The sequence below is a fragment of the Aerococcus sp. HMSC062A02 genome, from assembly GCF_001809535.1.
GTDB lineage: Bacteria > Bacillota > Bacilli > Lactobacillales > Aerococcaceae > Aerococcus.
This window is the reverse complement of sequence record NZ_KV797910.1, coordinates 335717-377632: the sequence shown is the minus strand read 5'-3', so window position 1 is coordinate 377632 and position 41916 is coordinate 335717. Positions and strand designations below refer to the sequence as shown.

The 41916-nt window shown below is 48.0% G+C and carries 37 protein-coding genes and 1 pseudogene; 13 read left to right on the top strand and 25 right to left on the bottom strand.

The annotated features are described in order from the left end of the window. Positions 1-125 precede the first annotated feature (125 nt). Complete coding sequence (plsY, locus tag HMPREF2626_RS02650; protein WP_070617106.1) at positions 126-731, bottom strand: glycerol-3-phosphate 1-O-acyltransferase PlsY; 606 nt, start codon at positions 729-731, stop codon at positions 126-128. Positions 732-934: 203 nt separating this feature from the next. On the opposite strand from plsY, the gene parE reads away from it, so the two are divergent. From parE to HMPREF2626_RS02620, 6 genes are all read left to right on the top strand, one after another. Next, on the top strand, positions 935-2989 hold the full coding sequence (gene parE / locus HMPREF2626_RS02645; RefSeq protein WP_070617141.1) for a DNA topoisomerase IV subunit B: 2055 nt from the start codon (positions 935-937) through the stop codon (positions 2987-2989). A gap of 3 nt (positions 2990-2992) precedes the next feature. Continuing rightward, positions 2993-5458 (top strand): DNA topoisomerase IV subunit A, encoded by a 2466-nt coding sequence (gene parC, locus HMPREF2626_RS02640; protein WP_070617104.1) that lies wholly within the window; start codon positions 2993-2995, stop codon positions 5456-5458. Positions 5459-5545: 87 nt separating this feature from the next. Next, positions 5546-6397: an aldo/keto reductase gene (locus tag HMPREF2626_RS02635; protein WP_070617102.1), complete on the top strand. Its 852-nt coding sequence runs from the start codon at positions 5546-5548 to the stop codon at positions 6395-6397. A 61-nt stretch (positions 6398-6458) separates the two neighbouring features. Next, positions 6459-7397, top strand: coding sequence for a manganese-dependent inorganic pyrophosphatase (locus HMPREF2626_RS02630; RefSeq protein WP_070617100.1), 939 nt, complete (start codon positions 6459-6461; stop codon positions 7395-7397). 72 nt (positions 7398-7469) lie between these two features. Beyond that, positions 7470-8852, top strand: coding sequence for a Trk system potassium transporter TrkA (gene trkA, locus HMPREF2626_RS02625; protein ID WP_083294303.1), 1383 nt, complete (start codon positions 7470-7472; stop codon positions 8850-8852). A 2-nt stretch (positions 8853-8854) separates the two neighbouring features. Next, on the top strand, positions 8855-10306 hold the full coding sequence (locus HMPREF2626_RS02620; RefSeq protein WP_070617098.1) for a TrkH family potassium uptake protein: 1452 nt from the start codon (positions 8855-8857) through the stop codon (positions 10304-10306). A 64-nt stretch (positions 10307-10370) separates the two neighbouring features. On the opposite strand, the gene HMPREF2626_RS02615 is transcribed toward HMPREF2626_RS02620, so the two are convergent. Further along, positions 10371-11264 carry a fructose bisphosphate aldolase gene (locus tag HMPREF2626_RS02615; RefSeq protein ID WP_070617096.1) on the bottom strand — a complete coding sequence of 298 codons (894 nt, stop codon included), beginning with the start codon at positions 11262-11264 and terminating at the stop codon, positions 10371-10373. Between the two features lie 638 nt (positions 11265-11902). Here HMPREF2626_RS02615 and HMPREF2626_RS02610 point away from each other — a divergent pair. Continuing rightward, the gene (locus HMPREF2626_RS02610; RefSeq protein WP_141744568.1) at positions 11903-12256 is read left to right on the top strand and encodes a HesB/YadR/YfhF family protein; all 354 of its coding nucleotides are present in this window, start codon (positions 11903-11905) and stop codon (positions 12254-12256) included. A 15-nt stretch (positions 12257-12271) separates the two neighbouring features. After that, on the top strand, positions 12272-12691 hold the full coding sequence (locus HMPREF2626_RS02605; protein WP_083294302.1) for an OsmC family protein: 420 nt from the start codon (positions 12272-12274) through the stop codon (positions 12689-12691). 76 nt (positions 12692-12767) lie between these two features. Here HMPREF2626_RS02605 and HMPREF2626_RS02600 read toward each other — a convergent pair whose 3' ends face one another. From HMPREF2626_RS02600 to aroF, 17 genes and pseudogenes are all read right to left on the bottom strand, one after another. Beyond that, the gene (locus HMPREF2626_RS02600; RefSeq protein WP_070617090.1) at positions 12768-13460 is read right to left on the bottom strand and encodes a VIT1/CCC1 transporter family protein; all 693 of its coding nucleotides are present in this window, start codon (positions 13458-13460) and stop codon (positions 12768-12770) included. 339 nt (positions 13461-13799) lie between these two features. Next, the gene (locus tag HMPREF2626_RS02595) at positions 13800-14729 is read right to left on the bottom strand and encodes a dihydroorotate dehydrogenase (RefSeq protein WP_070617088.1); all 930 of its coding nucleotides are present in this window, start codon (positions 14727-14729) and stop codon (positions 13800-13802) included. Next, positions 14729-15511, bottom strand: a complete 783-nt coding sequence (locus HMPREF2626_RS02590) for a dihydroorotate dehydrogenase electron transfer subunit (RefSeq protein ID WP_070617087.1) — start codon at positions 15509-15511, stop codon at positions 14729-14731. Before HMPREF2626_RS02590 ends, HMPREF2626_RS02595 begins: the two co-directional genes overlap by 1 nt. A 25-nt stretch (positions 15512-15536) precedes the next feature. After that, positions 15537-18725, bottom strand: a complete 3189-nt coding sequence (gene carB / locus HMPREF2626_RS02585) for a carbamoyl-phosphate synthase large subunit (RefSeq protein ID WP_070617085.1) — start codon at positions 18723-18725, stop codon at positions 15537-15539. Between the two features lies 1 nt (position 18726). Next, positions 18727-19803: a carbamoyl phosphate synthase small subunit gene (locus HMPREF2626_RS02580; RefSeq protein ID WP_070617083.1), complete on the bottom strand. Its 1077-nt coding sequence runs from the start codon at positions 19801-19803 to the stop codon at positions 18727-18729. A gap of 2 nt (positions 19804-19805) precedes the next feature. Beyond that, positions 19806-21086 carry a dihydroorotase gene (locus tag HMPREF2626_RS02575; RefSeq protein ID WP_070617081.1) on the bottom strand — a complete coding sequence of 427 codons (1281 nt, stop codon included), beginning with the start codon at positions 21084-21086 and terminating at the stop codon, positions 19806-19808. Positions 21087-21117: 31 nt separating this feature from the next. Further along, a pseudogene (locus tag HMPREF2626_RS02570) lies at positions 21118-22038 on the bottom strand (aspartate carbamoyltransferase catalytic subunit); the annotation flags it as partial. Between the two features lie 42 nt (positions 22039-22080). Beyond that, positions 22081-22617: a bifunctional pyr operon transcriptional regulator/uracil phosphoribosyltransferase PyrR gene (gene pyrR, locus HMPREF2626_RS02565; RefSeq protein WP_070617138.1), complete on the bottom strand. Its 537-nt coding sequence runs from the start codon at positions 22615-22617 to the stop codon at positions 22081-22083. Between the two features lie 274 nt (positions 22618-22891). Then, a complete protein-coding gene (locus HMPREF2626_RS02560; RefSeq protein ID WP_168162694.1) occupies positions 22892-23416 on the bottom strand; it encodes an HdeD family acid-resistance protein in 525 nt (174 codons plus the stop codon). 218 nt (positions 23417-23634) lie between these two features. Continuing rightward, positions 23635-24957, bottom strand: a complete 1323-nt coding sequence (locus HMPREF2626_RS02555) for a uracil-xanthine permease family protein (RefSeq protein ID WP_070617078.1) — start codon at positions 24955-24957, stop codon at positions 23635-23637. A 222-nt stretch (positions 24958-25179) separates the two neighbouring features. Then, the gene (locus HMPREF2626_RS10330; protein WP_168162693.1) at positions 25180-25461 is read right to left on the bottom strand and encodes a MetQ/NlpA family ABC transporter substrate-binding protein; all 282 of its coding nucleotides are present in this window, start codon (positions 25459-25461) and stop codon (positions 25180-25182) included. A 34-nt stretch (positions 25462-25495) separates the two neighbouring features. Beyond that, positions 25496-26005, bottom strand: coding sequence for a MetQ/NlpA family ABC transporter substrate-binding protein (locus HMPREF2626_RS10325; protein WP_141744566.1), 510 nt, complete (start codon positions 26003-26005; stop codon positions 25496-25498). Positions 26006-26073: 68 nt separating this feature from the next. Then, a complete protein-coding gene (locus tag HMPREF2626_RS02545; protein WP_070617076.1) occupies positions 26074-26976 on the bottom strand; it encodes a prephenate dehydratase in 903 nt (300 codons plus the stop codon). Between the two features lie 20 nt (positions 26977-26996). Then, entirely contained in the window at positions 26997-28085 is a 1089-nt protein-coding gene (aroC, locus tag HMPREF2626_RS02540) for a chorismate synthase (RefSeq protein ID WP_070617074.1), read from the bottom strand. Then, positions 28066-29370: a 3-phosphoshikimate 1-carboxyvinyltransferase gene (gene aroA / locus HMPREF2626_RS02535; RefSeq protein ID WP_070617072.1), complete on the bottom strand. Its 1305-nt coding sequence runs from the start codon at positions 29368-29370 to the stop codon at positions 28066-28068. Before aroA ends, aroC begins: the two co-directional genes overlap by 20 nt. Further along, positions 29370-30455 carry a 3-dehydroquinate synthase gene (aroB, locus tag HMPREF2626_RS02530; protein ID WP_070617070.1) on the bottom strand — a complete coding sequence of 362 codons (1086 nt, stop codon included), beginning with the start codon at positions 30453-30455 and terminating at the stop codon, positions 29370-29372. The genes aroA and aroB overlap by 1 nt, the downstream gene beginning before the upstream one ends. A 30-nt stretch (positions 30456-30485) precedes the next feature. Beyond that, positions 30486-31520 carry a 3-deoxy-7-phosphoheptulonate synthase gene (gene aroF / locus HMPREF2626_RS02525; protein WP_070617069.1) on the bottom strand — a complete coding sequence of 345 codons (1035 nt, stop codon included), beginning with the start codon at positions 31518-31520 and terminating at the stop codon, positions 30486-30488. A gap of 520 nt (positions 31521-32040) precedes the next feature. On the opposite strand from aroF, the gene aroE reads away from it, so the two are divergent. Genes aroE through HMPREF2626_RS02505 form a run of 4 tightly spaced genes read left to right on the top strand, consistent with a single transcriptional unit; the run spans position 32041 to position 34618 of the window. Beyond that, positions 32041-32853 (top strand): shikimate dehydrogenase, encoded by an 813-nt coding sequence (aroE, locus tag HMPREF2626_RS02520; protein WP_070617067.1) that lies wholly within the window; start codon positions 32041-32043, stop codon positions 32851-32853. After that, entirely contained in the window at positions 32840-33364 is a 525-nt protein-coding gene (locus HMPREF2626_RS02515) for a shikimate kinase (protein ID WP_070617065.1), read from the top strand. Before aroE ends, HMPREF2626_RS02515 begins: the two co-directional genes overlap by 14 nt. After that, on the top strand, positions 33345-33773 hold the full coding sequence (gene aroQ / locus HMPREF2626_RS02510; RefSeq protein WP_070617064.1) for a type II 3-dehydroquinate dehydratase: 429 nt from the start codon (positions 33345-33347) through the stop codon (positions 33771-33773). Before HMPREF2626_RS02515 ends, aroQ begins: the two co-directional genes overlap by 20 nt. Positions 33774-33775: 2 nt before the next feature. After that, a complete protein-coding gene (locus HMPREF2626_RS02505) occupies positions 33776-34618 on the top strand; it encodes a prephenate dehydrogenase (protein ID WP_070617063.1) in 843 nt (280 codons plus the stop codon). Positions 34619-34697: 79 nt separating this feature from the next. Here HMPREF2626_RS02505 and HMPREF2626_RS02500 read toward each other — a convergent pair whose 3' ends face one another. From HMPREF2626_RS02500 to HMPREF2626_RS02485, 4 genes are all read right to left on the bottom strand, one after another. Continuing rightward, the gene (locus HMPREF2626_RS02500; RefSeq protein WP_070617062.1) at positions 34698-35504 is read right to left on the bottom strand and encodes an ABC transporter ATP-binding protein; all 807 of its coding nucleotides are present in this window, start codon (positions 35502-35504) and stop codon (positions 34698-34700) included. A gap of 12 nt (positions 35505-35516) precedes the next feature. After that, on the bottom strand, positions 35517-36407 hold the full coding sequence (locus HMPREF2626_RS02495; protein WP_070617061.1) for an ABC transporter permease: 891 nt from the start codon (positions 36405-36407) through the stop codon (positions 35517-35519). 5 nt (positions 36408-36412) lie between these two features. Continuing rightward, positions 36413-37366, bottom strand: coding sequence for an ABC transporter substrate-binding protein (locus HMPREF2626_RS02490; protein ID WP_083294300.1), 954 nt, complete (start codon positions 37364-37366; stop codon positions 36413-36415). 724 nt (positions 37367-38090) lie between these two features. Further along, the gene (locus tag HMPREF2626_RS02485) at positions 38091-38996 is read right to left on the bottom strand and encodes a hypothetical protein (protein WP_070617059.1); all 906 of its coding nucleotides are present in this window, start codon (positions 38994-38996) and stop codon (positions 38091-38093) included. Between the two features lie 214 nt (positions 38997-39210). On the opposite strand from HMPREF2626_RS02485, the gene HMPREF2626_RS02480 reads away from it, so the two are divergent. After that, complete coding sequence (locus tag HMPREF2626_RS02480) at positions 39211-40608, top strand: L-cystine transporter (protein ID WP_070617058.1); 1398 nt, start codon at positions 39211-39213, stop codon at positions 40606-40608. Between the two features lie 55 nt (positions 40609-40663). Here HMPREF2626_RS02480 and HMPREF2626_RS02475 read toward each other — a convergent pair whose 3' ends face one another. Next, positions 40664-41221, bottom strand: coding sequence for a DUF2628 domain-containing protein (locus HMPREF2626_RS02475; protein ID WP_070617057.1), 558 nt, complete (start codon positions 41219-41221; stop codon positions 40664-40666). A gap of 152 nt (positions 41222-41373) precedes the next feature. Then, a partial coding sequence (locus HMPREF2626_RS10200; protein ID WP_210382780.1) for an LPXTG cell wall anchor domain-containing protein occupies positions 41374-41916 on the bottom strand: 543 nt, incomplete at its 5' end.

Below are 41916 nucleotides of genomic sequence, written 5' to 3'. Positions count from 1 at the left end.
AGGCTAGCGGGAGAAATAGACCTCTGGAGCAAAGGGACAGAGAAGACTGAAAGTCTTCGACGGCTCTTTAATGATCACTTTCAATGCGGAAGGAATGCTCATCTATACAATTTGGAAAAATATTCTTATTTTTTGGCTCGAAAACCAAAAGGAACTTTGGATTCGCTACCATTTAAGATGCGTTCAATATTGGTCCGGTGCCTGAGGATAACGATCAAGCATACAATGACTAAGATCAGTTGGAGGAAATGATCGCTAGTAAAGAGAAGCGACAAGACCAAAGCCGTCAACACACCACTGATTGAAGCTAAGCTCACCATGCGTGAGAAGTAGAGGACTAAGAAGAAGGCGCCAATTCCCAAAAGGGAAATCAGGGGCGCGTAGAAGAGTCCCATGCCGAAGCTAGAAGCCACGGCCTTACCTCCCTTGAACTTGAGAAAGATCGAGAAGCTATGGCCCAAAATAACCGCAATGCCATAAACCAGGGGATGCCAAGTAAAGGCAGTAAAGCTCTGGGAAATGAGGACAATGAGACCTGCTTTGAGCATATCGCAGACAAAAACGAATAAGCCACCAGTCCTACCCAGGGCGCGAAAGGCATTGGTGGTCCCGATATTGCCTGAGCCGTAGTCACGGAGATCAGTCTGATAGAAGACCCGACCGATCAGTAGGCCGAAAGGAACTGAGCCAAGAAGATAAGCAACAATTAGAAGTAATAAATTTAATAACATATATTCACCTGCTTTTTTGACATGTCTATATTATAGCATTATTCCGACCGCCCTTGATTAAAAAAATTCAAAAGAGGCCAAGGACTAGGCAAGTGAAACAAGCATTGTGAATTCAGCAAAAATCGAGTAAGATGGTAAAAGATGTCTTTTTGAGACGCGATGAAATGAATGATAATAATTGGATTAAAGGGGACATGCTTAAGATGACCAAAAAGCAAGCACAATATGATGAAAGTTCAATCCAAGTCCTAGAAGGCCTGGAAGCCGTCAGAAAACGGCCGGGGATGTATGTGGGATCAACAGATAGCCGGGGCCTCCACCACTTGGTCTATGAAATTGTAGATAATTCTGTCGATGAGGCCTTAGCTGGCTATTGCGATGAAATTGACGTCTGCATCCACCCAGACAATTCTGTAACTGTCCAAGATAATGGCCGAGGCATGCCCATCGGCCAACATGCGACAGGCCGGCCCACGGTAGAAGTTATTTTAACCGTCCTCCATGCCGGAGGGAAATTCGGAGGTGGCGGCTATTCGACTTCAGGTGGCTTGCATGGGGTTGGCTCTTCTGTCGTGAACGCACTTTCTTCATCACTAGAAGTTACCGTCCACCGTGACCAAAAAGAGTATAAGCAAGCTTTCAAGGACGGCGGTAAGCCAGGTAAGGCCCACTTGAAGTCCATTAAATTTAAGGCCACAGGAACCAAGATTCATTTCAAACCAGATGAAAAAATTTTTGGCCAGGCCCAATTCGACCGCAAGACCTTACAAGAACACTTGCGCGAATCAGCCTTCTTAATGAAGAACTTAAAAATTAATTTTAAAGATGAAAGAGAGGACTTCGAAGAAAGCTACCACTATGAAGAGGGGATTGTCGCCTTCGTCAAATATCTTAATGAAGACAAGGACGCCCTCCACCAAGCTGTTTATTTCGAAGACAAGGCAGCCGAGAGCGGAATCGAGATGGAACTCGCCTTCCAATACAACGATGGCTATTCCGAAACCATCCTATCCTTTGTCAACAATGTACGGACTTCGGACGGGGGGACCCATGTTTCAGGGCTCAAGACCGGACTTACCAAGGCCTTCAATGAATATGCGCGGAAAACCAACCTGCTCAAACCCAAGGAAAAGAACCTGGAAGGGACTGATGTGCGCGAAGGTTTCACGGCTGTCCTATCCATCCATGTGCCGGAAGAATACCTGCAATTTGAAGGGCAGACCAAGAGTAAGCTAGGAACACCCCAGGCCCGGTCAAGTGTGGAAGCGATGGTCAATGAGAAGTTGGGCATCTACCTTCTAGAGAACGGAGAATCGGCCCAGCACCTGGTCCGCAAGGCCTTGAAGGCTCGGGAGGCCCGGGATGCTGCTCGCAAGGCCCGGGAAGAGAGCCGCAAGGGCAAGAAGAGCCGCAAACGAGAAACCCTCCTATCCGGCAAGCTGACCCCTGCTCAAGGTAAAAATGCCAATCGTAATGAACTCTTCTTAGTCGAAGGGGATTCAGCGGGAGGTTCAGCCAAGCAGGGGCGGGACCGGAAATTCCAAGCCATCCTACCGCTCCGGGGCAAGGTCTTAAATACGGAAAAGGCCAGCATGCAGGATATCTTAAAGAATGAAGAATTGAATACTATTATCTATACCATTGGTGCCGGCGTGGGGGTAGAATTTGAACTTGCTGATGCTAACTATGATAAGGTCATCATCATGACAGATGCGGATACAGATGGGGCCCATATTCAAGTTCTCCTCTTGACCTTCTTCTACCGCTATATGCGGCCCTTAGTCGAAGCCGGCAAGGTTTATTTGGCTATGCCTCCTCTTTATAAAGTATCTAAAGGCAAGGGGAAAAAGGCAAAAATCCGCTATGCTTGGACCGATGAGGAGCTCGCCCAAGTGACTAAGGAAGTTGGTAAGGGCTATACCCTCCAACGCTACAAGGGGCTGGGGGAAATGAATGCTGACCAATTATGGGAAACGACGATGAACCCTGACTCCCGCACCTTAATCCGGGTGACTTTGGATGACCAATCGCTAGCTGAGAAGCGGGTTTCCGTCCTGATGGGGAACAAGGTAGCCCCTAGACGGGAATGGATTGAAGAAAATGTTGCCTTTACTATGGATGAAGAGGACAAGCTCTTAGAGGCCGCTAGCCAGGAGAGCGATCCAGAAATGGAAGAAGAATTGGCCAGTAAACTGGCTGACCAGTCTGCTGGTCTAGAAGCTGACCAAACGAGTCTATTTGATGATGAGGAGTTTTAGTGCATGACAGTTGATATTCAAGAATTATCTCTAGAAGATGTAATGGGGGACCGTTTTGGCCGCTATTCCAAGTACATTATCCAAGACCGGGCCTTACCGGATATTCGCGATGGGCTCAAGCCTGTCCAACGGCGGATTCTTTATGCCATGTTTGTGGATGGCAATACCTCCAGTCATAATTTCCGTAAGTCTGCTAAAACAGTCGGGAATGTGATCGGTAACTACCATCCCCACGGCGATACCTCGGTTTATGATGCCATGGTGCGGATGAGCCAAGACTGGAAGAACCGGGAAGTCTTAATCGAGATGCATGGTAATAACGGCTCGATGGACGGCGACCCAGCAGCTGCTATGCGTTACACCGAGGCCCGTTTATCTAAGATTGCCGATGAACTCTTGGCCGACTTGGACAAACAGACGGTTGAAACTATGCTCAACTTTGACGACACGGAAGAAGAGCCTACCGTATTACCTGCCGGCTTTCCTAATTTATTGGTCAATGGAGCAGCGGGAATTTCTGCTGGTTATGCGACGGAAATTCCCACCCACAATCTGGGAGAGGTCATTGACGCTACTAATTATTTTATCGACCATCCCAAGGCTAGCTTAGACAAGCTCATGGACTTTCTACCCGGTCCAGATTTTCCGACAGGTGGGATTATCCAAGGCAAGGATGAAATCCGCAAGGCCTATGAAACAGGTCGGGGCAAGGTAGTTGTCCGGTCTAAGCACCGCATGGAGACCCTGCGTTCGGGCCGCCAACAGATTGTCATCGATGAAATTCCCTTTGAAGTCAACAAATCGGACTTGGTCAAACGGATGGACGAACTCCGGCTCAATAAGAGCATTGAGGGCATTAGTGAGATCCGCGATGAAAGCGACCGCAACGGCCTAAGAATTGTTATCGAGTTGAAGAAGGATGCCAATGCCAATGCCATCCTCCAGTATTTCTATAAGAATACGAACTTGCAGATTAATTACAACTTCAATATGGTAGCCATTAACCAGCTCCGGCCCCAGCAAGTGGGCTTGAAGGATATCCTGTCAGCCTATGTCAGCCACCGTAAGGAAATAGTCACCCGGAGGACCCAATTTGATCTCGACAAGGCCTCCCAGCGCTTGCACATTGTCGATGGCTTAATCAAGGCCATCAGCATCCTCGATGAGCTGATCCAAACTATCCGGCAGAGTAAGGACAAGAAGGACGCCAAGCAAAATATTATGGAGCAGTTTGACTTTACTGACAAGCAAGCTGAAGCCATTGTCAACCTCCAACTTTACCGGCTAACCAATACCGATATCACTAGCCTCCAGGAAGAAAAACTCAGCTTAAATGAAGCCATTGCTTCTTACCAAACGATTTTGAGTCAGCCCAAGGTCTTACTCAAGGTCATCAAAAACGAGCTCAAGGCCATCAAAAAAGCCTATAGCAATCCCCGGCGTAGTGAGATCCAGGATGAGATCAGTGAAATTAAGATTAAAAAGGAACTCCTTATTCCTGAAGAGCAGGTCATGGTAGTCATCAGCAATTATGGTTATGTCAAGCAAACTAGTTTGCGTTCTTACCGGTCTTCTGAGCTAGAAGACCTGGGACTAAGAGAGGGCGACCATGTCCTGTACTTAGCTGAACATTCTACACTTGATCAATTGATCTTAATCACCAACAAAGGCAATTATATCTTCCAACCTGTCCATGAACTTCAAGAGCTCAAGTGGAAGGACCTAGGAGAGCACATATCGCAAAGGGTTAACTTTGCTAATGATGAAAAAATTATTAAAGTGCTCCCTTACGACAAAAATAGCAAAGATAATATCTTGCTTATTACCCAGGCAGGCATGGTTAAGCAAAGTCCATTAGCTGATTTTAAAGAATTTAGAGGTTATAAGAAGCGCTCAGCCGTCGCCATGACCCTCTCCGACGACATGGACCAAGTCGTCAATGTCTATCAAGTATCTGATGAGACAGACCAGAGCCAAGCCCAGATCATTATCTTTACTGAATTTGGCTTCAGTCTGCGCTATAGCATTGACGAAATCAACCAGGTTGGTCTCCGTGCCAAAGGGGTGAAGTCCATTAACCTCAAAGACAAAGACCAGGTTGTCAATGCTGTCTACCAGGACCAAGTGGACGACCAGGCGCAAATTATCTTATTCACCCAAAGAGGCCACGCCAAACGTTTGCGCTGGGAAGAGATTGCCAGTCTTGGCCGGGCCAAACGGGGACTCGTGGTCCTCAAGGAATTGAAGACCAAGCCTCACCGCTTGCTCGCTGCCTATCCGGTAGCGACCACCCAAGACCTCTTTGAACTATACTGCGCCAATGGTCAGCTCAAACAAATCCGAGCCGTTGACGCACCGATTGCGGACCGCTATTCCAATGGCAAAGCCCTGGTCGATGAAGATAAAGAAGGGGAGCTTATGCGCGTGACCCCCCTCATCGATTTGGACTTGCTAGCGGCAGAAGACTAGAGCTTTCACTTTTCAAATCTTAAACAGACCTGTTATACTGGGGCTAAAGATTGATACTGATGATTTCAAAGGAGGCATTGGATCCAAATGACTATTCCATACTATACTTTGCGTAACGGTGACCAAGTCCCCCAAGTCGGTTTAGGGACCTATAAGCTTAAAGGTCGGGCCGGTGTGGACAGCATCAAGGCTGCCTTAGACATTGGCTACCGCTACCTCGACACCGCTTATAATTATGAAAATGAGGGGACAGTTGGCCAGGCCATTCGCGAATCAGGCTTGGCTCGTGACCAGATCCAAGTCGCTAGCAAGTTACCAGGCCGCTACCACACTTATGATTTAGCCCTGACGGCCATTGAAGAATCCCTTTACCGGGCCCAGTTGGACTACTATGACTACTACTTAATCCATTGGCCTAATCCTAAGCAAGGCCACTATGTCGAAGCTTGGCAGGCCCTGATTGAAGCTAAAAATCGCGGCTATGTCAAAGCGATTGGAGTCAGCAATTTCTTACCTGAACACATCGATCGCTTAATTGAAGAGACCCAGGAAGTACCGGTTATGAACCAGGTAGAGACCCATCCTTATTTTCAACAAACTAAGCAGATTGCCTACGATAGAGGCCACGACATCCTGACCCAGGCTTGGAGCCCGCTCGGTCGGGGGAGCGAGAAAATGTCTGAATCTATCTTGGAACAAGATCCAATCAAAGAGATTGCTAAGAAGCGCGGCAAGACACCAGGTCAGGTTGTCCTCCGCTGGCATTTACAGATTGGCACCATGCCCATTCCTAAGTCGAGCCATGCTGACCGTCTAGAAGAGAACTTCAGCGTCTTTGACTTTGAACTTGACGATAACGACATGGCCCAGATTGCTCGCTTGGACCATCCCAATGGTCGAACCGGGGCACAAAATCCAGCAGTTTATGAAGAATTCTAAGCCTAAAGCCGGCTTTTATGATAAAATAGAGGCAGAAGTTTTTTAGAAAAGAGGAGATTTTGTGAGTAAAATTCTTGTTTTTGGACACCAAAATCCAGACACAGATGCCATTACATCTGCTATCACTTACAGTCATTTATTAAATCAATTGGGTGAAGAGGCTGAAGCCATCGCTCTTGGCGACTTAAACCCAGAAACCCAGTTCGCTTTAGAGCATTTCTCTGTCCAAGCCCCACGTGTGGTTAAGAAAGTAGCTGCAGAAACAGATCGCGTGGCCTTAGTGGACCACAACGAATTCCAACAATCTGCTGAAGATATCCGTGAGGTTGAAATCCATTCTGTAGTGGACCACCACCGGATTGCTAATTTCGAGACGGCTTCACCTTTGGCCTATACCGCTCGTCCCGTAGGCTGTACCCAGACGGTCATTTATGGCCTCTACCAAGTCCACGGCGTTGAAGTGACTAAGGAAATCGCAGGCTTGATGCTTTCTGGTCTGATTTCTGATACCTTGCTCTTGAAATCACCAACTTGTACTGAAGAAGACCGTAAATTAGCCAGCAAGCTTGCAGAAATTGCTGGAATCAACCTTGAAGATTATGGTCTCGACATGTTGCGGGCAGGGGCCGACGTTTCTGAAAAATCTGCCTTGGAAATCGCTGATGGCGACGCCAAGTCCTTCGAATTAAACGGTCACTCTGTCCGCATCGGCCAAGTCAACGTGGTGGATGTCAATGACGTCCTCAAGCGTAAAGACGACATGCTCCAAGTTATGCAAAAAGAAACCGCAGAAAAAGGCTATGACGCCTTCTTCCTCGTGGTTACTAATATCTTGACCAATGATTCAGAAGGCTTGTTAGTTTCTAATGTCGACCTTGTCGAACACTTTGAAAAAGCCTTTACTGGTAAAATTGTTGACTCTCAAATCGCCTTACCAGGCTTAGTATCTCGGAAAAAACAAATTGTACCTCCTTTAACTGAAGCTTTCGAAGAAGCTTAGAGGAGCGTTTGCATGAATTAAAACGAGGCTGGGACAAAAAGCTCCAGCCTCGTTTTAAATAGGGGTTGTGTAATGAAAAAAATGGAAATTGTGGTGGTTGGAGGAGGCGAACTCGGCCAAGAATTATGCTACCTTCTCAATAAGGAAGGGCACGAGATCACCTTAATCGACCAGTCCCAGCAAGTCATCGACAAGTTAATTGAAGTCCTAGATATACAAGGTATCTGCGGGACAGCAACCAACTTAGATACCTTGTTGGAAGCCAATGTGGACCGCTGTGACGTTTTTATCAGCGTCACAAACTTGGATGAAGTGAATATTATTTCAGCCATCTTAGCTGAAAAAATTGGCGCCCGCTACCGAATTGTCCGCTCGCGCTCGGGGGAATATACGGCCAATGAAGACTTCATCCGCGAGCATTTGGGGATTAACTATGTCATCAACCAGGACAAAGAAGCAGCTAAGGAAATTGTTACGGTCCTTGACTATCCAGCTGCTATTCACGTCGAAAAATTTTACCATGACCGGATCAAGCTCCTCCAGATTCGCCTGACTGCCTACAGTCCTATCCTCAACTGGAGTGTGGCCCAGGTCCGGCAAAAATTAAGTGATATTGTGATCTGTCTGGTCGAGAGAGGGGACCATGTCTTTATTCCGCACGGGGATGATTACCTGCGCCAGGATGACCAGATCCATATCATCGCAACCAATGAAGTTTTGAGCCAGTCTGCCTATATCGCAGGCCACAAGCAGCGGGCCAACTACCGGTCGGTAATGATTATAGGGGGAAGCCGGATCAACCGTTACCTAGTGCCCTTGCTGGACAAGCGCGGTATCCATGTCAAATTAATCGAAAAAGACCTCAAGCGAGCCGAACTCCTAGCGGATGAAATTGACCAGGCTGAGATTATTTTAGGCGACGGAACGGACCAGCGCTTCTTAAGGGAACACCGGATTGACCGCCATGATATTGTCATTTCCATGACCGATTCCGACGAAGAAAACTTAATGCTATCCCTTTTCGCCCATGAAGAAGGCGTTAAGAAAAACATTACCAAGGTTAACCGACCCAAGCTTGTCCGGCTGCTGAATGCAGAAAATCTGGATGTCATTGTCTCGCCCCGGATATCAGTCTCAGATGCCATTATCCGCCATGTACGGGCCATTCCAGAGAATAACAGTGCACTCTTAGGCTATGCCCGATTGGCAGTGGATAAGGAAATAGCGGAAGCTATGGAATTTCAAGTCAGCGCCCAGGACAGGGTGACCCAAGCGCCAATTAAAGACCTGGCCATCAAAAACCATGTGCTCTTAGGAATGATTGTGCGCCAGGACCGACTCCATATCCCATCCGGCGACGACCAGCTCCAAGCAGGGGATGATGTCTTAATCTTTACCTCCTGCCGGGATGTCTTTAGCCTGGATGATATCTTAGAGAGGGGTGAGCGAGCCTAGCCATGAATACGTCCTTTCTTCGTTTTATCATCGGTCGTTTGCTGATGATCCTAGGGCTCTTGATGATTCCATCCATCTTAGTAGGGCTCTATTACGGCAACCCTGCCCGGGTCATCTGGGCCTTTGTCATCACCATTGCTCTCTGTGAACTCCTTGGCTTGGCCTTGTCCTACCGCCAGCCCGATTCGGATATCTTCTACCAGCGCGAAGGCTTTGCACTGGTTAGTATTATCTGGTTGCTCTATTCTTTTTTTGGAGCCTTGCCCTTTTACTTGAGCCAGTCAGTGGGGGACTTTATCGACGCCTTCTTTGAATCGGTCAGTGGCTTCACCACGACGGGAGCCTCTGTTCTCAGCTCCAGCCTCCATATTTTGCCTGAAGCCCTCATGTTCTGGCGGAGCTTTACGCTCTTAATTGGTGGGATGGGGATGTTGGTTTTTATCCTATACATTCTACCGAATTTCGGGGCCAGGGGGGTCTATGTCATGCGGGCCGAACTGCCTGGCCCGGTCTTTGGTAAGGTTGAGTCCCGGGTCTCCAGCTCCATCAATATTCTCTACAGCATTTATTTGGTCATGACTCTAGTCGTTATGGTTCTCCTACGCTTGGGAAAGGTTCCCTGGTTTGAAGCGGCCCTCTTAGCCATGGGGGCCTCAGGGACAGGGGGCTTTAACATTTATAGCAATTCCATTGCCCACTACAATAGCGACTATGTGGACCTCGTTATGGCCATTGCCATGTTCATCTTCGGGATGAGCTTTAACTTCTTTTACTTGTTCTATATCGGCAAGTGGCGGCAGGTACTCCGCAGTGAAGAACTGCGCTGGTATGTGGCTATCATTGCCTTGGCCAGCTTGATTATCTTCCTCAATATTAACGGCCTCTACCAGAGTCCCTTCCAAGCCTTGAAAGATGCCTTCTTCAATGTGGTATCAGTTAACTCGACCACCGCCTACACCAATGTTTCCATCGCTAATTGGCCGGTGACGACGGATATTGTCCTGCTCTTCCTCATGTTTACAGGAGCCATGTCCGGGTCGACCACTTCAGGATTGAAAATCGTCCGGATTGCGATCTTCTTCAAGTCCATCCGCCAAGAAATCCGGCGTGTCCTAGCACCTAGCCGGGTCCACCCCATCAAATTTGACGGAAAAAGGGTGAGCCATGATATCCAGCGGTCGATTGCTTTTTATCTGATGACTTACCTGGCTGTTTTCTGCCTGGTGCTCTTTATCCTGAGCCACTACACCCAGAGTTTCAGCGGAGCCTTCAATGCGGTCATCGCTACGCTGAATAATATTGGCTATAGCCTGGACCTTCTGGGGCCTAGTGAAGACTATGCCGAATTAGCCCCTTTCGCCAAGTTCATTATGTGCCTAACCATGCTGATGGGGCGCTTGGAAATCTATCCGATCCTCCTAAGCTTGACACCTCGGGTATGGAAGAAATACTAATACTAGACCAAAAGACAGCTCAAGGATTTACCTTGAGCTGTCTTTTTATTTTAACTAAATTAAATTATACTTCTTTATTCACCGAAGCATCATAGATCGTATCGATAGCTGTCTTAAGCTCGTTGTGGAAGTCTTCATCAGATTGGCTGGCCCGTAAAGCATTGGTTAGGGCACGGGAGAAGCTAGCAATCACACCTTCATTGCGGCGTAGCTTGTCATTGGCTTCATCGATCGAGTAACCGCCGGATAGGGCAACCACGCTTAGGACTTGTGGATGGTCGACTAATTCTTTGTAAGCGTTATCGACGCTTGGTAGGGTTAATTTAAGCATTACCACTTGGTCGTCAGCTAATTGGTCAAGTTCCTTGAGAATTTCTTGTTTGAGGACTTCTTCAATCTCTGCCTTATCCTCAGCATGAATATTAACTTCCGGCTCAACAATAGGGACGAGGCCAGCAGCAATAACTTTTTTAGCCAAATCAAATTGTTGGCTGACTACTTTCTTAATTCCATCAGGGTTCAATTCTAAGATATTCGAACGTTCCTTGGTCCCAAAGATGCCACGTTCATTAGCACGGGTTAATAGGTCATCAAGATTTGGAATATCTTTCATGATTTGGACACCGTTTTCGATTTCTGCTAGTCCTTTGTCAATTTTTAGGAAGGGGACAATCCCTTTATCTGCCAGGTAAGTCGCGGTATATTTACCTTCAACTTGGCGATCCATAGTTTGCTCAAATAGGATAGCCCCGAGAATCTTGTCTGAATTAAAGGCGTCATCCGTCATAATCCGGGTCCGCATCTCATGGACGAGATCAAACATTTCTTCTTCGCTAGAGTATTGGTCCTCAGAAACACCATAAGCGGCTAAGGCCTTAGGAGTTGAACCACCGCTTTGGTCTAAAGCAGCGATAAAACCGTCTCCTGATTTTACACGGTCAAACTGTTCTTGGTTCATAATATTATAAGACTCCTTTACTTAAATTCTCTTTGAGACAAAAATTAAATCCCAATCGTCTCGCACTTATTATAACAAAAATGAACTTAGCTTCAAAGGGAAGGCCTATTATTAATTTACCTATTGCTTCTCATAATGTATATTATGTTAACTAGAATAGATAAAAAACTCACTGACAAGATCCAATGATTTCTTTGCTTATATATGAATATTTATTCATTATATGTAAGTTTACTCCCATCTGTCTCACAATCTCCTTGGTTAACTACAAACTGACCCGCCTTTAGCCTCTAGACTTCGTTTACTGCTCAAGTTAAGACACTAGCCAGGCACACTAAGTCCTAGTTGCTGACAATTTGATCAAAAAGCTCCAAAATGCATTTCACAAAGTCATTTCGAAATTAAATAAATATGCTTCAAATTTGAATTGTTTACTTCTTGTCACTGACTCTCCCTTAAATGTTAGGTCTTGCAAGCCCTTTCTAAAACATTTAGCCCATTTAGGCTAATAACATGCTCAGTCAAATTTTTTCATTGGCTGACTCCATTCACTAGAAGCTAACTTACTTGACCTCTTATAGGCCTTCTATGCTAAACTTAAGGCAATGAAATGAATAATAGATAGGAAGTGTTGGATAATGGATATTCAAGTGAGTGACGCAGCGGTAAAGTTCTTTAAAGATGAAGTGGCGCCAGGTCCCGGTCAAGGTATTCGCATTTATGGTAAAGTCTACGGCTCGACCAATGTGCACGATAATTATTCCGTGGGGATCTTAGTTGAAGCGCCTCAAAATGTCTTCGCCCAAGTAGAAAAAGACGGCTTGCTGATCTTTGCTGAGGACGAAGACCAGTGGTTCTTTGAAGATTATAATTTAGAAATTGATTACGATGCTGAAGAAGATGTGCCAACTTATTACTTTATCAGTTCTGATCCTGAAGAAGCTGCTAGACAGCGAGAAGTCGATGCCCAATCTGGTGCTTCCGCTCATTAAAGAAAGGTGTTAAGAATGACTAAAATGCATGTTCAAGCCCAGGTCTTTGAGAATTTACATTTAAAGCTGACAGTTGATGGCCACGACTATGAATTAGACCATGACCTGCCAGATTCATCCTACCAGCCCCAGGCTACAACGCCAGGCGGTGCCCTCTTGGTCGGCCTGGCTGGCTGTAAACTGATGGTGGCCCAGACTTACCTGCGCGGTCGAAAAATTGAAGGCGTTGATGTCTCCCTCGAACTTGAAGCTGATTTTGAGCGAGATGACCAAGGCCAGCGCAAACTCCAGGCAGATGTAAAACTGAACATTGAAGGTGACTTGACTGACAAGCAGCGAGAAAATCTCCAACGCTATGTTGAAAGCCAGTGTGCAGTGGAACAGATCCTCTTGAGCGACAGCAATCAAATTCAAACCCACTACAAGTTTAATTAGAATGATTATAATAGAAATAAGCCCAGAATCGTCTGAAAATGATTCTGGGCCTATTTTATAATTAGAAAAATTAAGTCTAAATATTAGCCAAGATACTTCCTATACCGTAAGCGGCTACTGCAGCCAAACCGCCAATGACCAACATCTCAAGCCCCGATTTGAAGCTATTTTCTTTGGTTACAGAGGCTTTGGCGACCCCTAAGATAAAAAGCATACTAAAGGTCATAAAGATTGAAAAAGGAAAAGTATAGGGTACGAGTTCCGGATTGAAATAAGCCAGAATAAAAATGATTAAGGGAAATAGCCCAAAGAAGGCAAAAGAGAAGAAAGTAATACAAGCATTGGTCAAAGGCTGAGAAGCCTCGTCTTCTCCGACAGAAAGAACTTTCATTTGGGTGTCGACATCGTGCTGGGATAGTTTTTCGGCAATAAATTGCGCTTGCTGACTGTCTAAGCCCTTACTTTCATAGGCTTCTTGGATGTGGTTTTGGTTAAATTGAGGGTTATCCTTGAGTGCTTTCGCCGTTTCAATACGTTCAAAATCATCATAGGCGCGCTCTGATTTACTGGACAGATAGTCACCAACAGCCATAGAAATACCATCGGCTAGGAGATTAGCGAAGCCTAAGATAATAATCACTTCCATCTTGAGCTCACCACCAATTGATCCAGCGACTACGGCAAAGGTCGTAATAATCCCATCCAAACCGCCATAAACCATGGACTTCAACCCCTCACCCCGGTTAAAGTTCTGTACTTCACTTGCCATATGAACCACTCCTTTTCTTATTTAATACATGCTTCCAAATCTATTAGAAAGTAGTCAATCGATGAAAAAAGGCACACCGAAAGACAGTTGATACTGCCTCACAGTGTGCCTCATTAAGCGCTCTGCTGTCGGAAGTCTCACCTCCCGACCGGGTTTTGGATCTAAAGATCCGCCACTTGCTCTAAACGATTATTTAACTTTCTGTATTCATTATAAACAACAACTTCCAATGTGTCAAGTCTAATTATAATAATTACAATGTAAATTTAAAGTAAAGAAAAGAAAAACCCCATAACGAGAATCGCTCACTTGGGGTCTTCCCTATTTAACTTTCTAAACTTAACCACGCAAGCGCTGACGGACATCTATAATTAAATCCTCTAAGCTTTCAATCCCTAGTTCGTCCATCCTTTGCGGTAAGGCTTGGATGAGTTTTGGGCAGATATAAGGATCGGTAAAATTGGCAGTCCCGACAGCGACAGCGGAAGCGCCCGCCATAAACATTTCGAGCACATCATCAACTGTGAAGACACCACCCATGCCAATAATCGGCAGGTCTGAGTGACTAGCTACCTGGTGGATCAAACGAATAGCAACCGGCTTAATGGCTGGGCCTGATAAGCCACCAGTTTGGTTAGCTAGGATCGGACGCCGGGTCTTCAGGTCAATCCGCATACCCAAGAGCGTATTGATCATAGTAAAACCATCCGCTCCTCCTGCCTCGATGGCCTCAGCAATTGGCAGGATATCTGTGACATTAGGCGATAATTTGGCATAGACAGGGACCTTAGCCACCTTCTTAACCGCCTGAATCAGGTCAAAGGCCACGTCAGGATCTGTCCCAAAAGTAATTCCGCCTTCTTTAACATTGGGGCAAGAAATATTTAATTCAATGGCTTTGACATTAGGGGCGTCACCGATGCGTTCACAAACGATCACATAGTCTTCCTGGGAAGAGCCGGCTACATTGGCGATAATGGGCAGGTCTTCATAGACTTCTAGGGCCGGCAAATAGTCCTTCATGACCACCTCTAGGCCTGGATTTTGTAAGCCAATGGCATTGAGCATGCCGGAGGGGGTTTCAGCCACCCGCGGCGTCGGATTGCCCAATTTTTCTAGAGGGCTAGTAGCTTTGACCATAATCGAGCCCAGTTGGGTGAGGTCATAGTACTTGGCGTATTCCTTTCCAAAACCAAAGCAACCTGAAGCAGGGATAATGGGGTTCTTTAAGTCGAGTCCTGGTAGCTTAACTGCTAAACGATTCGTCATTAGAGCACCACCTCCTTAGCTTGGAAGACAGGGCCATCTTCACAGACCTTCTTCGTCCGGATCTGACCTTGGGGGCCGTCCTCAGATGACCGGCAAACACAAGCTGCACAAGCGCCCATCCCACAGGCCATGCGTTCTTCTAGAGAAAGCTGGATATTGTCTGTCCCCTGACAGGTCTGGTAGACCGCCTTGAGCAGGCCATTAGGACCACAGGAAAAGACAGCGTCAGGCTCAATGCCTGCCTGGCGGACCATCTGGCAGACATTGCCATGGAAGCCATAGGATCCGTCATCCGTAGACACATGAGTGGGGCCTAATTGGCTAAAGGCCTCTTCATAGAAGACCGCGTCCTTAGTCGCATAGCCGAGGAAATGCTGGCAGTGGACCCCTTTTTGGCGGAGCTGGGCCGATAATTCATAGAGGGGAGGAATTCCTATTCCCCCACCAATAATGAAGGCCTGGTCGCCTGCTTGAAGCTGGGAGAGGTCAAAGCCCCTACCTAAAGGCCCCATGACATCGAGGACGTCGCCAGCTGTCATCTCAGAGAAGATCCGGGTCCCATCTCCTTCCACCCGGTAAATAATCCGGCAGGTCCCAAGCTCGCGGTGGATGCGGTTGAGACTGATGGGACGCCTGAGTAAGAGGTCCTGCCGGGGCACCCGGATATGGATAAACTGTCCGGATTCCCCCATTTCTTGGACAAGGTCCCCTTTCAAGGTCATTTCAAAGATTCTAGGTGCAATTTCTTCCTGCTTGATGATGGTCATCATCTCCTGGCGCATGTCGTCTCCCCTTTCTAGTATAAATTTAAATGGCTTGAATTGAGAATGCGCGTGCTTGCATGACACGAAGAATGGCGCGGGCTGTATCCAAGGAGGTGAAGAGTGGGACACCTTGTTCCACCGCTGCTTGGCGGATCGCAAAACTATAGTCCTGACTCTCATCTTCCTCTTGGGAGACCCGGTTAACGACCGCCTGGATAGAACCTGAATGGATAGCTTCTTGAACAGATGGGGCCTCTACATCTTCACTGTGGCCTTCAATGGTTTGAACCAAGAGCCCTTGTTCTTCAAAGTAAGCCGCTGTGTTCGTTGTGGCCACAATCCCATAACCCAGTTCCGCAAAAGCGTCGGCCAGGTCATAGGCTTCTTCCTTGTCTTCGTCAGCAATGGTAAAGAGAATATTGCCATGGTCTGGCATATGGAGCCCGGCTGCTTCGAAGGCCTTGTAGAGGGCCTTATTGCTATCGTGGTCACCACCCATGACTTCCCCTGTTGACTTCATTTCAGGACTCAGGTAGGAGTCGACTTGGTTCAATTTAGTGAAGGAGAAGACCGGAGCCTTGACATAGACTTGGTCTGTTTCAGCTGCTAGGCCAGTTGGATAGCCAAGATCTGTGATTTTCTGGCCAAGAATAGCCTTGGTTGCCAGTTGGGCCATTGGAATATCGGTGACCTTACTTAAGAAAGGTACGGTCCGGCTAGCTCGTGGATTCACTTCAATCACATAGACTTTATTTTCATAAATAACGAATTGGATATTCATCATGCCAATACAGTTTAAGCCCAGGGCTAATTTTTCCGTATAGTCCAAGATAGTGGCCTTGACCTCTTCAGAGAAAGACTGGGGTGGATAAATTCCCATGGAGTCGCCTGAGTGGACGCCGGCATGTTCGATATGTTCCAAGATACCTGGCACAAGGACATTCTCCCCGTCACAGATGGCATCGACTTCGCATTCATAGCCAGGGAGGTAACGATCGATCAGAACCGGATGTTCGGGCGAAGCCTTCACCGCATTGGCCATATAGTTTTCAAGGTCGGATTGCTGGTCTACAATCTGCATAGCCCGGCCGCCTAGAACATAGGATGGCCGTACTAGAACTGGGTAGCCAATCTTGTCCGCAATTCGTACCGCTTCTTCTGGACTTCTAGCCGTGTCCCCAATCGGTTGGGGAATGTTTATTTGGCTCAGGACCTGCTCGAATAAATCACGGTCTTCTGCCCGGTCCAAATCTTCCACTGTGGTTCCTAGGATCTTAACGCCAGCCTCGGCTAGTGGTGCAGCCAGGTTGATAGCGGTCTGACCTCCGAATTGGACGATAACGCCGAGGGGCTTTTCAACCGCAATGACTTCCATCACATCTTCAAAAGTTAAAGGCTCAAAGTAGAGCTTGTCAGAGATGGAGAAGTCTGTCGACACGGTTTCCGGGTTATTGTTCATAATAATGGCTTCATAGCCCGCATCTTGGATAGCCTTCACAGAATGGACAGTCGCATAGTCAAATTCGACCCCCTGGCCAATTCGGATAGGCCCTGAGCCTAGGACAAGGATAGAGCCTTTGTCCGTAGAAGGCTGGCTTTCACTGTAGCTTTCATAAGAGCTGTAGAAGTATGGAGTGGAAGCTTCGAATTCAGCGGCACAGGTATCTACCATCTTATAGACTGGATGGATGCCCGCTTCCAAGCGTTTCTCACGGAAGTCGGATTCGTCCATGTCCCATAACTGGGCCAGCTTATAGTCAGTAAAGCCATATGTTTTAGCCTGGCCAACCTTTTCCATGTTTCCTGGCTTTGCCTTGAGGTCGTCCTCAATTTCTACAATGTGTAAGAGTTTATCTAGGAAGAAGAGGTCGATCTTTGTCAACTGGGCAATATCTTCAATGCTGTAACCGCGGCGGATGGCTTCCATGATATAGAAGAGTCGGTCGTCTTGGGCTTTGATTAACTTTTCGCTGATGACATCGTCTGAGACATCTTCAAGTTCTTTCATTTCGGCGTGGTAGCAGCCGATCTCGAGTGAACGCACAGCTTTTAGAGTCGCTTCTTCGATGTTTCTTCCGATCGCCATGACTTCCCCAGTCGCCTTCATTTGTGTCCCTAAGCGGCGCTCCGCATCTTGGAACTTGTCAAAAGGCCAGCGCGGAATCTTGCAGACCACATAGTCTAAGGTGGGTTCGAATTCTGCATAGGTTGATTCCGTCACAGGGTTCATCATTTCATCCAGGGTCAGACCGAGGGCAATCTTGGCTGCTAGCTTAGCGATCGGATAACCCGTCGCCTTGGAAGCTAAAGCGGAAGACCGAGACACCCGAGGGTTCACTTCAATCACATAATACTTGAAACTCTTAGGGTCTAGGGCTAACTGCACATTACAGCCCCCTTCAATTTCAAGGGCACGGATAATAGATAAGGAAGCATCACGAAGCATCTGGTGTTCATCATCGGACAGGGTCTGGGTGGGTGCGTAGACAATGGAGTCGCCCGTGTGGATACCGACAGGGTCAAAGTTCTCCATATTACATACCACAATGGCATTATCAGCAGAGTCCCGCATCACTTCATATTCAATTTCCTTGTAACCCGCAATACTCTGCTCGATCAGGCACTGGGTCACGGGAGATAAGGACAGCCCATTTTCGGTGATTTCTCTAAGCTCCTCTTCGTTCTCGCACAGACCCCCACCCGTTCCGCCTAAGGTATAGGCTGGACGTACGATCAAGGGATAGCCGATCTTCGCTCCAAAAGCGACCGCTTCATCTACCGTGTGGACAATGGTTGATTCAGGGATAGGTTGCTGTAATTCTTCCATTAATCGCTTGAACTGGTCCCGGTCCTCGGCCTGTTCAATGGCTGAGAGCTTGGTGCCCAATAGTTCAATCCCCAATTCGTCTAAGATGCCGGCTTTAGATAATTCTAAGGCCATATTAAGGCCGGTTTGCCCGCCTAGGGTTGGGAGAATCGCATCGGGACGTTCTTTTCTCAGGATGCGGGAGACAAATTCATAGGTAATGGGTTCAATATAAACCTCATCCGCGATCTCCTTGTCGGTCATGATGGTCGCTGGATTGGAATTCACAAGGACGACTTCATAGCCTTCTTCTTTAAGAGCTAGGCAAGCCTGGGTCCCGGCATAGTCAAACTCAGCTGCTTGACCGATCACGATCGGACCTGAGCCAATGACCATAATTTTTTGGATATCTGTACGTTTAGGCATCTTAGTGCTCCTTTCTTGCATCAATCATTGCCATGAAGTCATCGAAGAGATGGAGGGCGTCGTGTGGCCCTGGGGCAGCGTCCGGATGGTATTGGACGGTGAAGGCTGGATAGTGGCGGTGCTTGAGACCTTCCACTGTCCCATCATTGATTTCTACATGGGTAATGATTAATTTTTCTGGATCGATAGAGTCTTTGGCTACCGCATAGCCATGGTTCTGGGAAGTGAAGTCAATCCGACCGGTCGCAATCTCGCGGACGGGATGGTTGACTCCGCGGTGGCCGAATTTCATCTTGTAAGTATCAGCTCCATTGGCGAGGGCAAATAATTGGTGGCCGAGGCAGATCCCGAAGATTGGGACCTGTTCTTGAATTTCACGGATCATGTCGAGGACAGTAGACAGGTCTTTTGGATCTCCTGGTCCGTTTGAGAGCATGACGCCATCGGGTTTGAGGGCTAGGATCGTTTGAGCATCGGTATCGTAAGGGACAACGGTCACCGAACAATGGCGTTCAGAGAGCGCCCGCAGGATCGAATGTTTGAGCCCAAAGTCTACGACAACCACCCGGCGTCCGCTATTGGGATTCGGATAAGGCGTCTTAGTTGAGACACTCGCAACATGGTCCTTAACAGCTGGTTCGGCTTTGAGCTCAGCCAGGGCTTGGTCCCGGTCGGCATCAACCGCGATAATAGCTGCTTTCATGGCCCCCTGTTCACGAATTTTATGGGTCAGGGCCCGGGTATCAATCCCTGCTAAACCTGGAATCTCATATTGTTTCAAAAACTCATCCAAGTTCATCTGGCTCCGCCAATTGGAGGGACGGCGGGCCCATTCCTTAACAATGACCGCCTTACAAGAAGGAGCAACGGATTCATTATTATCTGCCGTGATCCCGTAATTGCCGATCATCGGATAAGTAAAAGTAATCAACTGGCCAAAATAAGACGGATCCGTGATGGTCTCTTGGTAGCCGGTCATGCCAGTGGTAAAGATAAGCTCACCGCTGACTTCTTTTAAGGCACCAAAAGCTTGCCCGCTAAAATAAGTGCCATCTTCAAGTAATAAAATTCTTTCCATCTTTAAGCCTCCTTTTGCCATACCAATTGCCCATCCACGAAAGTTGCTAGGGTCTCTCCCTTGATCTTCCAGCCTGCAAAAGGCGTATTCTTCCCTTTGGAGAGGAAGTCATCGGGATTAATCTCACTTTCCTGGTCGAGGGCAAAGATAGCCAGGTCAGCTGGGCTGCCAACTTTTAGCTGGCCTGCCTCTAAGTTAAAGATTTCTGCTGGTTTGCGGGCCATCCAATTGACCACCTGTTCGAGGGTAAAAATACTGCTTTCAACAAAATAGCTGTAGATCAATTGGAAGGCCGTCTCAATGCCGACAATTCCAAAGGCTGACTTAAGGAAGCCTTGATTCTTCTCTTCAAGAGCATGTGGAGCATGGTCAGTTGCAATACAGTCAATGGTGCCGTCCAAGAGCCCATCAATTAGGGCTTGACGATCAGCAGCTGAACGTAGCGGCGGATTCATCTTATACATAGCGTTATCGGACGGAATATCTTCATCCGCTAACAGCAAGTGGTGGGGAGAGACTTCACAGGTCACATGGATCCCCGCTGCCTTCGCCTGGCGTACGGCCCGCACACTCTCCTTGGTTGAGACATGGCAGATATGGTAGTGGACGCCGGTCGCTTCCGCCAGGAGAAGGTCCCGGGCGATTTGTGAAGATTCTGAAATCGGTAGAATTCCTGGCAAACCCAATTCTTTGGCCCGTTCGCCTGCATTCATCACACCCCCAAATAAGAGGGAATCATCTTCTACATGAGCCACCAAGGCTTTATCAACTTTGGCAGCCGCCTGCATGGCCTGATACATAGTGCCTGCAGTCTGGACCCCTACCCCATCATTACTGAAGGCAAAGGCGCCCGCTTGGCTTAAAGCCTCATAATCCACCAATTCATCCGACCGGAGGCCCTTGGTAATCGTGGCGTATTGGTGGACCTTGATTTTGGCCTCTTTTTTGATCAGGTCATACATATGGTCCAAGCGTTCCTTAGAAGAAGGCACAGGGTCTACATTAGGCATGGCGCAGACTGTGGTAAAGCCACCCCGGGCAGCGGCTAAGCTTCCGGAAGCAATGGTTTCCTTATGTTCTTGGCCAGGCTCCCGGAAGTGGACGTGAACATCCACTAGGCCGGGACTGATTAAGCCCCCTTGAGCGTCAAAAACTTGGTCAAAAGCTTCTTCCGCGAAGCCCTGGCCTAAAGCTTGGATGCGTCCATCCTCTATAACAAGTTCAACCGGATCAAGCGCATTAGCCTGCCCATTCATTAAGCCATTCTTGATTAGTGTTTTCATGCTTAGCCTCCCTATTCTCTTTTTCTGCTTCTTTACCATTGATGACAGCTTCTAAGATAGCCATCCGCATAAAGACCCCGTTGGACATCTGTTGGACGATGCGGGATTGGTCACATTCCACCAGACTGTCGGCAATCTCCACATCCCGGTTAACCGGAGCTGGATGCATAATAATGGCATGATCTTGCAGTCTTTCAGCTCGTTTTAAAGTCAGACCGTAAGCTTGATGGTAGTCTTCCTTGCTGTAGGATTTCTCTCCGTGATGGCGTTCGTTTTGGACCCGGAGCATCATCATAACGTCCACCTTCTCAACAATCTGGTCGAGATCTTCATAGTGGCCATACTGGTCAAAACTTGTGTCATACCACTCAGGAGCTCCAGCAAAGTAGAGCTCCGCGCCTAGGCGGTGGAGCATTTGCATGTTGGACTTAGCCACCCGGGAATGAACCAGGTCCCCGACAATGGCTACCTTCAAACCTTGGAAACGACCGAATTCTTCATAGATAGTCATGAGGTCGAGTAAACACTGGCTAGGGTGCTGGCCGCTACCGTCCCCACCATTGATAAGGGCACAATGGATATGAGGGCTCTTAACCAAGTCATCATAGTAGTGGTCTTGCCCGTGCCGGATTACCGCAATATCTACTCCCAAGGCCGACATAGTCAAGACTGTGTCGTAGAGGGTCTCCCCTTTCTGTACGGAAGAAGTTGATGCTTCAAAGTCTAAACATTCCAAGCCCAGCTTGCGTTCAGCAATCTCAAAGCTGCGGTGGGTCCGCGTTGAGTTCTCAAAGAAGAGATTGCTAACGAAGTATTGCTTTTGAATCGGCCGGTGTCCGGGATGGTATTTGTAGACTTGAGCCATCTTAATAAGCCCGAGCACTTCTTCATCGCTTAAACTTTCCACACTCAGTAGGTTTTGGAGGCAGATCTTTTGCGTATTTAAAATCATAACAATCCTTTCTAGCTCTTCCTGGAGCCTTCGATCAATGCTTTAATGACTTTGTTCGATATAGATACCGTCTTCCCCATCGACTTCTTCCATCTTCACAAGGACGCGCTCTTTGCGGGATGAAGGGAGGTTCTTGCCGACATAATCAGCATGGATAGGAAGCTCTCGGTGGCCCCGGTCAACCAGGACTGCTAAAGCAATCAATTCTGGACGTCCGAAGTCCATTACGGCATCTAAAGCTGCGCGGATGGTTCGTCCGGTATAGAGAACATCGTCTACAATGATGACCTCCTTGCCTTCTAGGCTGACTGGGATGTTGGAATCATTGACTTCTGCTTCTTGGACCTTGGTCTTTTGGTCATCGCGGTAGCGGGTAATGTCTAGCTCACCAACAGGTACTTCAATGCCTTCGAGTTGTTTGAGACGTTGGGCAATCCGTTGGGCTAGGTAAATGCCCCGTGTTTTAATCCCGACCAGGACAAGTTGGTCTAATTGGTGGTTGCGCTCAATAATTTCATAAGAAATCCGGGTAAGGGCCCGTTTAATGGTAACTGCATCGACAATTTCTTTCACTGACATCTGGATTTCCTCCTCCGTTTGGCTCATTAGATACAAAAAAACTCCTGCCCGCAGAGGACAGGAGTTGATGGTTACTTAAAGAAACTCGCACAAAAAAAGCAAGTCTTTTAGAGTTCAGGCTGAGGACGCACCCCACCCTGAGACATCTCGCTCCTTCTTAGCCTCACGGGACTAAATTTAAAGGAAAATATTTAATTCATTCACTGGACATTACTATACGCCAAGTCGACCTAAAAGGCAAGGGGAAAATGTCCTTGCCTTCATTAGAATATGCTTAGAAAGCGTAAATGATGTGTTGGATCCCTGATAATAAGAAGTAGAAAGCAACCAAGAAGGTCAGGCTCACTAAGGCACTCAGGGGGTTAAAAATTAAGAAAACAGCCACAATCAGGGCAATAATATTTAGGATTAGGGTCAGCCAGAAGAGCGGCCTACTTACCTGCTTGATGGCTGATAGACTCATAAAGCCAAAGATTGCTGAGATAAAAATCCAAAAAGCAAAAATAAAAGGTAAGATGGACGCTGACAAGCCCGGCTTAAAGACTAAGTAGAGCCCCAGTAAGATATTAATAATCCCAAAGATTAAAAGATGGGTCGGTTTGATCCCAAAAGATTCCTTTAAGCGGTGGCGAACCATGAGCTGGTAGATTCCCCGAAAGAGAATCCCGATAGCAAAGACGAAAGCTAAGGTCATCAGACTAGCCAGAGGATCTCTAAAGGCGAACAAGGCCAAGATAATAAAGAGAATCCCTAAGATAAAGTGCCCCCAGCCAAATGATTGATCATTATTTTCTGACAAATAAAACATCCTTTCTTTATTGTGAAATAATTATAACATTAAGACATTCTCATTCTAACAGAAATAAGACAAAGCTACAGACTATATGCCTTGGGTCAATGGTTTCTTAAGGAAAAATAAAAAGTAAAAGAAAAAGAGACTGAAGGCGACTGCAGTCTCTTTTCAAATAATGTGTGAAGTTATGATAAGGCTTCAGCTTTAGCCGAATTTAGCAGCTGTTAACGCAAGGTCTTCCGTTCTTTTAATAGGACATTGAGAACCAGAGCTACGATGGTACCGGCCGAGATACCAGAAGAGAAGAGGCCAGCTAAGAAGCTGGGAAGGCCTTGAGTGATTTCTGGTCTAAAGGAGACGCCCAAACCGATGCCGATCGCTGAAGCAGTGATGATCAAGTTGCGAGTGTCGAAGCTGATCCGGCTGAGGGACTGGATACCGGAAGCAGCCACGGTCCCAAACATAAGCACTCCTGCCCCACCTAGGACAGGGAGCGGCATGACCGAAATCACCGTCGCTAATTTAGGGCTCATGGAAAGAACAATCATAATAAGACCAGCGACAATAGCCACCTTCCGCGAGGCATTGCGGGTCAGTGGAATCAGCCCGGTATTTTGACTGAAGGTTGCAGCAGGTCCTGAACCGAAGAGTGGCGCAATAAAGGATCCGAAGCCATCTGCACGGACCCCAGCAGCGACCTGCTCATCGCTTAGCTCACGCTGGGTCACTTCCCCTAAAGTCTGCATCACGCCCACCGTTTCAATGACGGTGACCAAGTAACCAGAAAGAAATGGCAGGGCATAGCGCCAGTCAAAATCAATCCCAATTTGGTTGAAGGAAGGCATTCTAAACCAGGCCGCCGCAAGAATTTGGTCGGTATCCACCCGGCCCATAAAAAGGCAGAAGAGATAGCCAATCCCCATACCGATGAGAATGGCATAAGAAGACCAGTTCCCCCGACCGTAATGGTTAAAGAGAACGACAATTAGAAAGACAAGAACCGCAATGGCTAGGTTGCCTGGATCCCCATAATCAGGGGCCCCAGCCCCACCTGCTGCCCAGTCCATCGCGGTGGACATCAGGGTCGCTCCCATGAGGGTAATAACAGAGCCCGTCACGACAGGTGGGAAGAAGCGCATCAAGGGTTTAACAAAATAGGACATGACGATTTCGAGTAAGGCAGCAAGCATGGTGCCCCCAAAGTAAGCGGGCAGACCGCCCAGGGCAATCACACTCTGAGCCGGTCCAATAAAGGCAAAGTCTGTTCCCATAATGGTAGGCAAACCCACCCCTACCCGGAAAAATCTTGGGCCAAAGCACCGAGACTGGATAATAGAAACCAGGCCTGATACAAATAAGGCAGCACTGATGAGATAGGCCGTCTGTTCCACACTGGAAGAGGCCATTCCAGCGATAATCAAGGGGACCGCTACGAGCCCCCCAAAGGCCGTAATCACATTTTGAAAACCTAGGACCACAGATTCGACGAGTGCTGGCGAGTCTTCAACCTGGTAGCGCAATTTAATGGCATGTTCTTTTTCTTGCATAATCCCTCCTTGCCCACAGGGACATCATTCGTTTATCAAACATTTTAGTTATTACTTTAACACAATATTTAATCTTTGTTAATAGAAAACGAACATTAAACATATTTTATTTAATTTAATTCGTTAAAACGATTGCATTTTGGAATAACAAAAAAGCTCCTATTAAGTTAGCATCTTAACAGGAGCCCCTTTCCTCTCAGGAGGACATCTATTATTAAGTTTTTAATCCGAAGTCCAAGCCCATTGGACCCGGTCATTGGTCTGGTTGATTTCTTCGACACGTTCTTTTAGCTGGTCGGATTGGTAAATCTTAACTAGATCCTTGACCCAGTCTGCCTCTTGGTCAGTTGAACGCACCACTGCTTGTAACTTCAGCTCAGGGCGCAAGTCCTCATTCAGCAAGGCTTGGTCAGCCGACATGCCGGAATCATAGAAGGTTGAGCCTGGGATGATGGCATAGGCCACATCCTTTAAGGCTTGGGGAAGAACAGGCGCTTGGACCAAGGAAAGCTCGATACCTGCCTTGTTCTCAATAATATCATCCTCCCCCTACTTCGGACTTATCGGTCTCTGGGTCAAGGCGGATCCAACCCGCTTTCTCAAGTAAGAGCAAGGACCGGGTGACATCAACTGGGTCGTCAGAAATAGCCACCTGGTCGCCTGGCGCCACCTCATCCAAGCTCTTCTTTTGCCCAGCGAAGAGGGCTGTTGGAACAGTGGGAACGGGGGTCACAGCCACCAGGTCAGCCCCGGCCTCCCGGTTAAACTGTTCCATGTAGAGGGTGTGCTGGTCCACATTAAGGTCCATCGACCCCTCCTGGATAGCGATATTGGCCCGCTGGAGGTCATCGAAGTCCCGGTTCTCCACCTGGTAACCTTCTTTTTCCAAGGCCGGTTTAACTTCTTCTAAGAAGAGTTCACTGTAAGGACCAGGTGATGTGGCCACACGAATAGTTGTTGTGGGCTCCACTTGCCGGCTACAAGCCAAGAGTCCACTGACTAAGACTAAGCCGAGCGCTAAACCCAGCCATTTTTTTACTTTCAACATTGATTGTCCTCCTTCTTATTTTACTTACTTATAGTAACCTATTTAGGCCCTATAAGCAAGCATTAAGCCTAGCTTAGATAGGAAATTTCAGCCTCTTGGGCTTCCATGCAAGCAATAATTTGAATGTATTGGCTAGCGAGTTCAAGCATCTGCCAGAAGAGCTGGGCCTGGCCAGCCAAGCCCTGGATATCCACCTCAATAAAGAAGCCATAGCTGAAGGGCTGGTCTTTGATAGGACGAGCATCCAAACCTTCCAAATTACAATTGAAGAGGTTAAAGATGGTCAACAATTGGTGGAGGGCTCCTGGCTTATGGGCCGTTTCGACATAGAGCATTAGGCGACTGGCCTGGGGGTGTTCCTCCAACAAGTGGCAGAGCAGCTGGTCCTTGTCCAAGGCCAAAAGCTCATCGCGGTAACGACGCATCATAAAGAAACGTGTCATGTTAGTGGATTCATTCTGAACCTGGCGGGCTATGGCTTCTAAGTGGTAGATCTTCCCACAGCGCTCACTGGATAAGGCAGCTAGGCTAGGGTCTCCCTCTTGGGCAATGAACTGGGCGGCCTGGGCCGTATCTTTATAAGAAATTGGTTGGATCCAAGGATGGTCAGTAAAGAACTGGGTACACTGGGATAGGGCTTCAGGATGGGAATAGACTTGCTTGATTTGGCTTAGCTCAGCCCCCTTAATCCCCCACAAGACATGGCGGATGGGCTGGTAGTGCTCAGCTTCCGCGTAAACATGTTGGTAGCGAAAGAGGTCCAGCGTCCGTGTAATAAGTCCGGTAGTGGAATTTTCAATCGGCATCACGGCCCGGTCAATCTTCCCCTCTATAAGGTCATCTACCATCCGACTAAAGCCATCAGAAGGCAGGCCTTCATATAAGTCTCTTGGACCTGCCATCTTCTGCTGCCAGTAAGCTAAGGCAGCTTCACTATAGGACCCAACAATCCCCTGGTAAGCAACTTTCATTCCTCATCCCTCTTTCTCCTTTATGACCGGGTGAGGATTAAGTCCATCAACCCGATCGCCGTCACGGCTTCAATCACAGGTAATACCCGGGGCACAATGCATGGATCGTGGCGGCCTGTGACTTCTAATTCAACATTTTCATGGCTTTCTATATTAATGGTGGCCTGGGCCTTGGCAATTGAAGCCGGTGCCTTGATGGCCGTGCGGAAGTTGATCGGCGTTCCTAAGCTGATTCCCCCGACAATTCCACCATTATTCAGGCTAGTGGTCTGAACCTGGCCCTCGTCATCATAGTAAAAATTATCATTGGCTTCAGAGGCTAGCATGGAGGCAATGTCAAAACCTGCCCCGAATTCAATCCCCTTGGTCGCTGGCACTGAGAAGATCAGCTGGGCCAAAGTTGATTCAATGGAGTTAAAGAAGGGATTGCCATAACCCGCTTCTAGGCCCAAAATAAAGGTCTCCACAATACCTCCCACGGCATCGTGCTGGCCCTTGGCTTGGCGGATACAGCGGGCCATTTCTTCATCTAGCCCAGCAGTCAAAACAGGCAGGGTCTCTTGGCGGAAGGCCAATAAGTCTTCCCGGCTGAGTTTTTGGAAGTCAACCTCTGCTTGGTCTTTGACCTCACCGATCGAACAAATCCTGGACCCAATGGTGACCCCATACTGGTCCAGCCATTGCTGGCAGACTGCTCCCGCAAAAACGAGAGGCGCTGTAATCCGCCCCGAGAAGTGCCCACTTCCCCTGTAGTCATTGTAGCCATCATAGCGCTTAAGTGCCGGATAGTCCGTCTGACCAGGCCGCATGAGCTTGCGCATCTGGCTATAGTCCTTGGACCGGGTATTGGTATTGTAGATGAGAGCCGTTAAGGGCGCCCCCGTTGTGTGGCCGTTAAAGTAGCCAGAGACAATATCCGGTAGGTCTTCCTCACGTCGGGGTGTGGTCAATTCATTTTGGCCAGGGCGGCGCCGGGCCATTTCGACTAGAATTTTATCTTCGTCCAGGGCGAGGCCAGCTGGCAATCCAGAAATCGTGATGCCAATAGCTGGGCCATGCGATTCCCCAAAGATAGCTACTTGTAACTGTTTACCCCAAATTCCGCTCACTGTATTCGCCTCCTAAACTTGCAAAGTCTTCCCAGAAATAGGGATAAGATTTGCTGACACTGTCTGCATCTTCTATGATAATGGCTTCCTGGCAGACTGTTGACGCAATCGCTAGCATCATCGCAATCCGATGGTCCTTATGGCTGGATACTCGGCAAGCCCCTTGGAGCTGGTCAACACCTTGGATGACTAAACTATCACCAAGGACTTGAATATTCGCTCCAAGCTTGCTGAGTTCCTCTTGGGTTGCAGCTAGTCGATCAGATTCCTTAATCCGCAAGCGGGCCAAGTTCTTAATCTGTGTCTCACCCTTAGCCAGGCAAGCCGTCAACGCGAGGACCGGAATCACATCGGGACACTGGGACCCATCCAATTCACAATCCCCTTCCAGACCCTGGGCCAGGATTTGGATACCCCCATCTTGATTCTTAACCCTAGCCCCCAATTTTTTAAGGAAAGGAATAATTTCTTGGTCGCCTTGCTGGCTAGACTGGGCTAGCCCCTTGACCCAAACATCATTTCCTAAGGCACCCGCACAGAGGAAGAAGGCCGCTTGGGAATAATCGCCCTCCACCTGGTAGTCAGCCGCTTGGTAGGCCTGGTTGCCTTTAATCTGGAAGCACTGGTCCTCTGCTTGATAATCAATCTCAATCCCATAGCGCTCGAGGATATCGAGAGTCAGGTGGATATAGCCCACCGACTCCAGCGGTCCCGTAATTTGCAGGGTGGAATCACCTTCTAAAAGTGGCAGGGTATAGAGCAGCCCCGTAATAAATTGCGAGCTGATATTGCCTGCTAATTGATAAGCCCCAGCTTGCAGTTTTCCTTCAACTCTCAAGTCCAAAGCGCCATCCGACAAGTTCTCATAGAAGAGCCCTTGTTCGTTATAGATCTTTTCATAAGGATCCAATGGCCGGCTACCTAGCTTCCCCCGGCCAACAAAATGGGTCTGACCTGGAAAAAGACTGGCAATAGGAATCATAAAGCGCAGGGTCGAGCCTGACTCATTGGCATCGATCAGCCGTGAAGCAGACTTGGATGGATTGCCACCACAGATGCTTAAGTCTACCCGCTGGTCTCCGGCTTCCGTCAGCTTGATTTCAGCCCCCAAACTTTGCATAGCTTCAATTGTCGCTTGAATATCATCGGATAGTTGGACATTTGTGACCTGGCTTTCCCCTTGGGCGAGGCCAGCCGCAATAATGGCGCGGTGGGCCAAGCTCTTGGAAGGTGGGATATGGACCGCACCCGCTAAAGGCTTGGCTTGAATTTGTAAATCGGTCATTAATGCTTTCCTCCTTCCAGCAAGGGATCAAAGAAATGATCAGGCACCTCGCGGATTTCAGCCTGGCCAATCCTTTTGAGGGTAATGATATGGAGTTGGCCATTTAAATTTTTCTTGTCATTTTTAATGAGGGGCAGGATACCGGTATAGTCTTCCGGCTGGTCGAGGACTGTTGGCAGGCCAAAGTTCTTCACCACTTGGTAAATTTCCTGGGTCGACCCTTGGGGACTGAGCCCCTGGTCTTCGGCTAATTGATTGATGGCCAGCATGCCGATCGCGACACCTTCCCCGTGGGTGTAGCGCTCATAGTGGTAGTAGGCTTCAATGGCATGGCCGAGGGTATGGCCGTAGTTTAGAAGCATCCGACAGCCGGTATCTTTCTCATCGGCTTCGACGACTTCTTGCTTGATGGCACAGCAGCGCTCTAGGATACTTTCAATATCAGCCATGATGCCTGCCCGATTACCTGCTTGTTTGAGTTTGTCAAAGAAGGCCCGGTCACGGATGCAGCCGTACTTGATGACCTCTGCCATCCCGTCGCTAAAGGCCTTGTCAGACAGGGTCTCTAAAACATTGGGATCAATCAGGACCGAATGGGGGTGGTAGAAGGCCCCCACCAGGTTTTTTCCTTCTTTAAGGTCCACGGCGACCTTGCCGCCCACGCTGGAGTCCACTTGGGCAAGGAGCGTAGTCGGAACTTGGATCAAATGAATCCCGCGCAGGAAGCTAGCAGCAACAAAGCCTGCCAAGTCACCAATGACGCCACCCCCTAAGGCAATAATCAAATCGCTCCGGCTAATACCAAAGCGTACCAAGCGTCCGTAGAGACCAGGTAAGTTTTCAATCGATTTACTGGCTTCACCAGGGGTGAGAACAATCGTTTCAAAGTCAAAACCCGCAGCTTCTAAACTTGTTTCCACTTGCCTACCATAATAATGGGCCACATTTTCATCCGTTATGATGACAACTTTTTTGCCTTTATGGACAGCTTGGATTTCTTCGGCTAGCTGACCGAGCAAGCCCTTCTTAATCTTTAATGGATAGCTGACTGCTGGTCGATTCAGTTTAATTTCAAGCTCCGCCATTTCAACAGCTCCTCTCATTTGTGCTTCTAATTATTTAGTCTTGTCGCCCTCTGGTACCGTCCGGCCTTCAACTTCTGCAAGGACGCGGATCTGTTCCATCAAACGGTCGAATTGGTCTGGGGTCAAGCTCTGTTGGCCATCACTCCAGGCATTCTTAGGATCAGGGTGGATCTCCATAATCAAGCCGTCAGCGCCCGCTGCAATCCCAGCCTTAGCTCCAGCAGGTACCATGTAGGCTATCCCAGCCGCGTGTGAAGGGTCCACAATAATAGGCAGGTGGGTCTTATGTTTCATCAATGGCACGGCTTGGATATCTAAGCAGTTCCGGGTTTCGGTTTCGAAGGTCCGGATTCCGCGTTCGCAGAGAATAACATTCGGGTTGCCTTCTGCCATAATATACTCAGCAGACATTAACCATTCTTGGTAGGTGGCGCTCAGGCCACGTTTTAAGAGGATAGGCTTGTCAGTCTTACCCAATTCCTTCAAGAGTGAGAAGTTTTGCATGTTACGGGCTCCAATTTGGATAACATCCACATGTTCTACAAATTCATCCAATTGTTCAATGGCCATTAATTCGGTCACGATAGGTAGTCCGGTTTCACGACGGGCTAGGTCCAAGAGACGGATCCCTTCTGACTGTAAACCTTGGAAGCTGTAAGGTGAGGTTCTTGGCTTGTAAGCGCCCCCTCTGAGCATGTTTGCCCCAGCCGCTTTCACGCGCTTAGCTGTCCCGACAATTTGTTCTTCCCCTTCAACTGAGCATGGTCCCGCAATAATAGCTAATTCCTTGCCCCCGATAATTTGGTCGCGAACCTTGATCTGACTCGCTTGAGGGTGGAAGGCCTTATTGGCTAACTTATAGGGTTCAGACACTCGGATAACTTCTGCAATGGTGTCATTGGCCTGTAATTTCGATTGGTCAATGCGGGACGTATCGCCAACGATACCAATCACGTCAACTTCTTGGCCTTCAATAATAACAGCCTGGTTACCTGTATCTTCGATTTTATCAATTACATCTTTAACATCGCCAGCCGTCACATTAGATTTCATCACAATAATCATTTTGCATTCTCTCCTTTTTTCAATTCCCTACTATCATATCATTCAAAGCTTCCCAATGGTTATCGGAAACAAAAAAGCTGCATCCGTTTGTAACCGAATGCAGCCTGACTAATCCTCTCGAGATATAAAGTCTTAGATAGTGGGTGCTCCATTCGATTTCTTACCATCAATGGAGCCCTATGCATCAAAGATTGCTTTAGCCTCCATTACCTTTAAAAAAGTAGAAGCTAAAGTAGAACCAGCTATTTGCTAAAAGTTGTTGTTGCATTAACATGTTTTTTCCTCCTCACTGGTTCTCTTTAATGCGTGCTTTAAATATAGCAAAACTAAGAGTAGCTGTCAACTATTAAATGATAACATTCTAATCTTATTTTTATTATACTAATATATTAACTTCAGCTCTTAGCTAAAAATATTGATCTGACAGCTCTTTTCGCCATTTTATCAAGCAAGGCTTGCATTACAATAATGATAACTTTATCATTATTGTAGTAAAAATAAGCTAGAACGGAGTGATGAGATGGAATTTTATGGCTTATTTGGCTACCCCCTGGGCCATAGTCTATCCCCAGAGATCCACCAGATTATATATGAAGAAGCCCAGATTGAGGCGGCCTACAAACTCTTTGAAGTTCCCGAAGAAAGTCTCAGCCAAGCCTTGGAAGCGCTGAAGACTTTAGATATCCGTGGTGCCAATGTCACCATCCCCTATAAGCAGGCCCTCTTCCCCTATCTGGATGAGCTGTCTGAAACCGCGAAAAAATTGGACGCTGTCAATACCATCAAGCAAGTCAACGGTAAAGTCAAGGCCTACAATACAGATTACGATGGCATTCACTTATCTTTTGAGCGCCGCCATTGGCAGACTCAAGACAAAACCGCCTATATCCTTGGAACAGGAGGGGCTGCCCAGGCGATGGGACATTATCTAACCGACCACGGCGCCCAAGTCCACCTGGTATCCAGACATCCCGACCAGCACCAAGATAAGCCCTGGCCCTGCCTCTCCTATGCTGACCTTGAGGGCCTTAGAGGTGACTTCCTAATCAATTGTACACCTGTTGGTATGTATCCAAAGACCCAGGCCTCCCCGCTCAAAGCGCATGACCTCGACCGCTTTGACCATGTCTTCGATACCATCTATAACCCTTATGAAACCAAACTCTTAAGTGATGCCAAGGCAGCCGGCAAGGCCTACTGTAACGGCCTGGACATGTTAGTCGGCCAAGCCATCCGCTCCGTCGAAATCTGGGAAGACCAGCAATTCTCTGAGGACCAGGTGGAGCGGATCTTAGCCCGTGTAAAGAAAGGATTTAACCATGACCCAGCCTAATCTCATCCTCATCGGCATGCCCGGATCGGGTAAAACCATCCTCGGTCAAGCCCTCGCCCAAAAGCTCTCCTTAGATTTCCTAGACATGGACCAGGAAATTGAAAGAGTCTCGGGCCGAAGCGTCTCTGAAATTTTTGAAGAAGGAGAAGCTGCCTTCCGTGCCCTCGAATCCCAACTTGCCTGCGAGCTTGGTCAAGCTAAGGGCCTCATTATTGCCACGGGTGGCGGGGTCGTCAAAGATCCTGATAACATTAAGGCCCTCAAAAAAGGAGGCAAGGTCTACTTTATCGACCGCCCCCTGGACCAGATTTCTGCAGACATTAACAGCGACCAACGCCCCCTACTCAAGGGACGCCTGGACCAGCTCCAGGTCCTCTACCAAGAGCGCTACCCCCTCTACCAGGCAGCTGCTGATTTCCATATCCCCAACCAGGGCAGCCTGGACCAGTGCCTAAAAACCATTATAACGACCTATCGAAAGGACGGAAACCATGAAATTTTTAATTCTTAACGGCCCCAATCTCAATTTCTTAGGCATTCGGGAGCCAGATATCTATGGCCAAACAAGTTTGAAGCAAATTGAAACTGACTTAGACCAAAGCTTTGACCATGAATTCAGCTTCTTCCAAAGCAACCATGAAGGCGCCCTGATTGACCGCCTTCAAGAAGCCTATTACGAAAAGATTGACGGGATAATTTTCAACCCGGGTGCCTTCACCCACTACTCCTATGCCCTCCACGATGCGCTCACCAGTATCCAAATTCCTTGCGTGGAAGTCCACCTCTCAGCCATCCAACAAAGAGAGAGCTTCCGTCAGACCTCAGTCATTGCCCCTGCCTGCATCGGTCAGATTTCAGGCTTCGGTAAGGACAGTTACGCCCTGGGCCTAGAAGCCCTACTTAAACATTTGGAGGAATAAGTATGAAAATTGTCATTGTCGGCCTGGGAGCGATCGGATCTTCCTTTGCCCAAGCCTTGACCCAAGCGGGCTATCAAGAAATTCGCGGCATCGACCAGAATCCAGAGACCTGTCTCAAAGCTGAAGAATTAGGGATTGTAAAGACTGCCCAAACGGAGGATGACCAAGCCCTCAGCCAAGCCGACCTCATCTTTATCACCCTCCACCCCCAAGCGGTCGCCCCCTATGTGGAAAACAAGCAGGACCTCTTCAAGTCGACCTGCCTCTTAACGGACGTCACAGGCATTAAGCGATACGTGATGTCCCAAGTTGAAGCCATCCTCCGCCCTGACTTAGACTTCATCTATACCCATCCGATGCGCGGGAGTGAAAAGACAGGGATTGCCGGCCTCAATAGTGCCCAATTCCGGGGGGCCAACGCCCTGCTCGTCGTTAGCCAAAGAAACCAGGAGAGCCAGCTCGAATTGATCGAAGCCCTCTACCGGGTCATGGGCTTCCAGGAGGTCAGCCGGGTGGATGCCGAAAGCCATGATCGGGCCATAGCCTATGTGAGTCAGCTCATGCACGTCCTCGCCGTTGCTGCGGTAAATTCTGCCCCTAACTGTGAGGATACCATGAAGTTCGCGGGTAACAGCTTCCAAGAACTGACCCGGATTGCGGACGTCAATGCGCCCCTATGGACAGACCTCTTCCTTCACAACTGGGACTACTTACTGGAAAGCATCGAAGCTTTCGAAAAAGAACTGGCTCGCGTCAAAACAGCCCTAAAGAACAAAGACTATGACCAACTCCAAGACGCCTTCCAAGCATCCACCCAGCAAAGAAGAGAATGGTATGTGGACTAAGGTCTAAAATTTAAAACATCAAAAAAATTATCGGTCTTCACTAATCTAGTGCAGGTCGATAATTTTTTTATGATCAATATTAAGCTTTTAAGAGCAAGTCGTCATCACGCAATTGGTTGCCGACATTCTCCTTGAAGAGTTCCATCAAGTCTTCAACCGATAATTTTGCCTTGTCTTCCCCTTTGACATCGACAACGATGCGGCCATCGTGGAGCATGATCAGACGGTTGCCGTAAGCCAGGGCATCATTCATGTCATGGGTGATCATGAGAGAAGTTAAGTGGTTCTCCTCAATCAGACGCTGGGTCAAGTCCATCACCATCTCACTAGTCCGCGGGTCGAGGGCAGCCGTGTGCTCATCCAAGAGTAAGAGCTCGGGCGTTTCGAGAATGGCCATGATCAGGGTTAGGACTTGGCGCTGGCCCCCTGACAAGTTAGATGCAGCGGTGTTCAAACGGTCTTCAAGTCCCAAGTCGACCCGGCTGAGCTGGTCACGGAAGAGCCGACGCATTTCTTCTGTCACAGACCGGCCGAAGCCCCGGCGCTTGCCCCGTTTGTATGCGATGGCAAGGTTCTCTTCAATGGTCAGGTTACGGGCAGTCCCCATTTGTGGATCTTGGAAGACCCGACTGATCCCAGCAGCCCGCTTGTAGGCAGGTCGGTCCGTAATATCCTCACCGCGCAGGCGAATCCGCCCAGAAGACACTGGAATCGTTCCTGCAATCAAGTTGAGTAAGGTTGACTTCCCTGCCCCATTGGAACCAATCACAGAGATAAAGTCATTGTCATGGATGGTGAGGGACAAATTTTTAGTCACATGGTTTTCATTAATACTTCCTGGATTGAAAACCTTATTAATCTGGTCAAGTTCTAGTAAGTTCGTCATAACACTACTCCTTTACTTAGCACTGGCTTGCCGGTTCTGGAAACTGGCCTTGGCATGGGGGGCATAGAGAATAATAGCGAGCGCGATGGATGAAAGCACCTTGATGTCGCTGGGAAGAACAGGCAGGAATTGTTGCTGCATGATGAAGTCGATAATCAAGCGGTAGATCACGGCTCCAATCGCAATGGTGATTAAACGTTTGCCGAAAGTGAGGTTGCGGCGGAGCACTTCTCCAATAATAATAGCGGCTAAACCAATAACAATGGTCCCAGTCCCCATGGCAATGTCTGCATAGCCGTTATTCTGGCAGATAATCGCTCCCGATAAGGCAATCAAACCATTGGAGAGCATCAAGCCCACTAACTTCATCTGGTCCGTTTTGACCCCATTGGCTTCTGCCATGAGCGGGTTATCCCCAGTCGCCCGGAGCGTCAAACCATACTCGGTATTCATAAAGACCACCAGGGCCATAATAACAACCGCTAGGAAAATTAAGGCAATGATTAAAGAAGCCAGGGTAGGATTCATCCCTGTCGCTTGGAAGGACTCCATGATATTGGCCTCCCCTAGTAAGGGAATATTGGCCTGACCCATAATCCGTAAGTTGATGGAATAAAGACCTGTCATGGTTAGGATCCCAGAAAGCAGGGCTGGAATATGCATCTTATTAATCATAAAGCCATTGACTAAGCCTGCCACTAAGCCAGCTAAGAAAGCAGCCAAGCTAGCGACCAGCGGATGGACTCCCGAAACAATTAACTTGGCACAGACCGCCGCACCCAAGGGGAAACTTCCCTCAGCTGACAAGTCGGCAATATCTAAAATGCGGAAGGTCAAATAGACCCCAATCGCTAGAATGGACCACATGAGCCCCTGTGAAATACTCGAAACAATTAAATCCATATCCTTTATTCTCCCTTCTTAATCTGCGCTGGGTCAATCCCCAGTTCTTTGGCCATGGCTTCATTCACTACTAATTCATAATCCTTAGCTTTTTCAACAGGAATTTGACTGACATCGGCGCCATCTTTAAGAATTTTAACCGCCATTTCAGCCGTCTGCCGGCCCAGATCCTTGTAGTTAACCCCGTAAGTCGCCAGGCAACCTTCTAAATGGGCACTCTCAGCTCCGATGGTTGGCACTTTGGCTTCCCTGACCACACTGCCAATTGTCGGAATCGTTTGGGCAATCGTGTTATCGGTCGGCAAGCAGATGCCATCCACGCGTTTGGCCAAGGCCGTAATCGCCGACTGGACTTCATTGGTTGCCGTCACCGTTTGTGCTTCCACTTTCAAGCCCTTGCTTTCCGCATAGTCTTTGAAAGCCTTAAACTGGATTTCAGAATTCACCTCGCTGGAATTGTAAGGCATGCCCACCGTCTTAATCGAGGGATCGATGGTCAAAAGCAGGTCTACCGCCTTCTCCACTGGGGCAATGTCGCTGGTTCCTGAAGCATTGGTTCCCGGTTGGTCAAGGGACTTGACTAAGTTAGCAGAGACTGCATCCGTTACCGCTGTAAATAAGATGGGCGTCTGCTTGTCCGCATTAAGTGCTGCTTGAGCTGCCGGTGTCGCAATCGCAAAGGTAAGATCTTTGCGCCCCTTCATATTCTGGGCAATCGAATTGAGGTTGGATTGGTCAGCTTGGGCATTCTGGTAATCAATATGGATAGTCTCCCCATCCTTGAAGCCCGCTTCTTCTAGACCTTCCACGAAACCTTCCCGGGCATCGTTTAGAGCTTGGTGCTCCCCGTATTGGATAATCCCAATCTCTTTTTGTCCGTCTTGACCGCCCTGGCTACATCCAGCCAGAGATAGGCCGACTAAGCCTAGTCCTAAAATAGCGCGTATTTTCTTATTCATTCTTCTCTCCATTTCTAGTGCTAAGGCACAGATCCGTTTAGCCTTCCTGGCAAACAAAAAAGGTTTAATTAGATATGATAAAAACTAATTAAACCTTAAGGCTATCTGATTTATAAGCTATGCCTTTAGCCATTAGAATTTATCATTCTGGATGGCTAAACACTTCAAAAGACCTCAGCCATCATAGATCCAAAACGCTGATGTTTGTACCTATGATGGATTCACAGCTACAAACACGATCTAAAATAGCTAAAGTAATACTTGCTCATTTTCTTAGCAGAACATGAAAAACTAACATGCTCTAAATTCAATTGTCTCATTCTTCATGCTCCTCCCTATCGTGATGACCTAATAATAAACCGACATTATAATAAAGTCAAGAGAATAATTAACAAAAACTAATCTTTCTTACAAAAATATCATAATTTAAGGGTGTGAGGGAGCGCGGTCAGAAGTGGACCTCTGGAGTAAAAGACCGAAGAAGTCTGAAAAGACTTCGCAGGGATTTTGTGAAGAGGAGCCACTTCTGCGCGACCGAACCCGACTACGAGGATAAGAACAGCTTTAGCCGGTCGTTCCGATTGGGTGAAATCACTCCGAGTCTGCTCTTGCGAATCCGACTAGAATGTGAGGAAGAGCACTTAGACTCACATAATTTTAGAGGCCATCGAAAAAGGCCAGGGTTAACCCCCGGCCTCTACCTACTTCTTTGACAGCTATTCAATTAATAACCTGTTCCAGTCTCATCCCCTGCTTGTGGAGCCGGTTCCGGACTTGTAGGGGCAGGTTCGGTCCAACCATTGTCAGTGGCAGGTGCTTCTTGATTTTGCCAGTTTCCACCGCCATTATCCGCAGGGGCTTGCCAACCCTGACCTTCATCTACAGGTGCTTGGTCGTCGCCAGAGAAAAGATTTCCGAGCCAAGACTTGGCATATTCCCAGCCTTCTTGGATCAAGCTGCCCCCATCTATCCTAATATCTGGTGCATTCAGTGAAATATTTGGGAGGTAGACTTGGGCCTGACCCAAAGCAAAGTAGCCTAATACTAAGGCGAGGACGATTACTAAGAGACAGCCCCCACAACCGCAACCCCGGCGCCGCTTTCGAGGATAGGGCTTATATTGGGCTTGATTGGCTAAGGCCTGGGCCTCTTGCTTGGCTTCCTTGGCTCGCTGGCGCTCCTCAGCCAGAGCAGCCTTCTTCTCTTTCCAGGGTTCTTTCTTGGCCATCTCATGCTCGATGCCCCGGTTAATGGCCTGGCCGCTAGCTTGGACGCCCCGCTTCACTTGCTGGCCTAAGCCGGAAAGAAAGGCCGCCCCTTTACTCTCCATACTCGAGTCAGCAGGACCTTGCTCAGCTTCTTCTACATAGTCATCAGATTCTTCTTCCTCTACTTCACTTCTTGTCTCATCTTCAATCGGTTTTTCATTGAGAACTTCCACCAGGGCATCCCGGTAAGTTTCCAGTTTAAGCTGTTGGCGGTGGTTTTCCCGGGATACTGGTTCAGCTGCTAACTCTTCCAGTTCATCTTGGACTTCTAAATATTCTAGCTCCAGATCTGGCCGGTCTTCTTGGCGTAAGAAGGCCTTTAATTGGTCTGGGTTATCAAAGTGTTGATTAAATTTTACCATGACTCGTCTCCTTTAAGTGCAAGCCGATCAATCACTAATCTGCTCTCAACATCTTCTTTAAAGCTATATTATACCATTTCTTCCTCATAAAAAGAAAAAAATAATAAAAAATCAGTCTCGAGGCTTATTAGGTGCATTCTAATAAAAAATAAGCTATAATATTCTCAATTCATAAGCTAATAAATAGTAAGTGAATAAGAAGGAGGTATGCATTTTGCAAGTTATTATTACTTTACTCATATTTGTCGCGCTCTGCCTGGTCCTCAACCAGATGAGCCGCAAGCACATTAAATATTCCAACCGGGTCTTCACCGGTCTCGGCTTAGGGATTGTTTTTGGACTCTTGATCCAATTTATTCTAGGAGCTGAAAGTGATGTCACAGCGGAAATTATGGACTGGATTGATATTGTCGGTAAGGGCTACATCAACTTCCTACAAATGTTGGTTATCCCACTGGTTATGGTGTCCATGATCCGAGCCTTTACCAAGCTCGACCACAACCAATCCAATCTCGGTAAGATTGGGACAGGCGTCATCGGCACCCTGCTCATTACAGTCGCCATTGCCGCCTTCATTGCCATCGCCACCGGAGTTCTCTTCAACCTCGATGGGGCTGAATTTGCCCGAGGCGCTGCTGAGAATGCGCGGATCGACCAATTAGTGGAGCGTAATTCGGAAATTGCTGACCTAACCATTCCTGAGACTATCCGCTCCTTCATTCCTGTCAATGTCTTTGCAGATATGGCGGGTAGCCGGTCCACCTCAACCATCGCTGTTGTCATCTTCTCTGTCTTTGTGGGGGCTGCCTACTTGGGTGTCCGCCGCCACCATCCTGAAGAAGCTGAAATCTTTGAAAAAATTATCAACAGCCTCCATGCCATCGTCTCCCGCCTAGTGACCCTAGTGCTGCGGATTGCCCCATACGGCATCTTCGCCCTGATGACCAAGGCCCTAGCCACTTCAAGTATCTCGACCATCCAAACCATGGCAACCTTCATTGTGGCCTGCTATGTGGCCCTAATCGTGATGTTTATCATCCACATGATCATCCTGGCCCTCTTTGGCATTAACCCGATCCAATACCTCAAGAAGGCAGCCAATGTCTTGCTCTTTGCCTTCACATCACGGTCCAGTGCAGGTTCCCTGCCCTTAAATATCCAGACCCAGACTGAAGCCCTGGGGGTAGATACACCAACTGCCAACTTCTCGGCCACCTTTGGCCTATCCATCGGTCAGAACGGTTGCGTGGGGATTTACCCTGTTATGTTAGCCGTTATCGCAGCACCAGCTGCCGGCATGTCCTTCTCTGACCCAAGTAGCTGGATTACGATTATCGCAGCAGCCACCATCACCTCTATCGGGGTATCTGGTGCAGGCGGCGGGGCCACATTCGGCTCCCTCATCCTCTTCGGTATGTTGGGACTTCCTATCGAAGTTATCGGCCTCATGGTTTCCATCGAACCCATCGTTGATATGGGACGGACAGCTCTTAACGTGAACGATTCCATTATCGCTGGGACCGTTACCTCTAAGGCCATGGGCAGCATGAACCAAGCCATCTTCAATGATAATGAAGCTCTGGTCGAGCCAGAAGATGATGTTGACCGTTAATTTAAGAAAATAGCTCATAACAAAAGACCAGTCAAAACGTGCTGACTGGTCTTTTCTAATGGAATAATTTTCCTAAGTTGGGAAAACCCTCACCATATTTCAAATAACGGTACTTGATGTAGTTGGCATAGCAGCCGGAGAAGAAGGCAATCAGGACCAACTTTAACCAGAAGGCAAAAGGCAGGCAGGTGAGAGCGATCAAAATGAGACCGAATTCCCACAAACCCTGATAGCAAAACCAAAGCCCGCTAAAGATAAAGGCCCAAATATTAAAGCGTCCCTTATCTCTTTCCCCACTGGCTTCAATCTTCTCCATCTCTGCTTGCATGGCTGGTGTCTCCCCGGCAAATGGAAAACGTTCCAAATGAATCTGGGATGACTTCGCCTGGGCCAGCCCACAACGGGAACAGAATTTCTGCCCCACTAAGAGGCTGCCCCCACAGCGCCGACAGTAAGCCGTCCCTGTCAAAGGATCCTGGTCACAATTATAGCAGTAAGAGGCCTGGTCATGGAGCCGGTAACCGCAGTGGGTACAGTAGGCCTTGGGAGCGCTTGCCTTTACCAAGTCCTCCTTGCGGTAAGTCGCTGTATCGATTAAATCTTCATTTGTCATTATGCCGCCTCCTCATTAAGTCTCTTATTCTACTATAACCTTTTTTGAGCCGTTAAAAGCGAATCACTCCTGAATAAGCCTTGAAAGCTCTTGAATAGAAAAAAAGCCCAAGCTCTACTAGGAGAGCCTGGACTCTAAAAATCGATAGAAAATTATTTGCGGCGTTTCAACAAAGCAGCGCCTGCTGCAACTAGAGCAAGTCCAAAGCCTGTAAAGGACACAGCAACTGCCCCTGTCTTAGGTAAAACAGAATGCGCTGATTGGGATTTAACTTGGCTAGTCTTAGCTTGCCCTTGTTTAGCTTCCTTAGGCGCAGAAGCAGCTACTTTTCCTGGCTTAGCTGCTGGATCTTGGGCTTTAGCAGGTTTTGCACTTGGCTTCGCTTCACTCGCAGGAGCCTGAGCTTCTTGACCTTTTCCTGGAGCTAGCTTGTCTTGGTTTTGGCTTGGTGCTACTGCGCTAGGCGTTGCAGTTGTAGGGGCAACAAGTGTTGGCGTAGTATTTGTAGGAGCTACTGTGCCCGGCGTCGTAGTTGAAGGTTTAGACGTTTGACCAGGAGTCGCGTTGGTGTTAGTACTTGGATTTGGTGTTGAGATTGGATTTGGTGTTGGGGTTGGGTCTGGTGTTGGGATTGGATTTGGTGTTGGTTGTGGATCTGGTTTTGGCTGTGGATCTGGTGTTGGCTGTGGATCTGG

Bases quoted from the DNA above. Each gene is read 5' to 3' on its own strand.
- plsY (WP_070617106.1), bottom strand. From the start codon at position 731: ATGTTATTAAATTTATTACTTCTAATTGTTGCTTATCTTCTTGGCTCA.
- parE (WP_070617141.1), top strand. From the start codon at position 935: ATGACCAAAAAGCAAGCACAATATGATGAAAGTTCAATCCAAGTCCTA.
- parC (WP_070617104.1), top strand. From the start codon at position 2,993: ATGACAGTTGATATTCAAGAATTATCTCTAGAAGATGTAATGGGGGAC.
- HMPREF2626_RS02635 (WP_070617102.1), top strand. From the start codon at position 5,546: ATGACTATTCCATACTATACTTTGCGTAACGGTGACCAAGTCCCCCAA.
- trkA (WP_083294303.1), top strand. From the start codon at position 7,470: ATGAAAAAAATGGAAATTGTGGTGGTTGGAGGAGGCGAACTCGGCCAA.
- HMPREF2626_RS02620 (WP_070617098.1), top strand. From the start codon at position 8,855: ATGAATACGTCCTTTCTTCGTTTTATCATCGGTCGTTTGCTGATGATC.
- HMPREF2626_RS02615 (WP_070617096.1), bottom strand. From the start codon at position 11,264: ATGAACCAAGAACAGTTTGACCGTGTAAAATCAGGAGACGGTTTTATC.
- HMPREF2626_RS02610 (WP_141744568.1), top strand. From the start codon at position 11,903: ATGGATATTCAAGTGAGTGACGCAGCGGTAAAGTTCTTTAAAGATGAA.
- HMPREF2626_RS02605 (WP_083294302.1), top strand. From the start codon at position 12,272: ATGACTAAAATGCATGTTCAAGCCCAGGTCTTTGAGAATTTACATTTA.
- HMPREF2626_RS02600 (WP_070617090.1), bottom strand. From the start codon at position 13,460: ATGGCAAGTGAAGTACAGAACTTTAACCGGGGTGAGGGGTTGAAGTCC.
- HMPREF2626_RS02595 (WP_070617088.1), bottom strand. From the start codon at position 14,729: ATGACGAATCGTTTAGCAGTTAAGCTACCAGGACTCGACTTAAAGAAC.
- HMPREF2626_RS02590 (WP_070617087.1), bottom strand. From the start codon at position 15,511: ATGCGCCAGGAGATGATGACCATCATCAAGCAGGAAGAAATTGCACCT.
- carB (WP_070617085.1), bottom strand. From the start codon at position 18,725: ATGCCTAAACGTACAGATATCCAAAAAATTATGGTCATTGGCTCAGGT.
- HMPREF2626_RS02580 (WP_070617083.1), bottom strand. From the start codon at position 19,803: ATGGAAAGAATTTTATTACTTGAAGATGGCACTTATTTTAGCGGGCAA.
- HMPREF2626_RS02575 (WP_070617081.1), bottom strand. From the start codon at position 21,086: ATGAAAACACTAATCAAGAATGGCTTAATGAATGGGCAGGCTAATGCG.
- pyrR (WP_070617138.1), bottom strand. From the start codon at position 22,617: ATGTCAGTGAAAGAAATTGTCGATGCAGTTACCATTAAACGGGCCCTT.
- HMPREF2626_RS02555 (WP_070617078.1), bottom strand. From the start codon at position 24,957: ATGCAAGAAAAAGAACATGCCATTAAATTGCGCTACCAGGTTGAAGAC.
- HMPREF2626_RS10325 (WP_141744566.1), bottom strand. From the start codon at position 26,005: ATGTTGAAAGTAAAAAAATGGCTGGGTTTAGCGCTCGGCTTAGTCTTA.
- HMPREF2626_RS02545 (WP_070617076.1), bottom strand. From the start codon at position 26,976: ATGAAAGTTGCTTACCAGGGGATTGTTGGGTCCTATAGTGAAGCTGCC.
- aroA (WP_070617072.1), bottom strand. From the start codon at position 29,370: ATGACCGATTTACAAATTCAAGCCAAGCCTTTAGCGGGTGCGGTCCAT.
- aroB (WP_070617070.1), bottom strand. From the start codon at position 30,455: ATGGCGGAGCTTGAAATTAAACTGAATCGACCAGCAGTCAGCTATCCA.
- aroF (WP_070617069.1), bottom strand. From the start codon at position 31,520: ATGATTATTGTGATGAAATCTAATGTGACGGCTGGCGATGTTAAAGAT.
- aroE (WP_070617067.1), top strand. From the start codon at position 32,041: ATGGAATTTTATGGCTTATTTGGCTACCCCCTGGGCCATAGTCTATCC.
- HMPREF2626_RS02515 (WP_070617065.1), top strand. From the start codon at position 32,840: ATGACCCAGCCTAATCTCATCCTCATCGGCATGCCCGGATCGGGTAAA.
- aroQ (WP_070617064.1), top strand. From the start codon at position 33,345: ATGAAATTTTTAATTCTTAACGGCCCCAATCTCAATTTCTTAGGCATT.
- HMPREF2626_RS02505 (WP_070617063.1), top strand. From the start codon at position 33,776: ATGAAAATTGTCATTGTCGGCCTGGGAGCGATCGGATCTTCCTTTGCC.
- HMPREF2626_RS02500 (WP_070617062.1), bottom strand. From the start codon at position 35,504: ATGACGAACTTACTAGAACTTGACCAGATTAATAAGGTTTTCAATCCA.
- HMPREF2626_RS02495 (WP_070617061.1), bottom strand. From the start codon at position 36,407: ATGGATTTAATTGTTTCGAGTATTTCACAGGGGCTCATGTGGTCCATT.
- HMPREF2626_RS02490 (WP_083294300.1), bottom strand. From the start codon at position 37,366: ATGAATAAGAAAATACGCGCTATTTTAGGACTAGGCTTAGTCGGCCTA.
- HMPREF2626_RS02485 (WP_070617059.1), bottom strand. From the start codon at position 38,996: ATGGTAAAATTTAATCAACACTTTGATAACCCAGACCAATTAAAGGCC.
- HMPREF2626_RS02475 (WP_070617057.1), bottom strand. From the start codon at position 41,221: ATGACAAATGAAGATTTAATCGATACAGCGACTTACCGCAAGGAGGAC.